This window comes from Pseudomonas sp. A6, from assembly GCF_052367875.1.
GTDB lineage: Bacteria > Pseudomonadota > Gammaproteobacteria > Pseudomonadales > Pseudomonadaceae > Pseudomonas > Pseudomonas citronellolis.
Map to the genome: position 1 here is coordinate 223986 of NZ_CP198970.1, position 56733 is coordinate 280718.

The following is a 56733-nucleotide window of genomic DNA, read 5'->3' on the forward strand; positions in this document are numbered from 1 at the left end:
GCGCGAGACCGACCAGGTGATGCGCGGCATGATCAGCCAGGAGCGGGTGACCCAGGCCCTGGCCACCAACATGGACGCCGGTTTCGTGCGCGTCGACCACGGCCGCCGGCTGCTGCATTTCTCCGGGGCGAAGATCTCGCTGTTCGCCAGCAATGGTGACGAGGTTCGCGAATACAAGGGCGGCCGACGCGCCATCGGCGACAAGCGCCAGGGAGAGTACGAGAATATCCAGCTGCCGCTGGAGCCGGGCTGGACCTTCTACCTGTGCACCGACGGCTTCCTCGACCAGGCCGGTGGCGAGCACGGCTTCGGTTTCGGCAACAGCCGCTTCGCCGAACTGCTGCGCCGTCATTCACGTCTGCCATTGGCCGAGCAGGCGCGGGTGTTTGCCGCTACCCTGGCGGACTATCAGGGCGAACGGCCGCAACGCGACGACATCACCATCCTGTCCTTCCGATTCGAGTAGGAGTACGCCATGGAGACACTAGACCTGTTGGCCATGCGTGAAAGCTACACCCGACAACGCATCCTGCTGTGCTTCAACGGCCCGATCTCGCGCAGCCTGATCGAGGAGATCGGCCACGCTCTGCGCAACTACATGCAGGCCGAGCAGGCGCACCCCAGCGAGGCCATGGACGTCTTCGCGGTCTACATCGAGATGACCCAGAACATCCGCCACTACGCCACCCAGCGTGGCTACGGCGACCAGGACGCCTCGGCCACCGTGGCCATCGCCCGCGACGACGACGGCCACTACGTGGTGTCCGCCGGCAACCTGGTGGAGCTGGCGGACGGCCGCGAGCTGGTGCGCAACATCGAGGCCATCGCCGGGCTCGACAAGGCCCAGCTCAAGGCGGCCTACAAGGAGCAGCTGCGCCGCCCGCGCGATTCCGGGGTCAGCAGCGGTGCCGGCCTGGGCCTGCTGGACATCGCCCGCAAGTCCGGCATGCCCTTGCAGACCTCCCTTACCGAACAACCCGATGGGCGCGCGTTCTTCAGTCTGCGCGCCGTGATCTGACCACGCGTTTCAGGAATACAAAGGTATGAGTGACCTTCACATCAGCGGCACCCAGTCCACCCCGTCGATCCACGGTGACTGGGAAGCCGGCGTCCTGGCCATGCAGGGCGACTCCTATCCCGAGAACTCCTACGAACTCTTCGGCCAGGTGATCGAATGGGTGCAGCGCTTCCTCGCCGAGGAACAGCGCCCGCTGGCCCTGGACCTGCGTCTGCTATACCTCAATACCAGTTCGATCAAGGCGATGATGGATATCTTCGACCTGCTCGAAGAGGCCCACACCGGCGGCCGCAAGACCCAGGTGAGCTGGCACTACGACCGCCGCAACGAGCGCGTCGCCGAACTGGCCGAGGAATTCCGCGAAGACTGTAGCTTCCCGTTCGTCATACAGCCCTACGACGAGTGATGCCATGAACAGCGAACGCGAGCTGGACCTGTTGATCGAGGAGCTGCTGGCCGACCCGCAGTATTTCGACCATCCGCTGCGCGAGGCGCTGTTCCTCAAGCACCAGCAGTCCCTCGACCAGCTCGCGCGCCTGGAGCGCATCGCGCGGATTTCCGACGGTTTCCAGTCGATGGCGCGGGCGCAGAACTCGACGCTGTCCGAGCGCTACCACAAGCAGTTGCGCCAGCTGGAGAAGGTGGCGCGCATCTCCGACCGCTACCAGAACATGATGCGCGACCTCAACGTGGCGCTGCGCGAGGCCTCCACCCACGACCCGCTGACCGGCATCGGCAACCGCCGCCTGCTGATGGAGCGCCTGCGCGAGGAAAGCGAGCGCGCCCAGCGCAGCGGCAAGCCCTACGTGCTGGTGATCCTCGACATCGACCACTTCAAGCAGGTCAACGACAACTGGGGCCACGAGGTGGGCGACCGCGTGCTGGTGGAGATCGGCTGCACCATGCAGGCCGCGCTGCGCCAGTACGACCTGTGCGGGCGCTGGGGCGGCGAGGAGTTCCTCCTGCTGCTGCCGGAAACCGCCATGGCCGACGCCGACCAGGTGATCGACCGGGTGCGCCAGGACATCCGCTCGCTGGCCGTGCGCGTGGGCACCGAGGCGCTGTCGGTGACCGCCAGCTTCGGCGTGGCCGAATACCGCCTGGGCGAGAGCTACTCGCAGACACTCAGTCGGGCCGATGCGGCGCTGCTGGAGGCGAAGCGCAGCGGGCGGGACAAGTGCGTGGCCAGTGCTGTGGCGAGTGGTTGAGCTACGTCCTGTGGCCTGACGGCTGTTCGTAGGAGCGAGCTTGCTCGCGAATGGTGCTGGCCGGCGGCATGGGTGTTTCAGGTCACCTCCGTACCCTCTCCCCAGCCCTCTCCCTGAAGGGAGAGGGGGCTAGTCCGCGCCGAGAGAAGGGATGGTTCCAGCTGGGAGCCTTCGGTGTTGCCGGCTGACTCCAAAACATCCGTGTCTGCCCAACGGTCCCCTCTCCCTTCAGGGAGAGGGTTAGGGAGAGGGGCGGAGCCAAACCGAGACACCAACGCCACAGGTGAAGGACGTAGGGCGCATAACCGTTCGCGGTTATCCACAGTTGGTCGGTGGCACTGACTTGTAGGAGCGAGCTTGCTCGCGAACGGTGTTTGCCGGTTGCATGGGTGTTTCAGGTCTCCTCCGCACCCTCTCCCCAGCCCTCTCCCTGAAGGGAGAGGGGGCTTGTCCGTGCCGAGAGAAGGTATGGTTTCGTCCTGATACCTGTGGAGTAGCCGGCTGACTCTGAAGTATCCAAGCGCACCGAACGGTCCCCTCTCCCTTCAGGGAGAGGGTTAGGGAGAGGGGCGGAGCCAAACCGAGACACCGCCGTCACAGGTAAAGAACGTAGGGCGTATAACCGTTCGCGGTTATACGCCGTCGGAGCAAAAAGCCCCCTCAAACCCTCACACTGGCAAAAGTCGATTCCCCCTGCGCCTGGCTCAGCGCCGAGATCGCCGAGGAGTGCGGCATCAGCGCCAGGTCCTGGGGTATCGGCATGACCATCACCGGCTGGCCGATCGGCTGGCCCTGGCGTTCGTCGCGCGGCGGGATGCCGAAGTATTCGCGGTAGCACTTGGAGAAGTGCGGGGTGGAGACGAAGCCGCACACCGAGGCCACCTCGATGATCGACATGGAGGTCTGCTTGAGCAGTTGGCGCGCGCGGATCAGGCGCAGCTTCAGGTAGTAGCGCGACGGCGAGCAGTGCAGGTACTTCTGGAACAGCCGCTCCAGCTGGCGCCGCGAGACGTTGACGTAGACCGCCAGCTCGTCGAGGTCGATCGGCTCCTCGAGGTTGGCTTCCATCAGCGCGACTATTTCCTGCAGCTTCGGCTGGTTGGTGCCGAGCATGTGCTTGAGCGGCACGCGCTGGTGGTCCTGCTCGTTGCGGATGCGCTCGTAGATGAACATCTCGGAGATCGCCGCCGACAGCTCGCGGCCGTGCTCGCGGCCGATCAGGTGCAGCATCATGTCCATCGGCGCGGTGCCGCCGGAGGAGGTGTAGCGGTTGCGGTCGATGGAGAACAGGCGGGTGCTCATGGCCACCCGCGGGAAGGCTTCCTGCATCGCCGCCAGGCATTCCCAGTGCACGCTGCAGTCGTAGCCGTCGAGCAGGCCGGCGCGGGCCAGCGCCCAGCTGCCGGTGCACACCGCGCCGAGGCGGCGGCCCAGGCGCGCCTGGGTCTGCAGGAAGCATACGTGCTCGCGGGTGACGCTGCGCTGGATGCCCACGCCGCCGACCACGATCAGCGAATCCATCGGCGGGGCGCCGTCGGTGCTGGCGTCGGGGGTGATCTGCAGGCCGTCGCTGGCCCACACCTGGCGGCCGTCGAGGGTGAGGGTGTGCCAGCGGTACAGCTCCCTGCCGGAGAGCTGGTTGGCCATGCGCAGCGGTTCCACCGCCGAGGCCAGGGAGATCAGGGTGAAGTTGTCCAGCAGCAGGAAGCCGATGGACTGCGGAGCTCGGTTTTGCGGGGGAACTCCGGGGTTGAAAGCATTCATGATGCTCGATCTCCTCACGCTAGTCACGGTTGCCCCTGAGGGGCTTTCTTATGCTTGTTTTCTGCCTGGGTGACCCGCAGGTCACCACCGCTTCCAAGAGCAAGGCAAATGCCGTGCCTATATTGATTGAGCGTTCAATAAAAAAAGAAAAGCGCCTGGGAACGGCGCTTTTGGGAGCTTGGATGCGACGCCTGGCATGTCGCAAATGCCTATGGGGCGTGGCCTCTGGGGCATTTGGTAGCACTCGGCCCGTGGCTGCCGGGTGCCAGCATTTTCCGAAAGTAACGCTTGTCAGACCTGTCCGATAACGACGCGACGCTGCGCCAAAAGGTGGCGCCGGGCGCGCGGAGTGAGCAAAAGAGGGTCAGCACTCGATGATGCTGACGGCCAGGCCGCCGCGGGAGGTTTCCTTGTACTTGTCGTGCATGTCGGCGCCGGTGTCGCGCATGGTGCGGATGGCCTGGTCGAGGCTGATGAAGTGCTGGCCGTCGCCACGCAGGGCCATCTGCGCGGCGTTGATGGCCTTCACCGCGGCGATGGCGTTGCGCTCGATGCAGGGCACCTGGACCAGGCCGCCGACCGGGTCGCAGGTCAGGCCGAGGTTGTGCTCCAGGCCGATCTCGGCGGCGTTCTCCACCTGTTCGGGCGTGGCGCCGAGGACTTCGGCCAGGCCGGCGGCGGCCATGGCGCAGGCCGAGCCGACTTCGCCCTGGCAACCGACTTCGGCGCCGGAGATGGAGGCGTTCTTCTTGCACAGGATGCCCACCGCGGCGGCGGCGAGGAAGAAATCCACCACGTCCTGCTCGCTGGCATCGGGGTTGAAGCGCATGTAGTAGTGCAGCACCGCCGGGACGATCCCGGCCGCGCCGTTGGTGGGCGCGGTGACCATGCGCCCGCCGGCGGCGTTCTCCTCGTTGACCGCCAGGGCGTAGAGGTTCACCCACTCCATGGCGCTCAAGGTGGAGCCGATGACGTTGGGCTTGCCGATCTCCAGCAGGTTGCGGTGCAGGCGGGCGGCGCGGCGCTGCACGTTGAGGCCGCCGGGGAGGATGCCCTCGGCCTTGAGGCCGTTGTTCACGCAGTCCTGCATGGCGCGCCAGATGCGCATCAGGCCGTCGCGGGTGTCGGTGTCGCTGCGCCACATGCGCTCGTTGGCCAGCATCAGCTGGGACACGCGCAGGTTGTGGCGGCGGCACAGCTGCAGCAGTTCGGCGGCGCTGTTGAAGTCGTAGGGCAGGCGGGTGGCATCCTGGTCGAGGGAGCCGGCGGCGGCCTGCTCGGCATCGACCACGAAGCCGCCGCCGATGGAGTAGTAGGTGTCGGCGTACAGCTCGGCGTCGCCCTCGTAGGCGACCAGGCTCATGGCGTTGGGGTGGTAGGGCAGGTTCTCCTCCAGCAGGCGCATGTCGCGGACCCAGTCGAAGGGAATGCGCCGCTCGCCGGCCAGCAGCAGTTCGCCGCTGCCGAGCAGCTCGGCCATGCGCGGGGCGATCTGGCCGGGGTCGATGCGGTCGGGCCATTCGCCCATCAGGCCCATGATCACGGCGCGGTCGGTGCCGTGGCCGACGCCGGTGGCGGAGAGCGAGCCGTAGAGCTTCACTTCGACGCGGCTGACGCGCGACAACAGCTGGCGCTCGCGCAGGGCGCCGACGAACAGGGCGGCGGCGCGCATGGGGCCGACGGTATGCGAGCTGGAGGGGCCGATACCGATCTTGAACAGGTCGAACACACTGATAGCCATGCCGGCCTCCGCAGGAACTGGGCGTGATGCGGAGCGCCCGCGGGCACCCCTGATGCGGGGCATCATCGGCCCTCGGCCGGCTGGGCCGGCGTCCGGCACCGACTTGGCCTTATCCAAAAGCGCCGCGACGTGCGACATGGGAAGAATCGTGCCAGCCGATGTCGCTCATGCGACAAATAAGTACGGATTTGAGACGCAGTCGATAGACAACATCAATCATTCGACAGCCCCATATTTCGGGGTGTTTCATGATGAACGGTCGACGAACGGCTATGGTTTCGCCTTCGGACCTGCGCTTGACCCCTCCCCGTAATTGCTAGAGGCTGACCTCATGAAGTGTCTTCTGTTGTCGCTGTTGGCGTTACCCGTTCTTTGCTCTGGCCTGGCCCAGGCCGCCGAACCACAGTCCTGCTCGCTGGTCCGTTTCGCCGATGTCGGCTGGACCGACATCACCGTCACCACCGCCGTCACCCGCCTGGTGCTCAGCGAACAGGGCTACCGCACCAAGGTCGAGCGTCTCTCCGTTCCCGATACCTACAAGGCCATGGCCGAGAAGCGCATCGACGTCTTCCTCGGCAACTGGATGCCGAGCATGGCCGCGGACATCAAGCCCTACGCCGACGACGGCCGGGTGCAGACCGTGCGCGCCAACCTGGAGGGCGCCAAGTACACCCTCGCCGTTCCCCAGGACGCCTACGACGCCGGCCTGAAGAGCTTCGCCGACATCGCCAGGTTCAAGGAGCAGCTGGGCGGCAAGATCTACGGCATCGAGCCGGGCAACGACGGCAATCAATTGATCCGCAAGATGATCGCCGAGAAGGCCTTCGGCCTGGGCGACTTCAAACTGGTGGAGTCCAGCGAGGCCGACATGCTCGCCTCGGTGCGCCGCGCCGGCGCCCTCAAGCAGCCGATCGTGTTCCTCGGCTGGGAACCGCACCCGATGAACACCCGCCTGCAGATGCGCTACCTGGAAGGCGGCGATGCCTATTTCGGCCCGAACTACGGCGGCGCCACCGTCTACACCAACGTCAGGGCCGGCTATCTTGATGAATGCCCGAACGTCGCGCAGCTGCTGCGCAACCTGAAATTCGACCTGGCCATGGAGAACCGCCTGATGGACGCGGTGCTCAATGAACGGAGCAATCCGCGCCAGGCCGCCAAGGACTGGTTGCAGGCCAACCCGCAGGTGCGCGATGCCTGGCTCAAGGGCGTGCAGCCGCGCGCCCAGGCCCAGCCCAAGGCCGTCGCCCAGCAGTGAGGGCGACGTCTCCGGGCTGCCGGAACAGGGCCGTGGAACTGGATGCGACACCCCTGGTGCTGATTGCGACTTCGCCTGCACTGGTTGCGACGCACCCGGTATGCGGCGGATTTTTCCTGTTCCATGATCGTTTCCGAATCGACGAAGAAAGGGCCCGCGTCCCGGCGCGGCCCACCTAGAAACCCACGCAGATCGCCCCATCCCGTAGAGGAGTACGCTCATGAAAGGTTGCAAGTCTTTGCTACTGGCTGTGTCCCTGAGTACGCCGCTGGTGGTTCAGGCCGCTGAACCTGAGTCGTGCGGCACGGTTCGCTTCTCCGACGTCGGCTGGACCGACATCACCGTCACCACCGCGACCACTCGCCAGGTGCTGGAGTCGCTCGGCTACACCACCAAGGTGAACATGCTTTCCGTGCCGGTGACCTACCGCTCGCTGGCGAACAAGGACCTCGACGTCTTCCTCGGCAACTGGATGCCGAGCATGGCCAACGACATCAAGCCCTACGCCGACAACGGCTCGGTGGAAACCGTGCGGGCCAACCTGGAGGGCGCCAAGTACACCCTGGCGGTCACCCAGGCGGCCTACGACGGCGGGCTGAAGACCTTCGCCGACATCGCCAAGTTCTCCGACAAGCTCGGCGGCAAGATCTACGGCATCGAGCCGGGCAACGACGGCAACCGCCTGGTCCAGGGCATGATCGACAAGAACCAGTTCGACCTGGGCAAGTTCAAGCTGGTGGAGTCCAGCGAGGCCGGCATGCTCTCGCAGGTGGGCCGCGCCGACCGCCGCAGCCAGTGGATCGTGTTCCTCGGCTGGGAACCGCACCCGATGAACACCCGCTTCAAGATGCAGTACCTGCAGGGTGGCGATGACGTGTTCGGCCCCAACTACGGCGGCGCGACCATTTACACCAACGTGCGCAAGGGCTACGCCCAGGAGTGCCCGAACGTCGGCAAGCTGCTGACCAACCTCACTTTCACCCTGGACATGGAAAACAAACTGATGGACGCCGTGCTCAACGAGGGCAAGAAGCCCGAGGACGCGGCCAAGGCCTGGTTGAAGGATCACCCGGAACTGCTCGATGCCTGGCTGGCTGGCGTCACCACGCGTGACGGCAAGCCAGCGCTCGCCGCGGCCAAGGTCGCTTTCGCCAAGTGACCCTGGCCGGTCGCTTCCACCTTGCTTGATGGGCCCGCACTATGTTTCTGACTGAACACAAGATCCCCCTCGGTGAGCACATCGCCGCCTTCGTCGACTGGCTCACCCGCCATGGTTCGGCGGTCTTCGACAAGATCTCGGATGTCCTCGAGTTCCTCATCCACGGTGTCACCGGCGGGTTGCTGTGGTTCCACCCGCTGCTGCTCACCGCCATCCTGGTGGGCCTGGTGCACTTCATCCAGCGCAGCATCGGCCTGACGCTGTTCGCCCTGGCCTCGCTGCTGCTGATCCTCAACCTGGGCTACTGGCAGGAAACCATGGAGACCCTGGCCCAGGTCATCTTCGCCACCCTGGTGTGCGTCGCCATCGGCGTGCCCCTGGGCATCGTCGCGGCGCACAAGCCCTGGTTCTACACCGCCCTGCGCCCGCTGCTGGACCTGATGCAGACGGTGCCCACCTTCGTCTACCTGATCCCCACCCTGACGCTGTTCGGCCTGGGTGTGGTGCCGGGGCTGATCTCCACGGTGATCTTCGCCATCGCCGCGCCCATCCGCCTGACCTGCCTGGGCATCCAGGACGTGCCGGCGGAGCTGATGGACGCCGGCAAGGCCTTCGGCTGCTCGCGTTGGCAGCTGCTGACCCGTATCGAACTGCCGCACGCCATGCCCAGCATCGGCGCCGGCATCACCCAGTGCATCATGCTGTCGCTGTCGATGGTGGTGATTTCCGCGCTGGTAGGCGCCGACGGCCTCGGCAAGCCGGTGGTGAACGCGCTGAACACCGCGGACATCTCCCTGGGCTTCGAGGCCGGCCTGGCCATCGTCCTGCTCGCCATCCTGCTCGACCGGGTGTGCAAGCAACGCTCGCTGCGGGGGAGGTAAGCAACCATGGCTGCGATTGAATTCAAGAACGTCGATGTCATCTTCGGCAAGAACACCAAGGAAGCCCTGCGCCTGCTCGACGAAGGCCTGGGCCGCCAGGAAATCCTCAAGCGCACCGGCCAGGTGCTGGGCGTGGAGGACGCCAACCTGGACGTCGAGCGCGGCGAGATCTGCGTGATGATGGGCCTGTCCGGCTCGGGCAAGTCGAGCCTGCTGCGCTGCATCAACGGCCTCAACACGGTCAGCCGCGGCAAGCTGCTGATCGAGCACGAAGGCCAGCAGGTGGACGTCGCCAACTGCTCGCCGGCGACGCTCAAGACCATGCGCACCAAGCGCATCGCCATGGTGTTCCAGAAGTTCGCCCTGATGCCCTGGCTGACCGTGGCCGAGAACATCGGCTTCGGCCTGGAGATGCAGGGCCGCCCGGCCGCCGAGCGCAAGAAGGTGATCGACGAGAAGCTCGAACTGGTGGGCCTGTCGCAGTGGCGCGACAAGCGCCCGGACGAACTCTCCGGCGGCATGCAGCAGCGTGTCGGCCTGGCCCGCGCGCTGGCCATGGACGGCGACATCCTGCTGATGGACGAACCCTTCTCGGCGCTGGACCCGCTGATCCGCCAGCAGCTGCAGGACGAACTGCTGGTGCTGCAACGGCAACTGCACAAGACCATCGTCTTCGTCAGCCACGACCTCGACGAGGCGCTGAAGATCGGCTCGCGCATCGCCATCATGAAGGACGGCCGCATCATCCAGCACAGCAAGCCCGAGGAGATCGTGCTGAACCCGGCGGACGACTACGTGCGCACCTTCGTCGCCCACACCAACCCGCTCAACGTGCTGTGCGGCTCCAGCCTGATGCGCGGCCTGGACCAGTGCCGCCGGCAGGACGGCGAGGTGTGCTTCGACCAGGGCCGCGACTGCTGGATCGGCCTCACCGAGACCAACCAGATCAAGACCGCGCGCCAGGGCAGCAACATCATCGACCTGCAGCAATGGCGCCCGGGCGACCCGGTGGAAAAGCTCAAGCACGAGCCGACCCTGGTGGACGTCAGCATCCGCATGCGCGACGCCCTGCAGATCCGCTACCAGACCGGCCACAAGCTGGTCCTGCAGGAGCAGAGCCGCGTGGTCGGCGTGCTCGGCGACAGCGAGCTGTACCACGCGCTGCTGGGCAAGAACCTGGGCTGACGGAGCCGAGGAAACCAAAACGCCGGGCAGATGCCCGGCGTTTTCGTTTTGCGTAACCGTTCGCGAGGCGGGCATGGCTTCTCGTAGGAGCGAGCTTGCTCGCGAACCGCACGGCACCGCAGCCGCCGGGAAGTCCGTTCGCGAGCAAGCTCGCTCCTACGAAGAGCGCGTCCTTAATGCTTGAGTTCGGCCAGGCCCTTTAGCAGCGCCGCGTGGAAGGCCTGCGGGTCCTGGATCTGCGGCGCGTGGCCGAGCTTGTCGAACTCCACCAGGGTGGCGTGGGGGATGGCCTGGGCGGTGCGCTTGCCCAGCTCGGCGTAGTTGCCCAGCTTGGCGCGCAGCGGCTCGGGGGCCACGTCCTTGCCGATCGCGGTGTTGTCCTGGGTGCCGATCATCAGCAGGGTGGGCGCCTGGATCTGGCCGAACTCGTAGACCACCGGCTGGGTGAAGATCATGTCGTACTGCAGCGCCGAGTTCCACGCCACGCGCTCGTGACCGGAGCCGTTGTACAGGCCGGCGAGCATGTTCACCCACTTGTCGTACTCCGGCTTCCACTGGCCGGCGTAGTAGGTGGCCTGCTCGTACTTGCGGATGCTTTCCGCGCTGGTCTTCAGCTCGCGCTCGTACCACTGGTCCGGGGTGCGGTAGGGCACGCCCAGGGCCTTCCAGTCCTCAAGGCCGATGGGGTTGACCAGCACCAGCTGCTCGACCTGCTGCGGGTACATCAGCGCGTAGCGCGCGGCGAGCATACCGCCGGTGGAGTGGCCGAGCATGGTCACTTTGTGCAGCCTGAGCTTGTCCAGCAGGGCGTGGGTGTTGCTCGCCAGTTGCTGGAAGCTGTACTGGTAGTGCTCCGGCTTGGTCGACTTGCAGAAGCCGATCTGGTCCGGCGCCACCACCCGGTAGCCGGCGGCGCTGAGGGCTGCGATGCTGGCCTCCCAGGTGCCGGCGCAGAAGTTTTTGCCGTGCAGCAGCACCACCGCGCGGCCGTTGGGCTTGGCCGGCTTCACGTCGATGTAGGCCATGTGCACGTGCTTGCCCTGGGAGACGAAGCTGAAGTGCCCCACCGGGTAGGCGTAGTTGAAGCGTTCCAGTTCGGGGCCGTAGGTCGGCCGGGTTTCGGCGGCCTGCAACGGCAGGGCGGCGGCCAGCAGCAGGGCGGGGAGCCAGCGTCGGAACATGGGGTTTCCTCGGGAGGGCGGGGGAATGCTCTAGCATGCCTGGGGAGGGCCCGGGCTGGGAAGGGCGTGGGCGCCATCGCGCCAGGCGAATCGCGGACGAGGCACGGCGTCGAAGTCGCTGGGTTCCCGCGTTCGCGGGAATGACGGGATTAAGATTCGTGTTTTCCGACGTCATTCCCGCGAACGCGGGAAACCAGAAAACAGCGTAAGCGGACTCCGTCCGCGGTATATCCGCATTGTAGGAGCGGGCCCTGCCCGCGAATCGCGCGCAGGGCGCGCTCCTACATGGGGCGATCGATGTTCAGGCGGGCCCGTCGCGCGTCAGCCAGTCGATGAACAGCGAGAACAGCTCCGCCTGGGAGTTGATCTCCAGCTTGGTGTAGAGGTGCTTGCGGTGCATGCGCACTGTCTCCGGCGAGATGTCCAGCACCCGCGCGCTGGACTTCACCGAGTGGCCGCGCAGCAGCAGGTGGGCGATTTCCCGTTCGCGCTCGGTCAGGCAGTCGCCGCCGAAGTTCATGAAGGCTTCGCGGATGTGCCGGTTCAGCGCCGCCGCCGGTTGCGCGCCGGCGTCGCCGCCGGCCAGCAGTAGGTCGAGGCCGCCGCGGCTCTCGAACTGCCGGCACAGCTCGCGCACCAGCGGCAGCGCGGCGCGCAGCAGTTCGGTCTGTTCCTCGCTGAAGCGCGCGCCGCTGCGGCCCTGGTACACGCACAAGGAAAGCTTGCGCTGGGCGTCGAGGTCGACGATGTAGTGGCTGTCTTCCACCGAGCCGCACTTGAGGTAGTAGGTCTTGTAGTACTCGCTGGCGAAGAAGTCGTCCGGGGCGATTTCCGCCAGCGGGTAGAAGCCCTCGGCCAGGCCGCCTTCCATGGCCAGGCAGAAGGGGTCGAGCAGGTAGCCGCGGGCGTAGTAGCGCTCGGTCAGCGGCTCGCGGTATTCCGCGGGGATGCCGTGCTGGAACAGGTGGCGCGGCGGCTGGCCCTTGCGCTCCAGGCCGAACAGCGAGGACTCGATGGGCACCAGCGCGCCGAGTGCCTCCACCAGCCGCGCCGGGAATTCCGCCGTGGCCACCGCCGCCATGGCGCGCGCCAGCCCCGCATGCCAGGCATGCAGGGCCGGGCTGTTGGGTGGGGTGTCGAGTGGGGTGGCCGGTGTGCTCATGGTCGGCAGCATACGGCCGCCGCCGACCAGGTGCAAAGCGCCGCGTCCGCGCATCAGTGCCCCGCGTAGTCGCCGCTGCGCTTGAGGTCCTCGGCGGTTTCGAGAATCGCCTCGCGCAGGGTGTCGACCACCTCGTCGACCTGCTCGCGGGTGATGGTCAGCGGCGGCGACATCACGTTCAGGTGCACGATGGGGCGCACCAGCAGGCCGCGCTTCTGCGCGCGCAGGTGGATCTTCTCGCCGATGTTCAGCTCCTCGGGGAACAGCGTCTTGCTGCGCTTGTCGGCGACGAACTCGACGCAGGCCATCAGCTTCTGGCAGCGGACGTCGCCCACCAGCGGCAGCTCGGCCAGCTCCTGCAGGCGCTGCTCCAGGTAGGCGCCGACGTCCTTGACGTGCTCCAGCAGGTTCTCGCGCTGAATGATCTCGATGTTCTTCAGCGCCGAGATGCAGCTCACCGGGTGCCCGCTGTAGGTGAAGCCGTGGCTGAAGCAGCGGCCCTGGTTCGGCTCGGCGATCACCTTCCAGATGCGGTCCGAGAAGATGCACGCGCCCAGCGGCAGGTAGCCGGAGGTCAGGCCCTTGGCGGTGGTGATGATGTCCGGCTGCATGCCGAACACGTCCTCGGAGGCGAAGAACGCGCCCAGGCGGCCGAAGGAGGTCACCACCTCGTCGGCGACGTAGAGCAGGTCGTACTTCCGGCACACCTCCCACATGCGCTTGTGGTAGCCCTTGGGCGGGATGATCACGCCGCCCGAGCCCATGATCGGCTCGGCGAAGAAGGCCGCCACGTTGTCGGCGCCCAGTTCCAGGATCTTGTCCTCGAATTCCTTGACCAGGAATTCCAGGAAATCGCCCTCGGTCATGCCCGCCGGCGCGCGGTAGGGATTGGGGCAGGAGATGTGGTGGATGAAGTCCTTGAGGAAGTCGAACTCGGCCGGGTGGTCGGCCACCTTGCCGCCGAGGGACATGGTCAGGAAAGTCGAGCCGTGGTAGGCGTTGACGCGGCTGATGATGTGCTTCTTGGCGTGCTTGCCGCGGCAGTTCTGGTAGTACTGGATCAGCCGGTAGGCGGTGTCCACGGCGGTGGAGCCGCCGGTGGTGAGGAACACGTGGTCGAGGTCGCCCGGGGCCAGTTCGGCGAGCCTCTCGCAGAGCTGGATGGCGGTGACGTTGGCCATGTCGCAGAAGGGGTTGGAGTAGGCCAGCTGGCGCACCTGCTCGGCGATGGCCTCGGCCATCTCCTCGCGGCCCAGGCCGATGTTGGTGCACCACATGCCGCCCACGGCGTCCAGGTAGCGGTTGCCCTTGGTGTCGTAGATGTAGGCGCCCTGGCCTGCGGCGATGTTCAGCGCGCCGTTTTCGCGATGGTCGTCGAACACGTGGTAGCCGTGCACGTAGTGGGCCTTGTCGGCGGCGACCAGCTTTTCGTCATCGAACTGGGCGAAGAAGGCGGCGGATGGGGTGGTCATGGCAGTACCTCGATATTGCGGTTTCAACTCGTTAATTCCGTTTCCCTCTCCCTGACCCGCTCCCTGAAGGGCGGGGGATCGTTCTGCGTGCCCGGTGATCTCGACGCTCGCCGGCAACTCAGACGTGGCCGGCATGCACCTTGAGTTTCAGCCGGCACGGATAGCCCCCTCTCCCTTCAGGGAGAGGGCTGGGGAGAGGGGGCTCTTGAAAGTCAGCTCATCAGGTCCCCGTCTTCACCGCATTCCACGTCCGGGTGATCAGCCGCGTGGCCTTGGGCCCCTGGACCTTCTGGGTGAACAGCCGCGAGCGCGTCTCGGCATCCGGGTAGATCGCCGGGTCGTCGCGCACCTCGGCGGCCAGCAGCGGCTTGGCCGCGCCGTTGCTGGTGGCGTAGCGGATGTAGTCGCTGACGTCGGCGGCCACCTTCGGCTGCAGCATGTACTCGATGAACTTGTGGGCGTTGGCCACGTGCGGCGCGTCGGCCGGGATGTAGAAGTCGTCGAACCAGATCAGCGAGCCTTCCTTGGGCACGAAGTAGCCCAGCTTGACCTTGGCCCCGGCCTCGTCGGCGCGGGCCTGGGCGGTGGCGTAGTCGCCGGACCAGGTCATGGCCATGCACTGGTCGCCGTTGGCCAGTCCGTTGAGGTAGCTGGTGGAGTCGAACTTGCGGATGTACGGGCGGATCGACTGCAGCAGGTCCTGGGCGGCCTTGAGGTCCTCGGGGTTGGCGCTGTTCGGGTCGCGCTTGAGGTAGGCCAGGGCCAGCGGGATGACGTCGGTGGGCGAGTCGATGATGGTCACCCCGCAGTCGGCGAATTTCGACACCACCTTGGGATCGAACAGCATCGCCAGCGAGCCGATGGGCGCGTCGGGCATGCGTTGCTTGATCTTCTCGATGTTGTAGGTGATGCCGTTGCTGCCCCAGGTGTAGGGCGCCGAGTACTGCACGCCCGGGTCGTAGTGCTCCAGGTGCTTGAGCACCTCGGCGTCGAGGTTGCTCCAGCTGGGCAGCTTGCTCTTGTCCAGCGGTTGGAACACCCCGGCCTTGAGCAGCGGCGGCACCAGCGCGGCGTTGAGCACCACCAGGTCGTAGCCGGAGCGGCCGGGCAGCAGCTTGCCCTGCACCGTCTCGTAGGAGTCGAAGGTGTCGTAGACCACCTTGATCCCGGTGGCCTTCTCGAAGTCGGCGATGGTGTGCTCGCCGATGTAGTCGGTCCAGTTGTACAGCCTCAGCGTTTTGGCGCCGTCGGCGTCCGCGGCCTGGCCGAGCAAGGGGCTCAGCAGCAGGGCCGTGCCCAGGATCGCTGCGAAGGATTTGTACATGTCACTCCCACCTGTGGTTGTTTTCGAGGGTCGTGTCGGCTGTGGCCACTGTCCGCCGCCAGCCGTCGCCGGGCCATTCCCCGAATGGGTGGGTGGGGCTGGTATGCTGTTGCACATTCGTTCAGATTGGCGGCCTTGGACACAGGAGCGGCAGGCGATGAACCAGGCAGTGCGCTTTTCCCGGCTGGAACCCGAACAGCGCAAGGCGCTGCTGATCGAGGCCACCCTGGCGTGCCTGAAGCAGCACGGCTTCCAGGGCGCGTCGATCCGCAAGATCTGCGCCGAGGCCGGGGTCTCGGTGGGGCTGATCAACCACCACTACGCGGGCAAGGACGAACTGGTCGCCGAGGCCTACCTGACGGTCACCGGGCGCGTCATGCAACTGCTGCGCGAAGCCATCGACCAGGCCGCGCCGGACCCTCGCGCGCGCCTGTCGGCGTTCTTCCGCGCCTCGTTCAGCGCCGAACTGCTCGACCCGCAACTGCTCGACGCCTGGCTGGCGTTCTGGGGCGCGGTGAAGACCGCCGAGGCGATCAACCGCGCCCACGACCATTCCTACGGCGAGTACCGCGCCCTGCTGGCCCAGGCGCTGAATCAGTTGGCGGCGGAGGAGGGCTGGGCCGACTTCGACGCCGACCTCGCCGCCATTGCCCTGTCCGCCATGCTCGACGGCCTGTGGCTGGAATCCGGGCTGAACCCCAACACCTTCAGCCCCGAGCAGGGCATCCAGGTCTGCGAAGCCTGGGTCGATGGCCTGCAGGCCGGCGGGCGGCAGCGCTTCAGCCGTCGGCCGGCGGACTGTTGATCGGCCGTTCAGCAATCGCTACTCTGCGCCGGCCCCTGGGAAATTTCCCACGGGCGTCCATCCTCTAATAAGAAATCCGCCGCGACCTCGCCGGCGGCCGCAGCAGGGTATTGGCGATGGCTCCCCGTGTACTGATCGTCGACGACGATCCGCTGATCCGCGAACTCCTCCAGTCCTACCTCGCCGGGGAGGGCTACGAGGTGGCCTGCGCCAGCACCGCCGAACAGGCCGAGGCCAGCCTGGCCGAAGCCGAGCAGGGCGGCCCGCCCTTCGACCTGGTGCTGCTGGACATCCGCCTGCCCGGCAAGGACGGCCTGACCCTCACCCGCGAACTGCGCGTGCGCTCGGAGGTGGGCATCATCCTGATCACCGGGCGCAACGACGACATCGACCGCATCGTCGGCCTGGAATGCGGCGCCGACGACTACGTGATCAAGCCGCCGAACCCGCGCGAGCTGGTGTCGCGGGCGAAGAACCTGATCCGCCGCGTGCGCCATGCCCGCGCTCCGGCCACGGCAACACCGGCGCGCCAGCCGCTCAAGCGCTTCGCCCAGTGGCGCCTGGACCCGGATCGGCGGCGCCTGGTCGACCGCGACGGCGGCGAAACCCTGCTCACCCACGGCGAGTTCCAGCTGCTCAGCGTGTTCCTGCGCAACAGCGGCCACACCCTCAGCCGCGACCAGCTGATGGACCAGATCCGCAACCGCGAGTGGCTGCCCAACGACCGCTCCATCGACGTGCTGGTCGGCCGCCTGCGCCGCAAGCTGCGCGACGACCCGGCCGAGCCCGAGCTGATCATCACCATCCACGGCGCCGGCTACCTGTTCACCGCCGCCCCCAGCGACGCCTGAACGTGCGTTGGCTGGCCCTGCTCGCCTTGGCGCTGTGTGGCCTGGCGCCGGCCGCCGAGCGCGTGCGCTACTGCGACTACCCGGTGTACCCGCCGGTGTCCTGGAGCGATGGCCATGAGGTGCGCGGGCTGGCGCCGCAGGTGGTGAAGAGCGTGCTCGGCGGGCTCGGCTACGAAGTACAGGTGGTGGTGCTGGGCAACTGGAAACGCTGCCTGCTGGACGCCGCCGCCGGCCGCGTCGACGTGGTGCTGGCCTACCGCACGGCGCAGCGCGACCAGGGCCTGGCCTTCGCCGAGGCGCCGGTGCTGCGCGAGGAGGTGGCGCTGTTCTACAACCGCCACAAGCCGGTGCGCTTCCAGACACTGGACGATCTTTCCCGCTACCGCGGCGGCCTGCTTTTTGGCGAGAGCTACGGCGCCGAATTCGACCGCTTCGTCGCCAGCCACGACAACATCGAGTACGTCTCCGACAGCACGCAGAACTTCGGCAAGCTGATCCGCCAGCGCATCGACTTCATCCCCTACGAGCGGCGCACCGGGCGGCTGCTGGTCGAGCGCCTGCCCGGTGGGGAGGACATCGTAGACGCGCTGCAACCGATCACCGTGGACTACCTGCGCCTGGCGGTGTCGCGGCACTCGCCGTTGCAGGCGCGCCTGGGCGAGATCGACAAGGCCCTGCAACGCCTGCAGGCCGACGGCAGCCTGGCGCGCTGGCTGGACGAAAGTGAGCGCGACTATCGCGCCATGCTCGCCGCCGGAGCCACGCCATGAGGGCCCTGCGCGCCCCCGGCCCGCTGGCGCGGCGCCTGCTGCTGCGGGTGCTGGGCTTCAGTCTGTGCTTCACCCTGCTGGCCGGCGCGCTGCAGCTGTACCTGGAATACCGCCGCGAGATGCGCGACATCGAAACCCGCCTGGAGCTGATCCGCAGCGGCTACCTGGCTAGCTTCGAGCGCAGCCTGTGGGACCTCAACCAGGCCCAGCTCAACGTGCAGCTGCACGGCCTGGTGGACTTCCCCGACATTGCCTGGGCCAGCCTGGCCAGCGCCGACTTCAACCTGATCCAGGGCGACATCCAGGCCCCCGGGCCGCTGCGCGTCGAGCACTTCCCGCTCAGCTACCAGCCGCCGGACGGCGAACGCCGGGCCCTCGGCGAGCTGGTCGTGGCCATCGACCAGGGTGCCGTGTACCGCCGCCTTTGGCACGGCGGGCTGAGCAACCTGCTGTGGATGGGCCTGTTCCTCTGCGGCCTGGCGGTGGCCCTGAGCTGGCTGTTCCACAAGCTGGTGACGCGCCACCTGGAGCGCATGGCCGAGTTCGCCGGGCGCATGGCCGGCGGCGACCTGCAACAGCCGCTGCGCCTGGACAAGCGCATCCGCGCCGAAGACGACGAACTCGACACCGTGGCCCATTCCCTGGACGACATGCGCCAGGCCCTGCGCGAAGAGCGCGACGAACTGCAGCGCCAGGTCGAGCGGCGCACCGCCAGCCTGCGCCGGGCCAAGGACGAGGCCGAGGCGGCCAACGAGGCGAAGAGCCGCTTCCTGGCCACCATGAGCCACGAAATCCGCACCCCGCTCAACGGCATCCTCGGCATGGCCGAACTGCTGCGCGACGCGCCCCTCGGCGAGCTGGAACGCAAGCGCCTGCACGCCCTGCACAAGGCCGGCGAGGGCCTGCTGGCGGTGCTCAACGAAGTGCTGCACTTCGCCAAGCTGGAGGACGGCGCCAGCCTGCCGGAGCCGGTGGACTTCGACCTCGGCGAACTGCTCGACGAAGTGCTGACGCTGCTGGAACCCCGCGCGGCGGCCAACGCCACGCGCCTGTCGCTGCACCTGGACGACGATGTGCGCCGCCGTTGCCGCGGCGCCGAGCAGTTCCTCCGCCAGGTGCTGAGCAACCTGGTGGCCAACGCTGTGAAGTTCACCGAGGGCGGCGAAGTGCGCGTGGAGGTGGAACTGCTGGCGCAGCAAGGTGAAAGCCAGCGCCTGCGCTTTGCGGTGGTCGACGACGGCATCGGCATTCCCGAGGCGGTGCAGGCGCGCATCTTCGAGCGCTTCACCCAGGCCAGCGAGGAAGTCACCCGCCGCTACGGCGGCAGCGGCCTGGGCCTGGCCATCAGCAAGCGCCTGGTGGAAGCCATGGGCGGGCGCATCGGCGTGCGCAGCCGGGAAGGGCAGGGCAGCACCTTCTGGTTCGAGGTCGAGCTGCAAGCCGCGCTGGCTCCCGTGGTGGAACCGCAGGTGGCCCCGCGCGGCGAACGTGCCCTGAGCGTGCTGCTGGTAGAGGACGTACCGCTCAATCGCGAAGTGGCCCAGGGCCTGCTGGAGCGCGACGGCCATGCCGTGCGCCTGGCCGAGGACGCCGAACCGGCGCTGGTCGCCTGTCGCGAGCAGGCCTTCGACCTGATCCTGCTGGACATGCACCTGCCGGGCCTGGGCGGCATCGAACTGTGCCGGGCGATTCGTGGCCAGGAGGGCGGGCGCAACCGGGAAACGCCGATCCTTGCCTTCACCGCCAGCGTGCAGCCGGCTTTGGTGCGCACCTACTTCGAAGCCGGCATGCAAGGCGTGCTGGCCAAGCCGTTGCGTGTCGACGATCTGCGTCGTGCGCTGGCCAACCTGCATGCGCCTGTGCCCGGGCGTGAGGTGGATGGGGTGATCGACGAGCAGGTGCTGGCGACCCACCGCGAACTGCTGGGTGAGCACCGGGTGAAGGAACTGCTCGGTGTGCTGAGCGACTTGCTGGCGCAACAGCTGCCGCTGCTGCACGAAGCCATCCGTGCCGGCGATGCCAGCGAGGCCGCTGGCCTGGCCCATCGCCTGGCGGGCAGTTGTCACTCCATGGGCCTGCGCGGCCTGGGCGAATGCCTGCACGGCCTGGAAGAAGCGGCCCTGGCCGGCGAACCGCTGCAAGTCTGGAGCGAAAGACTCGACGCGCAACTCAGCGCCGCCAGGACGCACCTCCTGTAGGAGCGAGCTTGCTCGCGAACAGACTCCCCGGCGGCTGCGGTGCCATGCGGTTCGCGAGCAAGCTCGCTCCTACGAAAAGCATGCATAGCCGCATGGCTTACCGGGAGGCACGCATTTCCCGCTGGCACGGACAGTCCCCTCTCCCTTCAGGGAGAGGGTTAGGGAGAGGGTTGCGGGCTCCCAGATGAACTCCGTGCGTTCGGCTGACTCCGTCCCCTCTCCCCAGCCCTCGGCTGCGCGCCCCGCCCTGAAGGGAGAGGGGGCCGTTCGGCAGGCTTGGATGTTTCGGAGTTAGCCGGACGTTATCCCGAGGGCGTGGGGACTAGCCCGCTACAAATTCCTTACAGCTTTTTACATCTTCGATCCCGCCGTTCAACGCGACCTTACATCCCCTTCGAATAATCCGGCGGTATCCGTGCCACGAGCCACGGCCTCTGACTGATTGGAGATAACAACAATGATCCAACGTAGAGTTCCGCTTCGCCGCGCCCGCCGTTCAGCGGGGGTGCGCCATGTCTGATTCGAAGATCCAGCTCACCCGCGCGCTCAAGAGCCGCCACATCTTCATGCTGTCCCTCGGCGGGGTGATCGGCACCGGCCTGTTCATGGGCGCCGGCGTCACCATCAACCAGGGCGGCCCGGCCGGCGCCGTGCTGGCCTACCTGGTGGCTGGCCTGCTGATGTATCTGGTGATGGTCTGCCTGGGCGAGCTGTCGGTGCAGATGCCCGTCTCCGGCTCCTTCCAGGCCCACGCCACGCGCTTCATCGGCCCGGCCACCGGGTTCATGATCGGCTGGGTGTACTGGATGAGCTGGGCCTCCACCGTCGGCCTGGAGTTCACCGCCGCCGGCATGCTGATGACGCGCTGGTTCCCCGAGGTGCCGATCTGGCTCTGGTCGGGCTTCTTCGTGGTCGTGCTGTTCTCCCTCAACGCCCTGGCCACCCGCGCCTTCGGCGAGGCCGAGTACTGGTTCGCCGGGATCAAGGTGGCGGCCATCCTCGCCTTCATCATCGTCGGCGTGCTGGTGATCTTCGGCGGCATCCACCTCAACGACGGCGCACCGGCCCCCATGCTGAACAACCTGGTCGGCGACAGCCTGTTCCCCAACGGCCTGTCGGCGGTGTTCGCGGTGATGATGACGGTGGTCTACGCCTTCCAGGGCTGCGAGATCATGGGCGTCGCCGCCGGCGAGACCGACCAGCCGGAGAAGAGCATCCCCCGCGCCGTGCGCAACGTGGTGTTCCGCGTGCTGATCTTCTACGTGCTGGCGATCATCGTGCTGGCCGCCATCGTCCCCTGGCAGCAGGCCGGGCTGGTGGAAAGCCCGTTCGTGCAGGTGTTCGACATGGTCGGCATCCCCTACGCGGCGGACCTGATGAACTTCGTCATCCTCACCGCCATCCTCTCGGTGGGCAACTCCGGCCTGTACGCTTCCACCCGCATCCTCTGGGCCATGTCCAAGACCGGCATGGCGCCCAAGGGCCTGTCCAAGCTCAGTTCCCGCGGCGTGCCGCTGTACGCGCTGCTGATCAGCCTGGCCTTCGCCCTGCTCTCGCTGCTGACCAGCGTGGTCGCCGCCGACACCCTGTTCATGGTGCTGATGGCGGTGAGCGGCATGGCCGGCACCGTGACCTGGATCGTCATCGCCTACGCCCAGTACCGCTTCCGCCGCGAACACATGGCCAAGGGCGGCACGGTGGCCGACCTGAAATACGCCGCGCCGCTGTTCCCGCTGATCCCCCTGGCCTGCATCGCCATCTGCTGCTCGCTGTTCGTGTTCCTCGCCCTGGACCCGACCCAGCGCCCGTCGCTGTACTGGGGCTTCGGCTTCATCGCCGCCTGCTACCTGGCCTACTACGTGCTCAAGCGCAAGCGCCCGCAGGTGGTCGATGAGGCGGTGCCCAGTATCGGCTGACCCCACGAAGCCCCGCCCCGCGGGGCTTTTCGCTTTTCGGCTTCTCGTAGGAGCGAGCTTGCTCGCGAACGGATTTCCCAGCGGCTCCGCTGCCATGTGGTTCGCGAGCAAGCTCGCTCCTACGAAGAGCCCGCAGGGCCGTTTGTGCGAAGTTGTAACAAGGTCCCGGGGAAAACCCTTCCGAATCCCCACAGCCCCCGCACCGCGCGGCCTTCCCGCCGTCCGGCGAGGCGTTACAAGCCCCCCGAACGGGTGCATTGCCGTCTTGTTGAACACTTGTTTAGTATGGTGGCCAACACCGCCCTCATGCGACAACAACAACGAGGCCAGCATGACTCACGCATCCCCGCTCAGCCGGGTCCAGGACGGCATCGCCTGGATCACCCTGAACCGCCCCGAACAGCGCAATGCGCTGGACGTTCCCACGCTGAAGAACCTGCACGCGCTGCTCGATGCCTACGCCGTCGACCCGGCCGTGCGCGTCATCGTGCTGACCGGCGAGGGCCGCAGCTTCTGCGCCGGCGCCGACCTCGCCGAATGGGCCGAGGCCGAAGCCCGCGGCGAGCTGGAAACCTACGGCTGGACCGAAACCGCCCACGCCCTGATGAGTCGCCTGCACGGCCTGGACAAGCCGACCATCGCCGCGGTCAACGGCACCGCCGTCGGCGCCGGCATGGACCTCACCCTGTGCTGCGACTTCCGCATCGCCGGCGCCTCGGCGCGCTTCAAGGCCGGCTACACCGGCATGGCCTACTGCCCGGATGCCGGCGCCAGCTGGCACCTGCCGCGGCTGATCGGCGCCGAAGCGGCCAAGCGCCTGCTGTTCCTCGACGAACTGTGGAACGCCGAGCGCGCGCTGAACGCCGGGCTGGTCGGCGAAGTGGTCGCCGATGACCAACTGCAGGCCCAGGTCGGCGAATTCGCCGCGCGCCTGGCCGCCGGCCCGACCTTCGCCTTCGCCCAGACCAAGCGCCTGATCCGCGACGGCGCGAACCGCACGCTGGCCCAGCAACTGGAGGCCGAGCAGGCCGCCGGGCTGCTCTGCGGCCGCAGCGAGGACGCCGCCGAAGCCCTGCGCGCCGTGGCCGAGAAACGTTCCCCCCACTTCCAAGGCCGTTGAGCGGCGAGGTATTCCCCATGGATTTCAAACTGACCCAGGAACAGGAAATGCTCGTCGAGGCGGTCAAGGCTTTCGTCGAGAAAGAGCTGCTGCCCCACGAGGAAGAAGTCGACCGCGCCGACGCGGTGTCGCCGGAGCTCGCCGCGCAGATTCGCGGCAAGGCGCTGGCCGCCGGTTTCTATGCCTTCAACATGCCCGAGGAAGTCGGCGGCGGCGGCCTCGACTACCTGTCCCAGGCGCTGGTCGAGCGCGAGCTGTCCAAGGTCTCCTGGGCGCTGCACGTGTTCGTCGCGCGGCCGTCGAAAATCCTCATGGCCTGCAAGGGCCAGCAGGTGCAGGACTACCTGCTGCCCTGCGTGAACGGCGAGAAGATCGACTGCTTCGCCCTCACCGAGCCGGGCGCCGGCTCCGACGCCAACTCGATCAAGACCCGCGCCGTGCGCGACGGCGACGACTTCGTCATCAACGGCGCCAAGCACTTCATCAGCCACGCCGGGCACGCCGACTTCGCCATCGTCTTCGCCGTCACCGACACCTACGAGCGCAACGGCAAGAAGCGCAACGCCGTGACCGCCTTCCTGGTCGACAAGGGCACCGCCGGCATGACCGTGCGCCGCGGCCCGAAATGCGTCAGCAACAAGGGCTACCACACCTACGAAATCTTCTTCGACGACTGCCGCGTGCCGGCCTCCAAGGTCCTCGGCGAAGTCGACAAGGGCTGGGAAGTGGCCAACGCCTGGCTCACCGCCGGCCGCGTGATGGTCGCCGCCAACTGCGTCGGCCAGGCCCAGCGCGCCATGGACCTGGCCCTGCAATGGTCGGCCGACCGCAAGCAGTTCGGCCAGGCCATCGGCAGCTACCAGGGCATTTCCTTCAAGCTGGCCGACATGGCCACGCAGATCCGCGCCGCCGAGCTGATGACCCTGCACACCGCGTGGAAGATGGACCAGGGCAGCATGACCGACGGCGAGGCCGGCATGGCCAAGCTGTTCGCCAGCGAAGTGCTCGGCAAGGTCGCCGACGAGACCGTGCAGATCTTCGGCGGCATGGGCCTGATGGACGAAGGCCCGGTGGAACGCATCTGGCGCAACGCGCGCATCGAGCGCATCTGGGAAGGCACCTCGGAAATCCAGCGCCACATCATCTCCCGCGAACTGCTGCGGCCGCTGCTGCGCTGAGGTCCGGACCATGCAACGCGAAAACCTCAAGCGCCTGCTGGCGCCCCGTCACCTGGCCTTCATCGGCGGCCGCAGCATGGCCCGCGCGCTCAAGCGCTGCGCCGAGGGCGGTTTCGCCGGGCCGCTGTGGCTGGTCAACCCGCAATACGACGAACTCGAAGGCGTGCCCTGCGTGCGCGGCATCGCCGAGCTGCCCGAAGGCCCGGACGCGGTGTTCGTCGCCACCAACCGCGACCTGACCCTGAACGCGGTCGCGGAGTTGGCCGCCAAGGGCGCCGGCGGCGCCATCTGCTACGCCTCCGGCTTCGCCGAAACCGGCGCCGAGGGCCAGGCCCTGCAACAGCGCCTGCTCGATGTGGCCGGCGACATGGCCCTGCTCGGTCCCAACTGCTACGGCCTGCTCGACTACCTGCACGGCGCCGCGCTGTGGCCGGTGGCCCACGGCGGGCACATCGTCGAGAAGGGCGTGGCGGTGCTGACGCAGAGCGGCAACTTCGCCTACAACCTGTCGATGAGCGACCGCTCGCTGCCGATCGCTTACATGGCCTCGGTGGGCAACCAGGCCCAGCTGGGCGTGGCCGAGCTGATGGACGTGCTGCTCGACGAGCCGCGCGTCACCGCCATCGGCCTGCACCTGGAAGGCCTGAAGAACGTCCCCGGCTTCGCCCGCGCCGCCTACAAGGCGCTGCAGAAAGGCATCCCGGTGATCGCGCTGAAGACCGGCGTCTCGCAGATAGGCGCGGAACTGGCGCTCAGCCACACCAGCTCGCTGGCCGGCTCCGACGCGTTGTACGACGCGCTCTTCGACCGCCTCGGGGTGATCCGCGTCAGCGGCCCGGTGAGCTTCATCGAAACCCTCAAGGCCGCCGCCTGCGGCAACCTGCCGGCCGGCCCGAGCCTGGCCGCGCTGGCCTGCTCCGGCGGCGACGCCGGGCTGATCGCCGACTACGCCGAACGCAACGGCCTGCCGTTGCCCAAGCTGGTCGACGCGCAGCGCGCCGAACTGGCCCAGGTGCTGCCGGACTACGCCAACATCGCCAACCCGCTGGACTTCACCACCGCCATCTGGGGCGACGGCCCGGCGCTGGAGCGGATGCTCGACAGCGCCCTGCGCACGCCGGCCGACGCGGCTCTGCTGGTGCTCGACTACCCCGGCGAGGAAACCGGCGAGCGCCCGCAGTGCGACCTGCTGCTGGAACTGTATTGCGCGGCGCTGAAGCGCCACGACAAGGTCGGCTTCATCGCCTCGGCGCTGCCCGAACTGCTGCCGGCCCACGCCCGCGAGCTGCTGCACGGCCACGGCGTAGCCGCGTTGCAAGGTGTGGAAGACGGCCTCGCCGCCTGGGGCCGCATCGCCCACTACCGCCAGCGCCGCGACGCGCTGCTGGCCCGTGGCGAGGCGGCGCTGGTGCCGCTGTGCCCGCAGGCCATCGACGGCCAGGGCCGGCTGCTCGACGAGTGGCAGTCCAAGCAGGCGCTGAAACCCTTCGGCCTGCCGCTGCCGGCCGCCGTGCTCAGCACCCCCGGCCAGGCCCGCGAGGCCGCCGCCGACCTGGGCTATCCGCTGGTGCTCAAGGCGGTCAGCGCCGAGCTGCCGCACAAGACCGAGGCCGGCGGCGTGGCGCTGAACCTGCGCAACGAAGCGGCCCTGGAAGCGGCGCTGTTCGACATGCGCGAGAACCTGGCGAAGCACGCCCCCGGCGTGGCTTTCGACAAGGTGCTGCTGGAACGCATGGCCAGCCCGCCGCTGGCCGAGCTGATCGTCGGCATCAAGCGCGAGGTCGGCTTCGGCCTGGCCCTGGTGCTGGGCGCCGGCGGCATCCTCGTCGAGCTGCTCAAGGACAGCCGCAGCCTGCTGCTGCCGACCACCGACGCGGCCATCCGCGACGCCCTGCTGGGCCTGCGCAGTGCGCCGCTGCTCAGCGGCTTCCGCGGCCGCCCGGCGGTGGACATGGACAAGCTGGTGGACGCCATCCGCGCGGTCGCCGACTACGCCTGCGAGCACGCCGACGGCCTGCTGGAACTGGACGTCAACCCGCTGCTGGTGAACGCCGAAGGCGCCGTGGCGGTGGATGCGCTCATACGGCTGGCCGACGCCTGAGGACCTGAAGGGGAACACGAACGCTCCCCTCTCCCTTCAGGGAGAGGGGCTGGGGGAGAGGGTGGCGGGCCGACGCACCGATGCGGCCGGCGAAGAGCCCCTCTCCCCAGCCCTCTCCCGCAAGCGGGAGAGGGGGCAAGAGCGCTACGGCGCGAACGGCGATCACACACGTCGCCGGACAGACGAGGATTTGCCCATGCAACAACAGAAGACCCTCACCGGCGGCCAGGCCCTGGTCCGCCTGCTGGCCAACTACGGCGTCGACACCGTGTTCGGCATCCCCGGCGTGCACACCCTGGAGCTGTACCGCGGCCTGCCCGGCAGCGGCATCCGCCATGTGCTCACCCGCCACGAGCAGGGCGCCGGCTTCATGGCCGACGGCTACGCCCGCGTCAGCGGCAAGCCCGGCGTGGCCTTCATCATCACCGGCCCGGGCGTCACCAACGCCGCCACCGCCATCGGCCAGGCCTACGCCGACTCCATCCCGCTGCTGGTGATCTCCAGCGTCAACCACACCGCCAGCCTGGGCAAGGGCTGGGGCTGCCTGCACGAGACCCAGGACCAGCGCGCCATGACCGCGCCGATCACCGCGTTCTCGGCGGTCGCCCTGACCCCGGAAGATTTGCCCGAGCTGATCGCCCGCGCCTACGCGGTGTTCGACAGCGAGCGCCCGCGCCCGGTGCACATCTCGGTGCCGCTGGACGTGCTCGCCGCGCCCATCGCCCGCGACTGGACCCACGAAGTGGTGCGCCGCGCCGGCCGTGGCCAGCCCGCCGCCGACGCGCTGCGCCAGGCTGTGGATAAGCTCGCCGCGGCCAAGCGGCCGATGATTATCGCCGGCGGCGGCGCGTTGCATGCCGCCGACGCCCTGGCCGCGCTCAGCGAACGCCTGGCAGCGCCGCTGTTCACCAGCGTCGCCGGCAAGGGCCTGCTGGCCCCGGAAGCGCCGCTGGCTGCCGGCGCCACCCTGTGCACCCAGGCCGGCTGGGACATGATCGCCGAGGCCGACGTGGTGCTGGCCATCGGCACCGAGATGGCCGACACCGACTACTGGCGCGAGCGCCTGCCGCTGGGCGGCGAGCTGATCCGCGTCGACGTCGACTCGCGCAAGTTCAACGACTTCTACCCCAGCGCCGTGGCTTTGCTGGGCGACTCGAAAGCCACCGCCGAAGCGCTGCTCGCCGCGCTGCCGGCCGCCAAGCGCGACGCCGGCAGCGCCATCGACCGCGTCGCCCAGCTGCGCCAGCAACTCGATGCCAGCCACGCGCCGCTGCAGCTTATCCACAAGGCGATCCTCGAACGCATCGCCAAGGCGCTGCCGGCCAACGCCTTCATCGCCAGCGACATGACCCAGCTGGCCTACACCGCCAACTACCTGTACCCCAGCCAGGCGCCGCGCGGCTGGCTGCACCCCACCGGCTACGGCACCCTCGGCTACGGCGTGCCGGCCGGCATCGGCGCCAAGTTCGGCGCGCCGGAGCGCCCCGGCCTGGTGCTGGTGGGCGACGGCGGCTTCCTCTACACCGCGCAGGAACTGGCCACTGCCACCGAGGAGCTGGACAGCCCGCTGGTGGTGGTGCTGTGGAACAACGACGCCCTCGGGCAGATCCGCGACGACATGCTCGGCCTGGATATCGAGCCGGTCGGCGTGCTGCCGCGCAACCCGGACTTCGCCCTGCTCGGCCGCGCCTACGGCTGCGAGATGCGCCAGCCGCAGAGCCTGGACGAGCTGGAGCGCGACCTGCGCGAAGGCTTCGCCCACCCCGGCGTGACCCTGATCGAGCTGAAACACGCCTGCGCGAAGTAGGCCCCGTTGCACCCGCCGGGGCGCAGGCCCCGGCGCATTGAAGGACTCCCCGTCATGCGCTTCTCGAACCTCACCCAACGCATCGCCGGCGACGGCGCCGCCGCCTGGGACATCCACTACCGCGCCCTGGCGCGCCTGGAGCAGGGCGACGACGTCCTGCTGCTGTCGGTGGGCGACCCCGACTTCGACACCCCGGCGCCCATCGTGCAGTCGGCCATCGACAGCCTGCTGGCCGGCAACACCCACTACTCCGACGTGCGCGGCAAGCGCAACCTGCGCGAGGCCATCGCCCGCCGCCACACGCAGCGCAGCGGCCAGGCGGTCGGCGAGCACAACGTGGTGGTCCTGGCCGGCGCGCAATGCGCGCTCTATGCGGTCGCCCAATGCCTGCTGAACCCGGGCGACGAGGTGATAGTCGCCGAGCCCATGTACGTCACCTACGAAGCGGTGTTCGGCGCCTGCGGGGCCAAGGTGGTGCCGGTGTCGGTGCGTTCCGAGCACGGCTTCCGCGTGCAGGCCGAGGACGTCGCCAGGCTGGTCACCCCGCGCACCCGTGCCATCGCCATCAACAGCCCGCACAACCCCTCCGGCGCCAGCCTGCCGCGCGCCACCTGGGAAGCCCTGTCGCGGCTGTGCATCGAACACGACCTGTGGATGATTTCCGACGAGGTCTACAGCGAACTGATCTTCGACGGCGAACACATCAGCCCGGCCAGCCTGCCGGGCATGGCCGAGCGCACCGCGACCCTCAACAGCCTGTCCAAGTCCCACGCCATGACCGGCTGGCGGGTGGGCTGGGTGGTCGGCCCGCAGGACCTCTGCGGCCACCTGGAAAACCTCGCCCTGTGCATGCTCTACGGCTCGCCGGACTTCGTCCAGGACGCCGCCTGCACCGCGCTGGAAGCCCAGCTGCCGGAGCTGGAGGCGATGCGCGAGGCCTACCGCCAGCGCCGTGATCTGGTCCTCGACTGCCTCGCCGATTGCGTTGGCCTGCGCGCCCTGCGCCCGGACGGCGGCATGTTCGTGATGGTCGACATCCGTCCCACCGGCCTTTCCGCCCAGGACTTCGCCGACCTGCTGCTGGACCGCCACGGCGTCTCGGTGCTGGCCGGCGAAGCCTTCGGCCCCAGCGCCGCCGGGCACATCCGCCTGGGCCTGGTGCTCGGCGCCGAGCCGCTGCGCGAAGCCTGCCGACGCATCGCCCTGTGCGCCGCCGAACTGCTCAAGGAGAAGCGCTATGCATGACCGCCTGCAGCTGTACATCGACGGCGCCTGGGTAGCGCCGCAAGGGCAGGGCCTGGCCGAGGTGCAGAACCCGGCCACGGAACAGACCATCGGCCGCGTGCCGCTGGGCGCCGAGGCCGACGTGAACCGCGCGGTGGAAGCCGCGCGGCGCGCCTTCCCGGCCTGGTCGCGGACGCCTTCCAGCGTGCGCGCCGGCTACATCCGCGCCCTGGCCGAGCAGCTGCGGGCGCGGGCCGACGAGATGGCCGCGCTGATCACCGCCGAGCTGGGCATGCCGGTGCAGTGGTGCCGCATGGTGCAGGTCGACGGGCCTATCGAGGGCCTGGAAAGCTACGCCCCGCTGGCGGCGCACATGGACGAAGTGCGCGAGGTCGGCAACTCGCTGATCGTCAAGGAAGCGGTGGGCGTGTGCGCCTTCATCAATCCCTGGAACTACCCGCTGCATCAGCTGATCGGCAAGCTCGCTCCGGCACTGGCCGCCGGCTGCACGGTGGTGGTGAAGCCGAGCCAGGACACCCCGCTGCACGCCTTCCTGCTGGCCGAGATGATCGACGCCATCGGCCTGCCGGCCGGCGTCTTCAACCTGGTCAGCGGCCCCGGCTCGAAGGTCGGCGAGGCGCTGGCGCGGCATCCGGACGTGGACATGGTGTCCTTCACCGGCTCGACCACGGCGGGCATCCGCGTTTCCGAAGCGGCGGCGCCGACGGTCAAGCGCGTGTGCCTGGAGCTGGGCGGCAAGTCGCCGTTCCTGATCACCGCCGACGCCGACCTGGCGGCCGCCGTGCGCCACGGCGTGCAGGACGTGATGATCAACTCCGGGCAGACCTGCACCGCGCTGACGCGCATGCTGCTGCCGGCCAGCCGCTACGCCGAGGCTCTGGAAATCGCCCGCGCCGAGACCGAGGCGCTGAAGCTGGGCGACCCGCTCGACGCCGACAGCTTCCTCGGCCCGATGTGCTCGGCCGGCCAGCGCCGCACCGTGCTGGATTACATCCGCATCGGCCAGGAGGAGGGCGCGCGCCTGCTCTGCGGCGGCGCCGAACGGCCGTCCGGCCTGGAGCGCGGCCACTACGTGCAGCCGACGCTGTTCGCCGACGTGAACAATTCGATGCGCATCGCCCGCGAGGAAATCTTCGGCCCGGTGCTGTGCCTGATCCCCTACGCCGACGAGGCCGAAGCGCTGCAGATCGCCAACGATTCGCCGTTCGGCCTGTCCAGCGCGGTCTGGGCCGGCGAGCGCGAGGATGGCCTGCGCCTCGCCCGGCAGATGCGCGCCGGCCAATGCTTCGTCAACGGCGGCGCGTTCAACTACCGCGCGCCCTTCGGCGGCTACAAGCAGTCCGGCAACGGCCGCGAGTGGGGCGAGGAAGGTTTGGCGGAGTTCGTCGAACACAAGGCCATTCAACTCTGAGAGCTGCCTGAAGAGCGCCCTCTCCCCAGCCCTCTCCCGCAAGCGGGAGAGGGGGCAAAAGCGCTTCGGTGCTACCGGCGGGAGAGGGCGCTGCAGGATGAACACGAACGCCCCCTCTCCCTTCAGGGAGAGGGCTGGGGAGAGGGTGCTGAGCCAGTACGCCAATCCGCCAAGTAGCGCTTTTCTAGCCAGGAATCCACATGAACGTACTGATCATCCACGCCCACAACGAACCCCAGTCCTTCAGCACCGCGCTCTACCAACTGGCCGAGGAAACCCTCAAGGGCCAGGGCCACGAAGTACAAGTCTCCGACCTCTACGCGATGAACTGGAACCCGGTGGCCAGCGCCGCCGACTTCGGCGCCCGCGCCAACCCGGACTACCTGGTCTACGCCCTGGAACAGCGCGAAGGCGCCAAGGCCATGACCATCGCCACCGACATCCAGGCCGAGCTGGACAAGCTGCTCTGGGCGGACCTGGTGATCTTCAACTTCCCGATCTACTGGTTCTCCGCCCCGGCCATCCTCAAGGGCTGGTTCGACCGCGTGCTGGTCTCGGGCATCTGCTACGGTGGCAAGCGCTTCTACGACCAGGGCGGCCTGGCCGGCAAGAAGGCGCTGGTGACGGTGACCCTCGGCGGGCGCGACCACATGTTCGGCGAAGGCGCCATCCACGGCCCGCTGGAAGACATGCTGCGGCCGATCCTGCGCGGCACCCTGGCCTATACCGGCATGAGCGTGCTGCCGCCCTTCGTCGCCTGGCACGTGCCCTACATCAGCAACGACGCGCGCCAGGACTTCCTGCGCCAGTACCAGGACCGCCTGCAGCATCTGGATCAGGACCAGCCCCTGGAATTCCCGCGCCTGGAGCAGTTCGACGAACGCCTCTACCCGCTGCCGCGCTGAGCGGCGCGTCGGCACCGTACTGAAACCTCGTCATTCCCTCGAACGCGGGAACCCAGTGGCTGATGTTCGCGCTGGAAGTCGCTGGTTCCCCGCGTTCGCGGGGATGACGGGAGGGGCTCGGTGCTCCAGGGTTCTCTACCCGCTGCTGCGCTGAGCGGCGTTCCGGCACCGTACTTAAACCTCGTCATTCCCGCGAACGCGGGAACCCAGTGGCTGATGTTCGCGGTGGAAGTCGCTGGTTCCCCGCGTTCGCGGGGATGACGGGAGGGGGGCTCGGTGCTCTAGGGTTCTCTACCTGCTGCCGCGCTGAACGGCGCGTCGGCACCGTACTGAAACCTCGTCATTCCCGCGAACGCGGGAACCCAGTGGCTGACGTTCGCGGTGGAAGTCGCTGGTTCCCCGCGTTCGCGGGGATGACGGGATAGGGAAGCGGCGCTCCAGGGTTCGCGAGCAAGCTCGCTCCTACGGTTCGATGCACTCACCCCGAACGAAAAAAGGCGCACATCAATCAAGACGTGCGCCTTTGGAGGAAAAGGGCAGCCGCTGCAGCGGGGTATGCGCGGGGGAGTGTTGGCAAGCGGCTGGTGTGCCGGGTGCCAGACGATGGGCCTGATGGACCCATCGCTGCTGCAGCGACCTGGTTGCCACTATACCCGGCAACTGTCGCGGGAAAATGACCCTATACTGCGATTCAGTTTTGCAGACGGGGCAACAGTGGACACTTTACATGCGATGCGGGTCTTCGCCCGCGTGGTCGATGCCGGCAGCTTCACCGCCGCCGCCAATGCCCTGGGCCTGTCGACCGCCCAGGTCTCCCGCGTGGTCTCGGACCTGGAGGCCTTCCTGCAGGCGCGCCTGTTGCACCGCACCACCCGGCGCCTGGCGCTGACCGAGACCGGCGAGCGCTACCTGCAGCGCTGCCGGGAAATCCTCCTCGACGTCGAAGAAGCCGAAGCCGAGGCCAACGGCGCGCACCTGCGCCCGCGCGGCCGGCTGCGGGTGCACTCGCTGACCGGGCTCGGCCAGCAGCATCTCATCCCGCTGATCTCGCGCTACTGCCAGCAGCACCCCGAGGTCTACATCGAGCTGACCCTGGCCCAGCGCCAGCCGGACATCCTCGAAGAAGGCCAGGACGTGGTCATCACCCGCGACCGCGAGTTGCCCGACTCCGAATACGTCGCCCAGACCCTCGGCAGCATCTACAGCGTGCTCTGCGCCAGCCCCGGCTACCTGGCCGAGCGCGGCACCCCGCGCGCCATCGAGGACCTGCGCGAGCACCGCTGCCTGCGCCTGCAGGACCCGACCTTCCCGGAAGGCTGGGCCTTCGAGGAAGACAACGAGGCGAGCGTGATCCGCCCGCGCGACACCTTCATGGTCAACGTCGCCGAGGCTCTGGCCGGGGCCGCCCGCGCCGGCATGGGCATCTGCCTGCTGCCCAGCTACGTGGCCGCGCCGGCGCTGCGCCAGGGCGAACTGGTGCGCGTGCTGCCCGAGCGCAGCCTGCACGGGCGGCAGATCTTCGCGCTCTACCCGTCGCGGCGCTTCCTCGACGCCAAGATCCGCACCTGGGTGGAGTTCCTCAAGGAAGAGCTGCCCAAGGTGTTCGACGCCGACGAACAGGTGATGAACGATCCCGCGCACTGGGCCTGAAAGCGGATTGTTGCTTTTTAGGCAATGGTTTATTGGTGCGCCGGCTATTTTTCCACCTGTCACCGAGTCGTAACCTTTGCATCGCCCCCACTGAGCGGGGCCAATCAAAGGTTCGAAAATCATGTCCCGTAAACTTGTTGTTGCTGCCCTGCTGTCCGTTTGCTCGCTGTCCTTCGTGCAACTGAGCTTCGCCGAAGAGTCCCGACTGATGACCGACAAGATGGTGAAAGCCAACGAGGCCGCCATCGCCGCTGCCCAGCAGGCCTCCGACGCCGAGCGTACCGCCGGCAAGGCCGCTGCCCAGTCCAACGCCGATTCCTGATCGGCGTTACTTTCCCCCGGGAAGCCCGGAGCGTGAGCCGGTATTCCCAATGCCTTGCGCCGCATACGAAATGCGGCGTTTTTTTATCCCGGCGGGGGCGGCCATTCTTTCATTTTCTGAAAAAGTCTTTCGCCGTCTTCGCGCTTTATCGGAAATAAATAGGTCAATAGACTTGTCTTTATCTGCCGGGCTCTCCCGGCAGGCCCGACACGATCAGCCTGATGTGTCACCGAGGGGCGGTGACTGCGAACTTCCGCCCCTCACGCCAGCCGGTTCCTCCAACGCCGACTGGCTTTGCTTCCCGACGCCGATATCCGATTGCTCCAATCGACGTCTTCTTTCCGGCCGCTGCACTCAGCGGCCGTTTTTTTGCCCGGAAAAAACCTTCCTGCCCAACGGCCCGCCCTAGAGCGGCCGGGTTGTCGGCGCGGCGGAAATGTAGTGAATCGAACACAAACAAAGTATTTGCAATAATTTGAAATATTCACTACAAGACCAGGCACAACCTCCAAGGGAGCTGCCATGTCCAGCCTCAAAGACCGCCTGGCCGCGCCGGACGTCGCCCTGACGCCGGCCGAGCGCAAGGTGCTGCGTGCCCTGCTCGACGACTACCCGCGCCTGGGCCTGGGCCCCATGGCGCGCCTGGCGCGGCAGGCGGGGGTCAGCGACCCGACCATCCTGCGCCTGGTGAAGAAGCTCGGCTTCGCCGGCTACGGCGAGTTCCAGGACGCCCTGCTGATCGAGGTGGACGACCGCCTGCGCTCGCCGCGCACCCTGCTCGCCGAACGCCGCGAGCGCATGGAGCACGACGACCCCTGGTCGAGCTACCTGGCCGACGCCTCGGACAAGCTGCAGCACACCCTGAACCTGACCCGCGCCGACGACATCCGCCTGCTCGGCGACTGGCTGCTCGACCCGCGCCTGCGCCTGTTCTGCCACGGTGGGCGCTTCAGCCGCTTCCTCGCCGGCTACCTGGTCACCCACCTGCGCCTGCTGCGCGGCGGCTGCCTGTGGCTGGACGACGGCATGGCGCTGCCCGACCTGCTGCACGACATGGACCGCCAGTCGCTGCTGGTGCTGTTCGACTACCGCCGCTACCAGGCCCAGGCCCAGCTCGTCGCGCAGACCGCCAAGGCCCGCGGCGCGCGGGTGGTGCTGTTCACCGACATCTACGCCTCGCCGCTGCGCGAGCTGGCCGACCTGATCGTCAGCGCGCCGGTGGAATCTCCCTCGCCGTTCGACTCGCTGGTGCCGGCCATGGCCCAGGTCGAGGCGCTCATCGCCAGCCTGGTAGCGCGCAGCGACAGCCAGCTCGACGAACGCCTGGACGGCATCGACCAACTGCGCGCCGCGTTCAACGCCCATCTGCTCGAGGAATGACCATGTTCAGCCTGCCCCACCCGTCGCCCCGCGACCTGCCGTACCGCCGCGGCGAAACCGCCATCCTCTTCGTCGACATGCAGAACGCCTGGGTCATCCCCGGCCGCGACGCCCACATCGACGCGGACAAGGCCCGCTACTTCTATGAGCGCGTGCAGAACCAGGTCATCCCCAACCAGCAGCGCCTGCTGGCGGCCATGCGCGGCGCCGGGCAGAACGTGCTGCACACCATCATCGAAAGCCTCACCGCCGACGGCCGCGACCGCTCCCTGGACCACAAGCTGTCGGACATGCACCTGCCCAAGGGCCACCCCGACGCCCAGGTGATCGATGCGCTGGCGCCGGCCGAGAACGAAATCGTCCTGCCCAAGACCTCGTCCGGGGTCTTCAACTCCACCGCCATCGACTACGTGCTGCGCAACCTCGACGTGCGCCACCTGATCGTCTGCGGCGTGGTCACCGACCAGTGCGTGGACATGGCCGTGCGCGACGCCGCCGACCGCGGCTACCTGGTGACCCTGGTCGAGGACGCCTGCGCCACCCACACCGCCGAGCGCCACCAGGCCTGCCTGGAAGCCATCAAGGGCTATTGCTGGATCGCCGACACCGACGCGGTGCTGGCGCGTATCGCCGACCTCGCCTGACCGCGGAGCACGCCATGAGCCAAGCCACCGGGCCGCTGCACCTGAGCAGCTTCGTCACCACCGACCTCGCCGGCGTCACCCGCGGCCGCTCGCTGCCGGCCGCCGCGGTCGCCGAGCAACTGGCCAGCGGCTGCGGCTGGGTGCCGGCGAACAGCGCGCTGACGCCGCAGGACATCATCGCCGACGACAACCCCTGGGGCAGCCACGGCGACCTGCGCCTGCTGCCCGACCCGCAGGCGCGCCTGTACCTGGAGCAGGGCCCGGACCCGCTGGCGCCGCCGCTGGACTACTACCACGGCGACCTGGTGGAGACCGACGGCACGCCCTGGCCGGTGTGCCCGCGCACCCTGCTGCGCGAGGAGATCGCCCGCTACCGCGAGCTGGGCCTGCAGGTCACCGCCGCCTTCGAACACGAATTCACCCTGCTCGGCCTGCCCGAGGGCCCGGGCGGCGCCTTCTCGCTGCAGGCCCAGCGCGCCGCCGGCAACTTCCCCGGCTGGCTGATGGCGGCACTGGAGCGTACCGGCGCCGAACCGGAGATGTTCCTCCCCGAATACGGCCGCCGCCAGTACGAGGTGACCTGCCGCCCGACCCAGGGCGTGGCCGCCGCCGACCGCGCGGTGAACGTGCGCGAGCTGACCCGCGAGATCGCCCGGCAGATGGGCCTGGGCACCTGCTTCTCGCCGCTGCGCGCGCCGGGCGAAGTCACCAACGGCGTGCACCTGCACCTGAGCCTGCAGAGCCTCGACGGCGCCCCGCTGTTCTACGATGCCGAGCAGCCGGACAACCTCTCGCAGACTGCGCGGCACTGGGCCGCCGGTGTGCTGCGCCACCTGCCGGCGCTGTGCGCGCTGAGCGCGCCGACGGCGGTTTCCTACCTGCGCCTGAAGCCGCACCACTGGAGCGCCGCCTACGCCTGCCTGGGCCTGCGCAACCGCGAGGCGGCGCTGCGCATCTGCCCGGTGGTGAGCCTTGGCGGCAAGCCGCTGGCGCGCCAGTTCAACCTGGAATTCCGCCCGATGGACGCCACCGCCTCGCCGCACCTGGCCATGGCCGCGGTGCTCATCGCCGGCCGCCTGGGCCTGCAGGAGCGCCTGGCATTGAGCGCGGTCACCGACGTCGACCCGGACTCGCTGGGCGCCGCCGAGCGCGAAGCTCTCGGCATCCGCGCGCTGCCCGGCTCGCTGGAAGAAGCCCTGCAACTGCTGATGGACGATCACACGCTCTGCGCGCAGCTGCCGCCGGCGCTGCTGCAGACCTACTTCGCCATGAAGCGCCAGGAACTGGCGCTGACCCGCGACCTCACCGACGACCAGGTGTGCCAACGCTATGCCAGCCTCTACTGAAAGCGGAATCTACCGCGAGCCGCCGTTCCGCCTGCTAAACCCGCAGGGCAAGAGCCCGGTGCTGCTGGTCTGCGAGCACGCCAGCCGCTACATCCCGGCGGAACTGGCGCAGCTCGGCCTCGACGACGCCGCGGCGCAGGAGCACATCGCCTGGGACATCGGCGCCCTGGCCCTGGCCGAAGCACTGGCCGAGCGCCTCGACGCGCCGCTGCTGGCGGCCGGCTACTCGCGCCTGCTGATCGACCTGAACCGCCCGCTGGCGGCGCCGGACAGCATTCCCGAGCACAGCGAGGTCTACCCCATCCCCGGCAACCTGGGGCTGGGCGAGGCGAACCGCCGGGAACGCCAGGCGCGCCTGTTCGAACCCTTCCACCGAGCCCTGGCCGAGCTGATCGACCAGCGCCAGGCGGCCGGGCAGCCGACGCGCATCGTCGGCGTGCACAGCTTCACCCCGAGCTACCGCGGCGTGCCGCGGCCGTGGATCGCCGGCGTGCTCTATGGCCGCGCCGAAGGCTATGCACAGCGGATAGTCAACGGCCTGCGCCAGGGCGGCGGCGAGATCGGCGCCAACCAGCCCTACGACATCGACCCGGCCGAGGACATGACCGTGCCGGTGCACGGCGACGAGCGCGGCCTCGACGCCGTGCTCCTGGAAATCCGCAACGACGGTTTGCGCGAAGCCGCCGCCGTCCAGGCCTGGGCCGAGCGCCTGGCGCCCTGGCTGTAAGCCCAAGAACAAGAAACGCCGTCGCGCTCGCGGCGCAGACAACAACGACAAAGCTGCCGAATCGAGAGGACTCCCCCATGGCCATCGAACAGTTTGGCTACCAGCAACAGCTCCGCCGCAGTCTTTCCCTGACCGACCTGGTCGTCTACGGGATGATCTTCATGATCCCCATCGCGCCCTTCGGCGTGTATGGCTGGGTCCACGCCGACTCCCAGGGCATGGTGCCCATGGCCTACCTGGTGGGCATGCTGGCGATGCTGTTCACCGCCCTGAGCTACGGCGCCATGGCCCGTGCCTTCCCCATCGCCGGCTCGGTGTACTCCTACGCCCAGCGCGGCATCCACCCGCACGTCGGCTTCCTCGCCGGCTGGGTGCTGCTGCTGGACTACCTGCTGATCCCGCCGCTGCTCTACGTGTTCAGCGCGCTGGCGCTCAACCACCTGTTCCCGGAAGTGCCGAAGCTGGTGTGGATGCTCGCCTTCCTGGTCTCGGCGACCCTGGTGAACCTGCGCGGCATCACCTTCGCCGCGCGCTTCAACCTGCTGTTCCTGATCGCCGAGATGATCGTCCTGGCGATCTTCCTGGTGGTCGGCTACCACGCCCTGGAAGGCGGCATGGGCAGCGGCCGGCTGACCCTGGCGCCGCTGTACCAGCCGGAGCACTTCGACCTCGGCCTGGTGATGAAGGCGGTGTCCATCGCCGTGCTGTCGTTCCTCGGCTTCGACGCCATCTCCACCCTCGCCGAGGAGGTCAAGGGCGACCCGGCCAAGCAGATCGGCCGCGCCTCGCTGATCGCGCTGTTCGTCATGGGCGGCATCTTCGTCCTGCAGACCTGGCTGGCCACCGACCTGGCCGCGGGCATGACCTTCCAGTCCGCCGACACCGCCTTCTACGAGATAGCCGAGGCCGCCGGCGGCAAGTGGCTGTCGACCCTGACCGCGGTGGCCACGGCGCTGGCCTGGGGCGTGACGGTGTCGATCACCTCCCAGGCGGCGGTGTCGCGGCTGCTCTACTCGATGGCCCGCGACGGCAAGCTGCCGCGGGTACTGGCCAAGGTCCACCCGCGCTACCAGACGCCCCACGTCAGCCTGTACCTGGTGGCGGTGCTGTCGCTGGGCATCGGCATCGCCTTCCTCGACGCGCCGGACGTGCTCACCTCGCTGGTCAACTTCGGCGCGCTCACCGGCTTCTGCCTGCTGCACCTGGCGGTGATCAACCACTACTTCATCCGCCAGAAGAGCGGCAAGGTGGTGCGCCACCTGCTGTGCCCGCTGGTGGGCCTGGCGATCATCGGCTACGTGCTGGTCAGCATGAGCGCCGACGCCCAGTACCTGGGCCTGGCCTGGATCGCCGTGGGCCTGGTGTACCTGGCGGTGCTGCACAAGCGCGGCAAGGCCGGCGAACTCGCCACGGGGTTGTGATCGCTACGTTGCAGGCGAGCATGGCTTTCGTAGGAGCGAGCTTGCTCGCGAACAAACGCGGTGCCATGCGGTTCGCGAGCAAGCTCGCTCCTACGAAGAGCACCCCGGTGCGGGGCTCTTCGTAGGATGGGTTGAGCCTTGGCGAAACCCATGCGGCCATGGCGATGGGTATCGCTTCGCTCAACCCATCCTACGGTGAGGTGCCTCCCGTCCCTACGGTTCCGGGGAATTACGATCGTCAACCCTCCCCGCGAAACTCCCCCCGGCTCAACCCATGCCGCTGCATCTTCTCGTTGAGGGTGCGGCGTGGCAGGCCGAGCAGTTCCATCACCGCCTTGATGTCGCCCTTGCACTGGCCCAGGGCCTGGCGGATGCATTCGGCCTCGTAGGCTTCCATGCGTTCGAACAGGCCGCTGCCGGCCGGCGCTTCCAGTTGCGCGGCGCGGTCCAGGCCGAGCACGTGGCGCTCGGCGGCGTTGGCCAGTTCGCGCACGTTGCCCGGCCAGTCGTGGGCCAGTAGCCGCGCCAGTTCCGCGGTGCTCAGCGGCGGCGCTTCACGGCCGAGCTTCTCGCTGGCCAACTGGGCGAAATGCTCGAACAGCAGCGGGATGTCCTCGCGCCTTTCGCGCAGCGGCGGCAGGCGCAGTTCGGCGACGTTCAGGCGGTACACCAGGTCTTCGCGGAAACGCCCGGCGCGGGCCTCTTCCAGCAGGTCCGGCTTGGTCGCGGCGATCACCCGCAGGTCGACGCGGATGCTCTGGTTCGAGCCCAGGCGCTCCAGTTGCTGCTCCTGCAGCACGCGCAGCAGCTTGACCTGCTGGGCCAGCGGCATGCTCTCGATCTCGTCGAGGAACAGGCTGCCGCCGTTGGCGTGCTCCAGCTTGCCGATGCGCTTGCCCTGGGCGCCGGTGAAGGCGCCGCTCTCGTGGCCGAACAGCTCGCTCTCGAACAGCTGCTCGGGGATGGCCGCGCAGTTCAGCGCGACGAAGGGCTTGTCGGCGCGCGGGCCGAAGTCGTGCAGGCAGCGGGCGACCAGTTCCTTGCCGGCGCCGGTCTCGCCGCGGATCAGCACGTTCACCGGCGTGCCGGCCAGGGCCAGCACCTGGCGGCGCAGGGCTTCCATCGGCTTCGACACGCCGAGCAGGCGCGATTCCACCTGGTCCTTGAGCGTGGCCTGCTCGCGCAGCTGGCGGTTCTCCAGCACCAGGCGGCGCTTTTCCAGGGCGCGACGAAGGCTGTCCAGCAGGCGCTCGGGGGTGAAGGGCTTCTCGATGAAGTCGTAGGCGCCGTCGCGTATGGCCTGCACCGCCATGGGCACGTCGCCGTGGCCGGTGACCATGATCACCGGCAGGTCGCGGTCCAGCTGCTGCAGGCGTTCGAGCAGGGCCAGGCCGTCCGTGCCGGGCATGCGCACGTCGCTGATCACCACGCCGGCGAAGCCGCGCTCCAGGTTCTTCAGGCACTCCTCGGCGCTCTTGCACAGGCGCACCGTGAAGCCGGACAGCTGCAGCCACTGCTGCACGGCTTCGCGGATGGCGGCTTCGTCATCGACGAAAATCACGTGTTCGGTCATGTCTCTTCGCTCGCGGCGGGCAGCACCAGGCGGAACAGCGCGCCGCCTTCGGGACGGTTGGCGGCCTCCAGGCGGCCGCCGAGTTCGTGGACGATGCCGTAGGATACCGCCAGTCCCAGGCCGAGTCCCTCGCCCACCGGCTTGGTGGTGAAGAAGGGATCGAAGACGTTGCCCAGGTGCTCGGCGGCGATGCCCGCGCCGTTATCGGCGACTTCCAGAATCCAGTACGGGTCCTCGCGACGCAGCGTCATCTCGATGTGTGGGCGCTCGGCGCCGGCCACTGCGTCCAGGGCGTTGCGCAGCAGGTTGACCAGCACCTGCTCCAGGCGGATGGCGTCGCCCAGCACCCAGGCCGGCACGCTGAGCACCTGGCTGACCTCCACCTGCTCGGCGCGGATGCGCGGCGTCAGCAATTGCAGGGCCTGGTCCAGCACGTGGCCCAGTTCGATGCGTTCGCGCAGGCCGCCGGGGGTCTTGCGGGCGAAGGTCTTCAGGTGGCCGGTCAACGCGGCCATGCGCTCCAGCAGGTCGTCCAGGCGCGCCAGCGCGGCGCGGGCCTCGTCGCTGCGCCCGGCGTCCAGCAGCAGGCGCACGCTGGCCAGGTGCATGCGCTGGGCGGTCAGCGGCTGGTTGATCTCGTGGGCCAGGGCCGCCGACATCTGCCCCAGGGCCGCCAGCTTGGCGGCCTGCACCAGGCCGTCCTGGGCGGTTTTCAGGGCGGCGGTGCGCTGTTCCACCAGTTGCTCCAGTTCCTCGCGGCTACGCTGGCGCAGGCGGGCGATGCGCCAGCGCTGTTGCAGCAGCAGGGCGAGGAATACCAGCGCCAGCCAGGCTCCGGCGGCGGCCAGGCGCGCGGTGGCGACGTCGCTCTGCACGCCGCGGGCGTCGCGCAGCAGATGCAGGGTCCAGTCGTCGTCGGGCAGGCTCAGGGATTGCCAGAGGTAGTCGGTTTCGTCGTCCTTGGCGCCGACGCGCACCAGACGGCTGTCCTCGCCCAGCGGCTGCAGGGTGTGGTGCCGCAGCGGGCTCAGCGGCTGGCGGTCGTACTGGCGGGTCTGCGCCAGTTCCAGGCGGGCGAAGGTGTCCAGCGGCTGCAATTCGCGGTAGCGCCAGCCGGGGTGGTTGGCGAGGAAGACGATGCCCTTGGTGTCGCTGACCAGCACCAGGTCGGGGGTCTGGCTCCACTGCTGTTCCAGGTCGGGGAACTCCAGCTTGACCACGATGGCGCCGAGGAAGCGCCCGGCCTCGTCGCGCACCGCGTTGGCCAGGAAGTAGCCGGGGATGCCGGTGGTCACGCCCACCGCGTAGAAGCGCCCGGTGCCCTGGGCGATGGTCTGGCGGAAGTAGGGACGGAAGGCGTAGTTGTGGCCGACGTAGCTGGTCGGCAGGCGCCAGTTGCTGGCGGCCACGGCCAGGCCGTCGCGGTCGAGCAGTTCCAGGGTGGAGGAGCGCGCCGCGGCGTTGATCCGCTCCAGCTTGAGGTTCAGCGCCTGCTGCAGCCCGCCGGCGACCGGGCCGGCCAGGGCCTGGCGCAGTTCCGGGTCCAGGGCCAGCACCGCCGGCAGGCTGCGGTAGCGTTCCAGCAGGGTGCGCAGCGAGCTGACGTACAGCCCCAACTGTTCATGGGCCGCCTCGGCCTCGGCGAGCAGCGAGCGGTGCCGCGCCTTCTCCCCGGCCCAGTACACCGACAGCAGCAGGCCGGCCAGCACCAGCAGGCTGGCGAGGATCAGGCGCAGGGGACGGGTCGGGCTCATGGCGCTCGGTGCGGGTGGGCGGAGCGCGACCATAGCATGTCCGGGCACTGGTCCGGCGCGGCCGCGGGTCGCTACACTGCGCGACCCTCGAGGAGAACGTCCGATGCAGCTGATCGCCTGGTCCCATTCCTGTTCCGCCGGCTTCACCCTGCGTGGCTGGCGCAGCGAACCCAGCGGCAAGCCGTTGCTGCACTTCCTGCATGGCAATGGTTTCTGCGGGCGGGCCTACGAGCCGATGCTCAGGTACCTGGCGCGGGACTTCGACCTCTGGCTGTGCGACGTCCAGGGCCACGGCGACAGCGACCACGGCGGGCGCTTCCATGGCTGGAACCGCAACGCCGAGATGGCCGTGGAGGCCTTCGAGGCTGGCCGCGCGGTCTACGGCGAGGTGCCGCGCTACGCCTGCGGGCACAGCTTCGGCGGCGTGCTCAGCAGCCTGATCCTGGCGCGCCATCCGCGGCTGTTCGAACGCGCGGCGCTGCTCGACCCGGTGCTGTTCACCCCGGCGATGATCGGCGTGATGGCGCTGTCCGAAGTGCTCGGCCTGCACGAGCGCCGGGCCATGGTGCAGAAGGCCAGGGCGCGGCGCAGCCAGTGGCCGGACCGCGCCGCCGCCTACGCCGGCCTGCACGGCCGCGGCATCTTCAAGGGCTGGACCGACGAGGCGCTATGGGCCTATGTGGAGAACGCCATCAAGGCGGTGGACGACGGCGTCGAACTGAAGTGCCGGCCGAGCCGCGAGGCGGAAATCTTCAGTTCCTTCCCCAAGCGCCTGTGGCCGTCGCTGGCGAAAGTGAGCACGCCGACCCTGGTGCTGTTCGGCGAGCAGACCTACCCCTTCGTGCCCAGGTCGGTGGCCCGCTGGTGCGCGCAGAACACCCACGTCGGCGGGCAGAACGTCGCCGGCGGGCATTGCTTCATGCAGGAATATCCCCAGGACAGCGCCGAGCGGGTGGCGCGCTTCCTGCTCGGGCACGAGTAGCTAGTCGCCGACCTTCTTGTCGGCGTGGTTGCGCCGCCACTCGTCCAGTCGCACCACTTCGGCCTTGTGCCGCGGCGCCTGCGGCTCGACCGCGGGCGCCGGCAGGGCCTGGGCGATCTCCACCACCGCGCGCACCTCGTGGGGCTCGGGGTGGAAGCGGAAGGGCTCCAGCTCGATCGGGCCGGGGCGCTGGCCGAGCATGGTGATGCTGCCGTCGTAGCGGTCCTGGCCGCTGGCGGTGAACTCGAAGCCGTATTCCCGGGCCAGGCAGAGCATGCCGTTGGCCCCTCGGCGCAGGCGCAGGCGACGCAGGGCGACGTTCTCGTCGAGCAGCTCCACCCCCTGCCGCGCGCAGTGCTGGCGCGCCAGCTGCAGGGCGCGCTCGCGGATGCCGTGGGCGCGCCACCACCAGGCAGCGGCCGTGGCCAGCAGGAGGAATACGAAAAGGTTGCCCAAGGTCACTTCAAGGCTCCGCTCGGGAAGAGGCGCTCCAGCTTACCGAGTCTGTAGGAAAGCGGCGAGAGCCGCCGGTTCCCAGGTGGTGATTTGCGCCCCATACTGACACATCCAGTTGCAGGAATTCGTCATGTCGTCGCGCACTCCCCACGTCCTCGCCATCCAGTCCCACGTCGTCTTCGGCCATGCCGGCAACAGCGCCGCCGTGTTCCCGATGCGCCGCGTCGGGGTGAACGTCTGGCCGCTGAACACCGTGCAGTTCTCCAACCATACCCAGTATGGCCACTGGAGCGGCCAGGTGCTGCCGCCGGAGCAGATTCCGGCGCTGGTGGAGGGCATCGCCGCCATCGGCGAGCTGGGCAACTGCGACGCCGTGCTCTCCGGCTACCTGGGCAGCGCCGCCCAGGGCCGCGCGATCCTCGAGGCGCTGGCGCGCATCCGCGAGGCCAACCCGCGGGCGATCTACCTGTGCGACCCGGTGATGGGCCATCCGGAGAAGGGCTGCATCGTGGCGCCGGAAGTCGGCGAGTTCCTGCTCCAGGAAGCCGCCGCGGTGGCCGACTACCTGTGCCCCAACCAGCTGGAGCTGGACAGCTTCTGCCAGCGCAGCCCGCAATCCCTGGAGGATTGCGTGGAGATGGCGCGCAGCCTGCTGGCGCGCGGCCCGAAGGCGGTGCTGGTGAAGCACCTGAACTACCCGGGCAAGCCGTCGGACGCCTTCGAGATGCTGCTGGTCAGCGCCGAGGGCAGCTGGCACCTGCGCCGCCCGCTGCTGGCCTTCCCGCGCCAGCCGGTGGGCGTCGGCGACCTGACTTCCGGCCTGTTCCTGGCCCGCCTGCTGCTGGGCGAGGCGCCCTGCACGGCCTTCGAGTTCACCGCCGCGGCGGTGCACGAAGTGCTGCTGGAGACCCAGCACTGCGGCAGCTACGAACTGGAACTGGTGCGCGCCCAGGACCGCATCGCCCACCCGCGGGTGCGCTTCGAGGCGAAGGCGATCTGAGGGAGGCGTCAGCCCCTGTCGTCGAGGCGGGGCCGAAAGCGCTCGGCGCCCGCCGCGAACTCAAGCCGACTGCGGCAACCCATCCGGCTGCGGCGCAGGGGTGTCGTGCTGCTGCTCGACGCGCTGGTACATGCCCTGGGCGATCTCGCGTTCGCCCATGATCACCAGGTTGGCGCCGTTCTGTTCCAGGTATTCCACCTCGGCGTCGAAGTGCGCGCGGGCGATGATGTCCAGCTCGGGGTTGGCCGCGCGGGCGCGGCTGGCGATCTGCCCGGCCTCGAAGCCGTTGGGGATGGCGATCAGCAGCCAGCGCGCCGTGGTGATGTTGGCCAGGGCCAGCACTTCCGGGTTGGCGGCGTTGCCGACCACCACGCTCAGGCCGCGCTCGCGCAGTTCGGCGGCCTTCTCGCGCTTGTCCTCGATCACCACCAGCGGCGTGCCGTCCTTCTGCAGGCGCGCGCTGACCAGTTCGCCGACGCGGCCGTGGCCGATGAGGATGGCGTGCTCGTGTTCGCGCACCGGCGGCGGCAGGTCCTCGTCCTGCGCTTGCGCCTCGCTGGGCTGGGCGCCTTCCTTGCGCGCCTGCAGGCGCTCGATGGCGATGAACAGCAGCGGGTTGACCAGGATCGACAGGATGGCGCCGGCCAGCACCAGGTCGCGGCCCTGCTCGGGCAGCAGTTCGAGGGTCACGCCCAGGCCGACCAGGATGAAGGAGAACTCGCCGATCTGCGCCAGGCTGGCGGCGATGGTCAGCGCGGTGCTGTTGGGGTGGCCGAACAGGCGCACGATGACGTAGGCGGCCACCGACTTGCCGAAGACGATGACCAGGAAGGTGGCCAGCACCGGCAGCGGCTCGTGGATCAGGATCGCCGGGTTGAACAGCATGCCCACCGAGACGAAGAACAGCACGGCGAAGGCGTCGCGCAGGGGCAGCGAGTTTTCCGCCGCCTCGTGGCTGAGTTCGGATTCGTTGAGGATCATCCCGGCGAAGAAGGCGCCGAGGGCGAAGGACACGCCGAACACCACCGCCGAGCCGGTGGCGATACCCAGGGCGATGGCCAGCACGGCGAGGGTGAACAGCTCGCGCGAGCCGGTCGCGGCGATCTTCTCCAGGGCCCAGGGCACCACGCGGCGGCCGCCGAGGATCATCACCGCGACGAAGGCCACCACCTTGCCCAGGGTCAGCAGGATCGGCAGCAGGATGCCGCCGCTGGCGCCGTCCTCGGCCTTGCCGCCGAGGGTGCCGGCCAGCGCCGGCAGCAGCACCAGGGTGAGGACCATGGCCAGGTCTTCGACGATCAGCCAGCCGATGGCGATGCGCCCGCGCTTGGTGTCGATCAGCTGGCGCTGTTCCAGGGCGCGCAGCAGCACCACGGTGCTGGCCACCGACAGCGCCAGGCCGAACACCAGGCCGCCGCCCAGCGGCCAGCCCATCATCCAGGCCAGGCCCATGCCGAGCAGGGTGGCCACGCCGATCTGCACCACCGCGCCGGGGATGGCGATGGCCTTCACCGAGAGCAGGTCTTTCAACGAGAAGTGCAGGCCGACGCCGAACATCAGCAGGATCACCCCCAGTTCGGCGATTTCCGTCGACAGCGCCTGGTCGGCGACGTAGCCGGGGGTGAAGGGCCCGGCCAGCACGCCGGCCAGCAGGTAGCCGACCAGCGGCGAGATGCGCAGGCGGTTGGCCAGGGCGCCGAGGATGAAGGCCAGCACGAAGCCGACGGCGAGGGTGGTCAGTAGCGGTGTGTGGTGCATGGTCTGGGCTCCGGGCACGCAGGGAACCGCCGCCCCGGGAGGGTGGTGGTTCGAAGGTGGATCACGGGGGCAAACCCGCGGATTGGGCAAGTCTAGGCGCTGGCGAGGCTTTCGGCCTTGCCAACGCACAAGGTTAACTCGTTGACGCGTCGGACTTTTTCAGCGGCACTTGAGAAATCTTGTCAAGAAATGTCGGCATCCTTGTCCCATTCTTCACGAATTGCCTGGTAACGCTGCTCAAGTTCCTGGCGCAGCTGGCGACGCTGCTGGGCCTGGGCGAAACGCCGGCGCTCCTCCCGGGTGACCGGCTGCAGCGGCGGCACGGCGGTGGGTTTGCGCTCGTCGTCCAGCGCCACCATGGTGAAGAAGCAGCTGTTGGTGTGGCGCACGGATTTCTCGCGGATGTTCTCGGTGACCACCTTCACGCCGATCTCCATGGAGGTGCGGCCGGTGTAGTTGACCGAGGCGAGGAAGGTCACCAGTTCGCCGACGTGGATCGGCTCGCGGAAGATCACCTGGTCGACCGAGAGGGTCACCACGTAGTGGCCGGCGTAGCGGCTGGCGCAGGCGTAGGCGACCTCGTCGAGGTACTTGAGCAGGGTGCCGCCGTGGACGTTGCCGGAGAAGTTGGCCATGTCCGGGGTCATCAGGACGGTCATGCTGAGTTGGTGGTTGCCGGGTTCCATATCGCTCTCGCAAGGCGGGTGGGGGGTGCCAAGACTGGACGCACTGCGCCCAGCCCCGCGACACAGTCTTTTCTATACCCCCCATTGGCCCCGGCGAACAGGGGCGCGCGCCAATCGCCGGGAGATTGGCGCGCGGCGCGGCTCAGCGGCCGGCGGAGAGGCCGAAGTCGATGGCCAGGTCGGCGCCGGTGATGGCTTCGGATTGCGGGCCGCAGAGGTACCAGACCAGGTCGGCGACCTCTTCCGGGCGGATGAAGCGCGCTTCCTTGCCCTGTGGATAATCCCGCAGCAGGCCGAGCTTGTAGGCGGCGGGGTTGCCCTGGCCGTAGCGCTCGGCCTGGTAGTCGAGCATCGGCGTGGCGATGTCGGCGGGGGATATGGCGTTGACGCGCACGCCGTCCGCGGCCAGCTCCAGGGCCAGGGTGCGGGTGAGCATGGTCAGCGCCGCCTTGCTCGCGCAGTAGGCCGCCGAGCCGCGGTAGGCCTGGCGCCCGGAGTCGCTGGAGATGTTCACGATGCAGCCGCGGTTGTCCTTGAGGTAGGGCGTGGCGGCCTGGCACATGTAGAACGCGGCCTTGAGGTTGACCCCCAGGACCAGGTCGAAGTCGTCCTCGTTGAAGCTCTCCACCGGCCCCTCGCGCCAGACCCCGGCGGCGTTGACCAGCGCGTCCAGGCGGCCGGTGCGGGCGAGGATGTCCGCCACCAGGCTCTGGCAGTTGTCCGCCCGGCGCAGGTCGGCCACGGCGCTGGCATCCAGCGGCACCTGGGCGTTGAGCGCGTGCAGCCCGCTCTTGTCGACGTCGGTGGCGGCGATGCGCCAGTGGCTCTGGGCGAAGCGCTTGGCGATGGCCTTGCCGAGGCCGCCGGCGGCCCCGGTGATCAGAACAACGGGTGTGCTCATTGACTGAGTGATCTCCCTGCCTGATAGGGAAACGGCGCGCCGTCAGGCAGTGGCGGCACGCCGCAAGGAAGAGGGCCGCACGGGCGGCCCTCTGTCTCTACTGACCAAGAAAAGACCAGAATCTTCGCTTTGCCAGGGTAATTTTTTCGTAAATCCCGCTGGAGCTTTCGTAGGCGACTGATGGTCGCCGTGGCTCAGGCGTGGTGCAGGTACCAGCGCCAGTCCTGTTCGCCGACCTCGCCCATGAATTGCCGGTATTCCTCCCACTTGATGGCCAGGAATACCTTGAGGAACTCCTCGCCCAGCGCCTCGCGGGCCCAGCTGGAGGCCTCCAGGGCGCGCAGCGCGGTGAGCCAGTCGGTGGGTAGGAACTCGCGGGCCTGCTCGTAGCCGTTGCCCTCGATGGCCGCGCCCGGGTCGAGCTGTTCGCGGATGCCCTTGTGGATGCCGGCGAGAATCGCCGCGGCGGCCAGGTAGGGGTTGGCGTCGGCGCCGCAGATGCGGTGCTCGATGTGCCGGCTCTTGGCCGGGCCGCCAGGCACGCGGAAGGACACGGTGCGGTTATTCACCCCCCAGCTCTTGGCCAGCGGCGCGTAGCTGTTGGCCTGGAAGCGGCGGAAGGAGTTGGCGTTGGGGCAGAAGATGGCCAGGGAGTCGAGCAGGGTGGCCATCATGCCGCCGATGGAGTGCCGCAGCAGCGGCGTGCCTTGTGGGCCTTCAAGGTCGGAAAGCTCGCTGGCGTAGAGGTTGTTGCCCTGTTCGTCGGCCAGGCTGACGTGCAGGTGCATGCCGCTGCCGGCACGGTCGCCGAACGGCTTGGCCATGAAGCAGGCCTGCAGCCCGTGCTTGTTGGCCACGCCCTTGACCAGGCGCTTGTAGCGCACGCCTTCGTCGATGGCCTGGAGCACGTCGAAGCGGTGCTCCAGGGTCAGTTCCAGCTGGCCGGGGGCGTATTCGGAGATGGCCGTGCGCACCGGCAGGCCCTGGGCCTCGCAGGCGGTATAGAGGTCGTCGAGGAAGGGCTGTACCTGTTCCAGCTCGTACACGCCGTAGACCTGCGGCGCCTGCGGGCGCACGCCGTTCATCTGCAGCGCCGGCTGCGGGCGGCCCTGGGCGTCGCGCTGCTTGTCCAGCAGGTAGAACTCCAGTTCCACCGCCATCACCGGGTGCAGGCCCTCGGCCTTGAGCCGCTCGACCACGCGCACCAGCGCCTGGCGTGGGTCCGCCGGGGTGGCCGGCAGGCCCTGGGTCGGGTGCATGCTCACCTGCAGCTGGCCGGTGGGCGAGCTACGCCAGGGCTGCAGGGTCAGGCTGCCGGGCAGCGGGTAGGTCCAGCAGTCGGCGTCGGCGACTTCCCAGACCAGCCCGGTGCCTTCGACGTCCTCGCCCTGCACGGTGAGCGCGAGGATCGAACTGGGCAGCGGCCGGCCGTTGTCGTAGATGGCCAGCAGCTCGTCGCGGTGCAGCAGCTTGCCGCGCGGGATGCCGTTGGCGTCGATGATGAACAGCTCGATGCTGCGTACCTCGGGGTGCGCGGCGAGGAAGGCTTCGGCTTCCTTTCGATCGGCGAATTGCATGGTGGTCCTCGGTTGGCGCGGCGCGCCGGGGATTTTTGCTTTTCGTAGGAGCGAGGGGGACGCCTAGTTCTTGCTCGCGAACCCGCCCCGCTGCGGATTTGCAAAGAGCGTTCGCGAGCAAGCTCGCTCCTACAGGTTCGGGTGCAGCTGTGGTGATGGGTATCGCAAGCTCAACCCATCCTACGAAGAGCAGTGCTTCCTGGAACCGTAGGAGCGGATTCATCCGCGATCCGCCGGCAGGCGGCGGAAGGCATCGCGGACGGAGTCCGCTCCTGCGACGGTATTTCGGGTGGGCCCAGGGGCGCGTTGCATCAAGCTTCCCGCGCGCCAGGAATCGCCAGCAGCTCGGTGATGCCCGCGTCGAGGGTGTCGATCAGGCGGTCGACGTCGGCTTCGCTGGTGTCCGGGCAGCACAGGGTCATGTTGTGGAACGGCGTGATCAGGATGCCGCGGTTGATCAGGTACAGGTGCAGGGCCATCTGCAGTTCGTCGTGGAAGGCCGCTTCGGCCTCGGCGCCGGTGCGCGGCGAGACCGGGCAGAACTGGAACTCGCTGCGCGCGCCCAGTTCGGTCACCGACCACTTCAGGCCGTGCTTGGCGATCAGCCGGCGGAAGCCGTCGGCCAGGCGCCTGGCCAGCGGCAGCATGTGCTCGTAGGCGGCCTGGGTCATCACCTGTTCCAGGTTGGCGCGCATGCAGTGCATGGCCAGGGCGTTGGCCGAGAGGGTGGTGCCCATGCCGCTGTGGCCGTGGCCATGGCTGTCTTCCTGGGCCTTCTGCCGCGAGGCGAGCATCTTCTCGGCCATGTCCGCGCTGCAGCCGAAGATGCCGCAGGGCACGCCGCCGGCGATCGGCTTGCCGACCACGAAGAAGTCCGGGTCGAGGTTCCACAGCTGGGTGCAGCCGCCGATGCCGGTGGAGATGGTGTGGGTTTCGTCGATGATCAGCAGCGCGCCGTACTTGCGCGTCAGCTCACGGCACTTCTGCAGGAAGCCCGGATCGGGCAGGACCATGCCGATGTTGGTCATCGCCGGCTCGCACAGCAGGGCGCAGACGTCGCCCTTGGCCAGCGCGGCTTCCAGCGCTTCGACGTCGTTGAAGGGGATGGAGCGGCTGTACTGGGTCAGGTCGTAGGCCTGGCCGACCAGCCCGGAGCGCGGCACGGTCTCGCCGTCGCGGTAGCGCACCATGACGTCGTCGACGGTGCCGTGGTAGCAGCCGTCGAACACCAGCAGGGTGTTGCGTCCGGTGATGGCGCGGGCCCAGCGCAGCACGTAGCGGTTGGAGTCGGTGGCGGTGGCGGTGACCTGCCAGAACGGCAGGCCGAAGCGCGCGGCCAGCAGTTCGCCGCAGACCACGGCGTCTTCGCCCGGGAGCATGGTGGTCAGGCCGTTGTTGGCCTGTTCGGCGATGGCCCTGGCCACCGGGTCCGGCGAGTGGCCGAACATGGTGCCGGTGTCGCCCAGGCAGAAGTCGACGTACTCGTGGCCGTCCACGTCGTAGAAGCGGGCGCCCTTGGCGCGCTCGACGAACAGCGGGCAGGGGGTGGACCAGTCGGCCATCCAGTGCATGGGCACGCCGGCGTACAGCGAATTGCGCGCGCGCTCGGCCAGGGCCACGGATTTCGGGTTCTGTTCCAGGAAGCGTTGGCGTTCGCGGGCGGTGAATACATCCACGGCCTGTTGGGCGATTCCGCTGGCGGTCATCTTGCACACCTCGTTTGTTTTTTTGCACATCTTCCGTTTGTGATCACAAAAAAGTCAATACATGCTGCAGGACGCCTGTTAATCTTTCTTCTCAACAGAATTTGTGATCACAAATAAGAATGGCTCATGGGAGCGCACTGGCAAGGCCGGGCGGTGCTCGCCGCGAATGCCTGATCGGAACAAGGGAAAAGAAGATGACGCACAACTGCAGCCTGACCTTCGCCCAACTGCCGGCGCCGCCGGCTCGCGCGGAGTGACGCCATGGCCGAGAACCTCCAGCAACAGCTGTACCAGAACCTGCGCCAGGCCCTGCTCAGCGGGCGCTTCCAGCCCGGCGAGCGGTTGAAGATTCGCGATCTGGCCGACGAATGGGGCACCAGCCCGATGCCGGTGCGCGCCGCGTTGCAGCGGCTGGTCGCCGAGGGTGCCCTGGAGGGCGAGCCGCAGCGCTCGCTGCGGGTGCCGCTGATGACCCGCGAGCGCTTCCTGCAGATCCTGCAGATTCGCCAGTCACTGGAGGGGCTTGCCGTGGAGGACGGGGTGCCGCGCCTGCAAGGGGCGGACATCGAGGTCCTGCAGGCCTGTACCGAAGCCATGGAGGAGGCCGTGCGGCGGCGCGACGTGCAGGCCTACCTGGAGCACAACAGCCGCTTCCACCTGACGCTCTACCGCGCCTGCGGCAACCCTACGCTATTGCGCATGATCGAGGCGCTGTGGCTGCAGGTCGGACCCTTTTTCAACCGGCTGTTCACCGGCGCCGACCTGTCGCTGCGCCTGAACGACTTCCACGGCCAGGCCCTGGACGCGATCCGGCGGGGCGATGCCCGCGGCGCGCGGGCGGCCGTCGAGCAGGACCTGGCCTACTTCGGCCAATACCTGCTGAATCTGCTGGCGCTGGAGTCGGGGGCGAGCGTGACGCGCTGAGGGCGCGTCACTCGGTCTTGATGTAGCGGACGTTTTCCTTGCGGATGAGGATCGTCTGCCCGTCGAGTTGCTCGAACTCGTAGTAGTCGTGGTACTTGTCGAAATCGGCATGGTCCTTTACCAGGACCTCGCTGCCGTCGTTCAGCATCACTACGGCCTTGTCGGCACAGCCGGCCAGGCCGAACAGCAGCGCGCTGAGGAGTAGGAATTTCAGCTTCATAGAGTCTCCAAGGGACATCGTGGACCGGCCTTGGCAGAAGGTTTGGGTACACGCTCGGTAGCCACTGTGACAACCGCTCCGCTTGGAAATTCAGTGCTCCGGGCTCAGGTGTCCAACCATACGTCGCGTGCCCAGGTCCACACCGAGTCCCAGGTTTCCTCGGTCAGTTCGCCGTCCGCCCAGAGCACCACCTCGCCGTCCTGGGCCACCGCATAGTAGTCGTCACCATCGGCGCAGAGCGGTATCAGCTCGCGCGGCAGGCCCATCGCCCAGGCCACCGCGGCCACCTCCGGCAGGTAGGTATGGGAGTGTGGGTCGGTCACCGTGACCGGCTCCAGGCGGCCGTAGATGACGTCGCTGACCTTGAGGAGGAACTCGCGGAATTCCGACGGAAGGCCGATCAGCAGCTCTTCCTCGATCTCCACCAGCAGTTCCTCGTCCGGCAGTTCCAGGGGGACAGGGACGGGCTCGTTGAGTTCACGCAATTGGTCGATGACGTCTTCCACGGCAGGGGCCTCTCGATTGACTGGGGCGCTTTATACAGTAGTAGCCGGGCCTGGGCGCAAGTTCACGTCGGGGGTGTTTGGCGGACGAGTGGAAGGGATTGGGGTGGGGGCTGTCCTGAGCGGCTTGTCAGTCAGGCGCCATCCTTACCCTCCCCGTCATTCCCGCGAACGCGGGACGCGGCTCCATCGCGAACAGCGCTTGCGCTGGCCCGAAGGGGAATAACCCAGTTGCCTTGGCTTGGGTGTTTCTGCGCTGCACCGAGTTTGCCTGGCCTTCTCGTTTCGCCCCCTCGGGCGAGTCCCTTTTGTCAAACGCCACAAAAGGAACCAAAAAGGCTTGCCCCAACATACGGGCCCGACAGAGTCGGGCTACCCTCGCGAACTCCCCCGCCACGGAGGCCCGCCCCGAGGGTACGTCCCTGTAGCCCACGGGGCTCTCGCGACATCCATGTCGCATGACCTCCTGAGCGGGGGGTTCGCTCGGCCTTCTGAAGGGGCGTTCCGGTGCGCTCGGATATTTCTCTGGAAGTCCAAGAGCAAAAGCCAGAGCGAACGCGCTTTTGCTTTTCGTAGGAGCGAGCTTGCTCGCGAACCCCTGGGTTCCCGCGTTCGCGGGAATGACGGGGTGGGGTTAGGCGTCCCAGGATGACTCCAAACTCCCCACCCACTCCGAACAGCCCCCTCTCCCGCTTGCGGGAGAGGGTTGGGGAGAGGGCGCTCTTAACACCCAACACCGCAGCCCGCCGGTAACCACTGTTCGCGAGCAAGCTCGCTCCTACAGGGCCCATGCATACCACCCAGATACGAAAACGCCGTTTCCCCATGAAGGGAAACGGCGTTCTGTCTTGCTCAAGCGAACAGCCCTACGTCAGCAGCTATCACCCGTTCTGGCGGATACCAGCCAGCAGCCAGGGCTGGTCCTGGCCCTGGGCGCGTTCCATGCGCCAGCTTTCGCTGAAGGTCTCGCCCTGGTCGAAGCGCGAGGTCTTGGAGAGGCCGCTGAAGGTCAGGGTGGCGATGGTCTTGTCGGCCTGGTCGTCGACGCCTTCCAGTTGCACCTGCAGGTTGTCGATGTAGGTGGACTGGTAGCCGTCGCCCAGTTCGGCGCGTTCCTGCTTCAGCCACTGCAGCATCTGCGGGGTGACGAACTCGGCGATCTTGTCCATCTCGTTGGCGTCCCAGTGCTGTTGCAGGGACAGGAAGTGCTCGCGGGCGGCGCCGACGAAGCGTTGCTCGTCGAACCAGCTCGGCGCGTTGATCGCCGGAGCGGCCGCGGCCGGGCGGGCGCTGGCGCCGAACGGCGACGGCTGGGCGGCCGGCATCTCGCGCTGCTGCGGCGCATGGCCGGCCATCGCCGGCTGGCCCTGGGCCTGCTGGCGGCGACGGGAAGCGATGAAGCGGAAGGCGATGAAGGCGATCAGCGCGATGATCAGGATGTCGAGGAACTGCATGCCCTGGAAGCCGTCGCCCATGAACATGGAGGCCAGCAGGCCGCCGGCGGCGATGCCGGCCAGCGGGCCGAGCCAGCGGGATGCACCGCCAGCGGCGGCGGCACCTGCCGCCGCACCGGCTGCGGGAGCGGCGGCGTTGGGGGTGTTCGGGGCGGTGTTCGGTTGCACCTGGCGGGTCTGGTGGCTCGGCGCCGAGCCCATGCTCTTGCCGCCGCCGAAACGTTTGGCGGCATTGACGTCGAGGCTGAGCGTCACGGCGACACAGAAGGCCATGGCAAGGCTGAGAAAGCGCTTCATTGGGGTCATTCTCTTGGTTGGAATACGACGCGCGTCATGTTGCCGAGCATGGCCGCCAGGAACCAGCCGGATTTTGTTTCCGGCTATTGCCCCTGCGCCGCGCCAGGTCTTGGGCCAGAAGGGCTGCGAAGGTCTGTAACCGGGTTTTTCAGCGGCCTCGAAGACGCTGGCCGTTTGATAGGCTGGCGCCCTAGCGGGGCCGCTGGCCGCGCGATCCCCCCACTGCCACATCGCGCGAGGACCGCCGCCATGCACGCTATCGACTTCATCCAGGACCTGGCGGTGATCATGCTGATCGCCGGCTTCGTGACCATCCTCTGCCACCGCTTCAAGCAGCCGGTGGTGCTCGGCTACATCATCGCCGGGGTGATCATCGGCCCGCACACGCCGCCCTTCGGCCTGGTGCACGACGAGCAGACCATCAAGACCCTCGCCGAGCTGGGGGTGATCTTCCTGATGTTCTGCCTGGGCCTGGAGTTCTCCCTGCGCAAGCTGTTCCAGGTCGGCGCCACGGCGTTCATCGCCGCCTTCCTGGAGATCACCCTGATGATCTGGGCCGGCTTCGAGATCGGCCGGCTGTTCGACTGGAACACCATGGATTCGCTGTTCCTCGGCGCCATCCTGGCGATGTCCTCGACCACCATCATCATCAAGGTGCTGGGCGACCTGAAGCTGAAGAACGAGCGCTTCGCCCAGCTGATCTTCGGCGTGCTGATCATCGAGGACATCCTCGGCATCGGCATCATCGCGCTGTTCTCCGGCATCGCCGTGAGCGGCACGGTGGAGGCCGACCAGGTGGTCTCCACGGTGGGCAAGCTGAGCCTGTTCATGGTCGTCGCGCTGGTCGTCGGCATCCTGCTGGTGCCGCGCCTGCTGGCCTACGTGGCGAAGTTCGAGAGCAACGAGATGCTGCTGGTGACGGTGCTCGGCCTGTGCTTCGGCTTCTGCCTGCTGGTGGTGAAGCTGGAATACAGCATGATCCTCGGCGCCTTCCTGATCGGCGCGATCATGGCCGAATCGCGCCAACTGGTGCAGATCGAGCGGCTGATGGAGCCGGTGCGCGACATGTTCAGCGCCATCTTCTTCGTCGCCATCGGCCTGACCATCGACCCGCGGGTGCTGGTGGACTACGCCGCGCCGATCCTGGTCATCACCCTGGTGGTGGTGCTGGGCAAGCTGGTGTCCTGCGGCACCGGCGCCTACATCGCCGGCAACGACGGGCGCACCTCGATGCGCGTGGGCATGGGCCTGTCGCAGATCGGCGAGTTCTCCTTCATCATCGCCGCCCTGGGCATGAGCCTGGGGGTGACCAGCGACTTCCTCTACCCGGTGGTGGTCGGCGTGTCGGCCATCACCACCCTGCTGACGCCCTACCTGATCCGCTCCGCCGACCCCCTGGCGCTGTACCTGGGGCGCACCCTGCCTTCGCCCATGGTGCGGGTGTTCGGCCTGTACGGCGAGTGGCTGCGCAGCATCCGCCCGCGCGGCGACAAGGCGGTGCTGGCCGGGATGATCCGGCGCATCCTGCTGCAGGTGGGGGTGAACCTGGTGCTGGTGATCGCCATCTTCTTCGGCCTGGCGTTCTTCGCCGGGCGGATCGCCGAGTGGCTGGCCAACTGGGTCGAGCACGAGGCGCTGCACAAGGCGCTGATCTGGGGCGCCGCGCTGCTGCTGTCGCTGCCTTTCCTGATCGCCGCCTACCGCAAGCTCAAGGCGCTGGCCATGCTGCTGGCGGAAATGGGCGTCAAGGCCGAGAGCGCCGGGCGCCACACCGCGCGGGTACGCCGGGTGA

Annotated in this window: 47 protein-coding genes and 1 pseudogene (2 of these 48 running past the window's edge); 31 read left to right on the forward strand and 17 right to left on the reverse strand. The window is 68.1% G+C overall.

From position 1 onward, the window contains the following. The 4 genes in view from siaA to siaD are tightly spaced (at most 25 nt apart) and all read left to right on the forward strand, a layout consistent with a single transcriptional unit that may run on beyond the window. On the forward strand, window positions 1-466 hold the 3' end of the coding sequence (gene siaA / locus ACTWJ5_RS00995; protein WP_261747217.1) for a biofilm regulation protein phosphatase SiaA. It extends 1529 nt beyond the left edge of the window; the window shows 466 of its 1995 coding nt (coding positions 1530-1995); the start codon falls outside the window, past its left edge; it ends in the stop codon at window positions 464-466. Window positions 467-475: 9 nt separating this feature from the next. Then, window positions 476-1018 (forward strand): biofilm regulation protein kinase SiaB, encoded by a 543-nt coding sequence (siaB, locus tag ACTWJ5_RS01000; protein ID WP_074980562.1) that lies wholly within the window; start codon window positions 476-478, stop codon window positions 1016-1018. 25 nt (window positions 1019-1043) lie between these two features. Continuing rightward, window positions 1044-1424 carry a biofilm regulation phosphoprotein SiaC gene (gene siaC, locus ACTWJ5_RS01005; protein WP_074980563.1) on the forward strand — a complete coding sequence of 127 codons (381 nt, stop codon included), beginning with the start codon at window positions 1044-1046 and terminating at the stop codon, window positions 1422-1424. Window positions 1425-1428: 4 nt separating this feature from the next. Next, on the forward strand, window positions 1429-2226 hold the full coding sequence (gene siaD, locus ACTWJ5_RS01010) for a biofilm regulation diguanylate cyclase SiaD (RefSeq protein WP_074980564.1): 798 nt from the start codon (window positions 1429-1431) through the stop codon (window positions 2224-2226). Window positions 2227-2886: 660 nt separating this feature from the next. Here siaD and ACTWJ5_RS01015 read toward each other — a convergent pair. Together ACTWJ5_RS01015 and ACTWJ5_RS01020 are read right to left on the reverse strand one after the other, a co-directional pair. Then, window positions 2887-3990: a GlxA family transcriptional regulator gene (locus tag ACTWJ5_RS01015; protein WP_253407800.1), complete on the reverse strand. Its 1104-nt coding sequence runs from the start codon at window positions 3988-3990 to the stop codon at window positions 2887-2889. A 364-nt stretch (window positions 3991-4354) separates the two neighbouring features. Next, window positions 4355-5731, reverse strand: a complete 1377-nt coding sequence (locus ACTWJ5_RS01020) for an L-serine ammonia-lyase (protein WP_444437299.1) — start codon at window positions 5729-5731, stop codon at window positions 4355-4357. A 382-nt stretch (window positions 5732-6113) separates the two neighbouring features. Between ACTWJ5_RS01020 and choX the strand changes: the two genes are divergently transcribed. The 4 genes from choX to choV all read left to right on the forward strand — a co-directional run bounded on the left by choX (window position 6114) and on the right by choV (window position 10214). Then, window positions 6114-6989, forward strand: coding sequence for a choline ABC transporter substrate-binding protein (gene choX / locus ACTWJ5_RS01025; RefSeq protein WP_444439707.1), 876 nt, complete (start codon window positions 6114-6116; stop codon window positions 6987-6989). A 220-nt stretch (window positions 6990-7209) separates the two neighbouring features. Continuing rightward, window positions 7210-8148, forward strand: a complete 939-nt coding sequence (locus ACTWJ5_RS01030) for a choline ABC transporter substrate-binding protein (RefSeq protein WP_074980567.1) — start codon at window positions 7210-7212, stop codon at window positions 8146-8148. A gap of 41 nt (window positions 8149-8189) precedes the next feature. Then, window positions 8190-9029 (forward strand): choline ABC transporter permease subunit, encoded by an 840-nt coding sequence (choW, locus tag ACTWJ5_RS01035; protein WP_074980568.1) that lies wholly within the window; start codon window positions 8190-8192, stop codon window positions 9027-9029. 6 nt (window positions 9030-9035) lie between these two features. Continuing rightward, window positions 9036-10214 carry a choline ABC transporter ATP-binding protein gene (choV, locus tag ACTWJ5_RS01040; protein ID WP_009614797.1) on the forward strand — a complete coding sequence of 393 codons (1179 nt, stop codon included), beginning with the start codon at window positions 9036-9038 and terminating at the stop codon, window positions 10212-10214. Between the two features lie 173 nt (window positions 10215-10387). Here the strand turns inward: choV and ACTWJ5_RS01045 are convergent, their stop codons facing one another. The 4 genes from ACTWJ5_RS01045 to ACTWJ5_RS01060 all read right to left on the reverse strand — a co-directional run bounded on the left by ACTWJ5_RS01045 (window position 10388) and on the right by ACTWJ5_RS01060 (window position 15353). Further along, window positions 10388-11395, reverse strand: a complete 1008-nt coding sequence (locus ACTWJ5_RS01045) for an alpha/beta fold hydrolase (RefSeq protein ID WP_444437300.1) — start codon at window positions 11393-11395, stop codon at window positions 10388-10390. Between the two features lie 301 nt (window positions 11396-11696). Then, a complete protein-coding gene (locus ACTWJ5_RS01050) occupies window positions 11697-12557 on the reverse strand; it encodes a helix-turn-helix transcriptional regulator (protein ID WP_116424755.1) in 861 nt (286 codons plus the stop codon). A 53-nt stretch (window positions 12558-12610) separates the two neighbouring features. After that, entirely contained in the window at window positions 12611-14029 is a 1419-nt protein-coding gene (locus ACTWJ5_RS01055; RefSeq protein WP_444437301.1) for an aminotransferase, read from the reverse strand. A gap of 220 nt (window positions 14030-14249) precedes the next feature. Beyond that, window positions 14250-15353 carry a polyamine ABC transporter substrate-binding protein gene (locus ACTWJ5_RS01060; protein WP_074980571.1) on the reverse strand — a complete coding sequence of 368 codons (1104 nt, stop codon included), beginning with the start codon at window positions 15351-15353 and terminating at the stop codon, window positions 14250-14252. 157 nt (window positions 15354-15510) lie between these two features. Between ACTWJ5_RS01060 and ACTWJ5_RS01065 the strand changes: the two genes are divergently transcribed. The 19 genes and pseudogenes from ACTWJ5_RS01065 (at window position 15511) to ACTWJ5_RS01155 (ending at window position 39150) form a co-directional block, all read left to right on the forward strand. Next, window positions 15511-16158, forward strand: a complete 648-nt coding sequence (locus ACTWJ5_RS01065; RefSeq protein ID WP_069862713.1) for a TetR family transcriptional regulator C-terminal domain-containing protein — start codon at window positions 15511-15513, stop codon at window positions 16156-16158. Window positions 16159-16268: 110 nt separating this feature from the next. Next, window positions 16269-17009 (forward strand): response regulator transcription factor, encoded by a 741-nt coding sequence (locus tag ACTWJ5_RS01070; RefSeq protein WP_135499876.1) that lies wholly within the window; start codon window positions 16269-16271, stop codon window positions 17007-17009. Continuing rightward, on the forward strand, window positions 17006-17779 hold the full coding sequence (locus tag ACTWJ5_RS01075; RefSeq protein WP_444439709.1) for a substrate-binding periplasmic protein: 774 nt from the start codon (window positions 17006-17008) through the stop codon (window positions 17777-17779). Before ACTWJ5_RS01070 ends, ACTWJ5_RS01075 begins: the two co-directional genes overlap by 4 nt. Next, the gene (locus ACTWJ5_RS01080) at window positions 17776-19977 is read left to right on the forward strand and encodes an ATP-binding protein (protein WP_444437302.1); all 2202 of its coding nucleotides are present in this window, start codon (window positions 17776-17778) and stop codon (window positions 19975-19977) included. The genes ACTWJ5_RS01075 and ACTWJ5_RS01080 overlap by 4 nt, the downstream gene beginning before the upstream one ends. 512 nt (window positions 19978-20489) lie before the next feature. Next, the gene (locus ACTWJ5_RS01085) at window positions 20490-21893 is read left to right on the forward strand and encodes an amino acid permease (protein ID WP_444437303.1); all 1404 of its coding nucleotides are present in this window, start codon (window positions 20490-20492) and stop codon (window positions 21891-21893) included. Between the two features lie 331 nt (window positions 21894-22224). Further along, window positions 22225-23013 carry an enoyl-CoA hydratase/isomerase family protein gene (locus ACTWJ5_RS01090; protein WP_444437304.1) on the forward strand — a complete coding sequence of 263 codons (789 nt, stop codon included), beginning with the start codon at window positions 22225-22227 and terminating at the stop codon, window positions 23011-23013. Window positions 23014-23030: 17 nt separating this feature from the next. Beyond that, window positions 23031-24191, forward strand: coding sequence for an acyl-CoA dehydrogenase family protein (locus tag ACTWJ5_RS01095; RefSeq protein ID WP_074980578.1), 1161 nt, complete (start codon window positions 23031-23033; stop codon window positions 24189-24191). 10 nt (window positions 24192-24201) lie between these two features. Beyond that, window positions 24202-26292: an acetate--CoA ligase family protein gene (locus tag ACTWJ5_RS01100; protein WP_444437305.1), complete on the forward strand. Its 2091-nt coding sequence runs from the start codon at window positions 24202-24204 to the stop codon at window positions 26290-26292. A gap of 132 nt (window positions 26293-26424) precedes the next feature. Further along, a pseudogene (locus ACTWJ5_RS01105) lies at window positions 26425-28099 on the forward strand (5-guanidino-2-oxopentanoate decarboxylase); the annotation flags it as partial. 54 nt (window positions 28100-28153) lie between these two features. After that, window positions 28154-29344, forward strand: coding sequence for a pyridoxal phosphate-dependent aminotransferase (locus ACTWJ5_RS01110; RefSeq protein ID WP_444437306.1), 1191 nt, complete (start codon window positions 28154-28156; stop codon window positions 29342-29344). After that, a complete protein-coding gene (locus ACTWJ5_RS01115; protein WP_444437307.1) occupies window positions 29337-30755 on the forward strand; it encodes an aldehyde dehydrogenase family protein in 1419 nt (472 codons plus the stop codon). Before ACTWJ5_RS01110 ends, ACTWJ5_RS01115 begins: the two co-directional genes overlap by 8 nt. Before the next feature lie 200 nt (window positions 30756-30955). Next, window positions 30956-31660 (forward strand): NAD(P)H-dependent oxidoreductase, encoded by a 705-nt coding sequence (locus ACTWJ5_RS01120; RefSeq protein ID WP_444437308.1) that lies wholly within the window; start codon window positions 30956-30958, stop codon window positions 31658-31660. A gap of 714 nt (window positions 31661-32374) precedes the next feature. Beyond that, window positions 32375-33310 carry a LysR family transcriptional regulator gene (locus ACTWJ5_RS01125; protein WP_249918174.1) on the forward strand — a complete coding sequence of 312 codons (936 nt, stop codon included), beginning with the start codon at window positions 32375-32377 and terminating at the stop codon, window positions 33308-33310. 121 nt (window positions 33311-33431) lie between these two features. After that, window positions 33432-33632: a hypothetical protein gene (locus ACTWJ5_RS01130; RefSeq protein ID WP_009614826.1), complete on the forward strand. Its 201-nt coding sequence runs from the start codon at window positions 33432-33434 to the stop codon at window positions 33630-33632. A 522-nt stretch (window positions 33633-34154) separates the two neighbouring features. Further along, entirely contained in the window at window positions 34155-35012 is an 858-nt protein-coding gene (locus ACTWJ5_RS01135; RefSeq protein WP_043269847.1) for a MurR/RpiR family transcriptional regulator, read from the forward strand. Window positions 35013-35014: 2 nt separating this feature from the next. Then, entirely contained in the window at window positions 35015-35656 is a 642-nt protein-coding gene (locus ACTWJ5_RS01140; protein WP_444437309.1) for an isochorismatase family cysteine hydrolase, read from the forward strand. A gap of 14 nt (window positions 35657-35670) precedes the next feature. Beyond that, window positions 35671-37002 carry a glutamine synthetase gene (locus ACTWJ5_RS01145; RefSeq protein ID WP_444437310.1) on the forward strand — a complete coding sequence of 444 codons (1332 nt, stop codon included), beginning with the start codon at window positions 35671-35673 and terminating at the stop codon, window positions 37000-37002. Next, window positions 36986-37729 carry an N-formylglutamate amidohydrolase gene (locus ACTWJ5_RS01150; RefSeq protein WP_444437311.1) on the forward strand — a complete coding sequence of 248 codons (744 nt, stop codon included), beginning with the start codon at window positions 36986-36988 and terminating at the stop codon, window positions 37727-37729. The genes ACTWJ5_RS01145 and ACTWJ5_RS01150 overlap by 17 nt, the downstream gene beginning before the upstream one ends. A gap of 77 nt (window positions 37730-37806) precedes the next feature. Next, the gene (locus tag ACTWJ5_RS01155; protein ID WP_074980588.1) at window positions 37807-39150 is read left to right on the forward strand and encodes an APC family permease; all 1344 of its coding nucleotides are present in this window, start codon (window positions 37807-37809) and stop codon (window positions 39148-39150) included. Window positions 39151-39388: 238 nt separating this feature from the next. On the opposite strand, the gene ACTWJ5_RS01160 is transcribed toward ACTWJ5_RS01155, so the two are convergent. Together ACTWJ5_RS01160 and ACTWJ5_RS01165 are read right to left on the reverse strand one after the other, a co-directional pair. Next, window positions 39389-40723, reverse strand: a complete 1335-nt coding sequence (locus ACTWJ5_RS01160) for a sigma-54-dependent transcriptional regulator (RefSeq protein ID WP_444437312.1) — start codon at window positions 40721-40723, stop codon at window positions 39389-39391. Beyond that, window positions 40720-42477: a sensor histidine kinase gene (locus ACTWJ5_RS01165; protein ID WP_444437313.1), complete on the reverse strand. Its 1758-nt coding sequence runs from the start codon at window positions 42475-42477 to the stop codon at window positions 40720-40722. The genes ACTWJ5_RS01160 and ACTWJ5_RS01165 overlap by 4 nt, the downstream gene beginning before the upstream one ends. 103 nt (window positions 42478-42580) lie before the next feature. Between ACTWJ5_RS01165 and ACTWJ5_RS01170 the strand changes: the two genes are divergently transcribed. Further along, complete coding sequence (locus tag ACTWJ5_RS01170; RefSeq protein WP_253392062.1) at window positions 42581-43459, forward strand: alpha/beta fold hydrolase; 879 nt, start codon at window positions 42581-42583, stop codon at window positions 43457-43459. On the opposite strand, the gene ACTWJ5_RS01175 is transcribed toward ACTWJ5_RS01170, so the two are convergent. Continuing rightward, window positions 43460-43921 (reverse strand): DUF3301 domain-containing protein, encoded by a 462-nt coding sequence (locus ACTWJ5_RS01175; protein WP_116424600.1) that lies wholly within the window; start codon window positions 43919-43921, stop codon window positions 43460-43462. Window positions 43922-44045: 124 nt separating this feature from the next. Between ACTWJ5_RS01175 and pdxY the strand changes: the two genes are divergently transcribed. Next, on the forward strand, window positions 44046-44915 hold the full coding sequence (gene pdxY, locus ACTWJ5_RS01180) for a pyridoxal kinase PdxY (RefSeq protein WP_253392063.1): 870 nt from the start codon (window positions 44046-44048) through the stop codon (window positions 44913-44915). Window positions 44916-44975: 60 nt separating this feature from the next. Here pdxY and ybaL read toward each other — a convergent pair whose 3' ends face one another. The 5 genes from ybaL to ACTWJ5_RS01205 all read right to left on the reverse strand — a co-directional run bounded on the left by ybaL (window position 44976) and on the right by ACTWJ5_RS01205 (window position 51543). Next, window positions 44976-46673 (reverse strand): YbaL family putative K(+) efflux transporter, encoded by a 1698-nt coding sequence (gene ybaL / locus ACTWJ5_RS01185; protein WP_074980593.1) that lies wholly within the window; start codon window positions 46671-46673, stop codon window positions 44976-44978. A gap of 182 nt (window positions 46674-46855) precedes the next feature. Next, entirely contained in the window at window positions 46856-47359 is a 504-nt protein-coding gene (locus ACTWJ5_RS01190; RefSeq protein WP_009614849.1) for an acyl-CoA thioesterase, read from the reverse strand. A gap of 142 nt (window positions 47360-47501) precedes the next feature. Beyond that, a complete protein-coding gene (locus ACTWJ5_RS01195) occupies window positions 47502-48260 on the reverse strand; it encodes an SDR family NAD(P)-dependent oxidoreductase (RefSeq protein ID WP_074980594.1) in 759 nt (252 codons plus the stop codon). 194 nt (window positions 48261-48454) lie between these two features. After that, entirely contained in the window at window positions 48455-49837 is a 1383-nt protein-coding gene (locus ACTWJ5_RS01200; RefSeq protein WP_253407842.1) for a glutamine synthetase family protein, read from the reverse strand. Between the two features lie 311 nt (window positions 49838-50148). After that, window positions 50149-51543, reverse strand: a complete 1395-nt coding sequence (locus ACTWJ5_RS01205; RefSeq protein WP_444437314.1) for an aspartate aminotransferase family protein — start codon at window positions 51541-51543, stop codon at window positions 50149-50151. 261 nt (window positions 51544-51804) lie between these two features. On the opposite strand from ACTWJ5_RS01205, the gene ACTWJ5_RS01210 reads away from it, so the two are divergent. After that, window positions 51805-52467, forward strand: coding sequence for a GntR family transcriptional regulator (locus ACTWJ5_RS01210; protein ID WP_074980596.1), 663 nt, complete (start codon window positions 51805-51807; stop codon window positions 52465-52467). Between the two features lie 7 nt (window positions 52468-52474). Here the strand turns inward: ACTWJ5_RS01210 and ACTWJ5_RS01215 are convergent, their stop codons facing one another. From ACTWJ5_RS01215 to ACTWJ5_RS01225, 3 genes are all read right to left on the reverse strand, one after another. After that, complete coding sequence (locus tag ACTWJ5_RS01215) at window positions 52475-52687, reverse strand: YgdI/YgdR family lipoprotein (protein WP_009614860.1); 213 nt, start codon at window positions 52685-52687, stop codon at window positions 52475-52477. 104 nt (window positions 52688-52791) lie between these two features. Further along, window positions 52792-53193 carry an SMI1/KNR4 family protein gene (locus ACTWJ5_RS01220; RefSeq protein ID WP_074980597.1) on the reverse strand — a complete coding sequence of 134 codons (402 nt, stop codon included), beginning with the start codon at window positions 53191-53193 and terminating at the stop codon, window positions 52792-52794. A gap of 878 nt (window positions 53194-54071) precedes the next feature. Continuing rightward, on the reverse strand, window positions 54072-54941 hold the full coding sequence (locus tag ACTWJ5_RS01225) for a Tim44 domain-containing protein (RefSeq protein ID WP_043269819.1): 870 nt from the start codon (window positions 54939-54941) through the stop codon (window positions 54072-54074). A gap of 249 nt (window positions 54942-55190) precedes the next feature. Here ACTWJ5_RS01225 and ACTWJ5_RS01230 point away from each other — a divergent pair, with 249 nt between their 5' ends. Continuing rightward, window positions 55191-56733 carry the 5' portion of a cation:proton antiporter gene (locus tag ACTWJ5_RS01230; protein ID WP_074978280.1) on the forward strand. 215 nt of this gene lie beyond the right edge of the window, so only the first 1543 of its 1758 coding nucleotides appear in the window; the start codon lies at window positions 55191-55193; its stop codon lies off the right edge, out of view.

What these genes read in the sequence shown, in the direction of transcription:
- siaB (WP_074980562.1), top strand. Translation starts at nt 476, where the DNA reads ATGGAGACACTAGACCTGTTGGCCATGCGTGAAAGCTACACCCGACAA.
- siaC (WP_074980563.1), top strand. Translation starts at nt 1,044, where the DNA reads ATGAGTGACCTTCACATCAGCGGCACCCAGTCCACCCCGTCGATCCAC.
- siaD (WP_074980564.1), top strand. Translation starts at nt 1,429, where the DNA reads ATGAACAGCGAACGCGAGCTGGACCTGTTGATCGAGGAGCTGCTGGCC.
- ACTWJ5_RS01015 (WP_253407800.1), bottom strand. Translation starts at nt 3,990, where the DNA reads ATGAATGCTTTCAACCCCGGAGTTCCCCCGCAAAACCGAGCTCCGCAG.
- ACTWJ5_RS01020 (WP_444437299.1), bottom strand. Translation starts at nt 5,731, where the DNA reads ATGGCTATCAGTGTGTTCGACCTGTTCAAGATCGGTATCGGCCCCTCC.
- ACTWJ5_RS01030 (WP_074980567.1), top strand. Translation starts at nt 7,210, where the DNA reads ATGAAAGGTTGCAAGTCTTTGCTACTGGCTGTGTCCCTGAGTACGCCG.
- choW (WP_074980568.1), top strand. Translation starts at nt 8,190, where the DNA reads ATGTTTCTGACTGAACACAAGATCCCCCTCGGTGAGCACATCGCCGCC.
- choV (WP_009614797.1), top strand. Translation starts at nt 9,036, where the DNA reads ATGGCTGCGATTGAATTCAAGAACGTCGATGTCATCTTCGGCAAGAAC.
- ACTWJ5_RS01045 (WP_444437300.1), bottom strand. Translation starts at nt 11,395, where the DNA reads ATGTTCCGACGCTGGCTCCCCGCCCTGCTGCTGGCCGCCGCCCTGCCG.
- ACTWJ5_RS01050 (WP_116424755.1), bottom strand. Translation starts at nt 12,557, where the DNA reads ATGAGCACACCGGCCACCCCACTCGACACCCCACCCAACAGCCCGGCC.
- ACTWJ5_RS01055 (WP_444437301.1), bottom strand. Translation starts at nt 14,029, where the DNA reads ATGACCACCCCATCCGCCGCCTTCTTCGCCCAGTTCGATGACGAAAAG.
- ACTWJ5_RS01060 (WP_074980571.1), bottom strand. Translation starts at nt 15,353, where the DNA reads ATGTACAAATCCTTCGCAGCGATCCTGGGCACGGCCCTGCTGCTGAGC.
- ACTWJ5_RS01065 (WP_069862713.1), top strand. Translation starts at nt 15,511, where the DNA reads ATGAACCAGGCAGTGCGCTTTTCCCGGCTGGAACCCGAACAGCGCAAG.
- ACTWJ5_RS01080 (WP_444437302.1), top strand. Translation starts at nt 17,776, where the DNA reads ATGAGGGCCCTGCGCGCCCCCGGCCCGCTGGCGCGGCGCCTGCTGCTG.
- ACTWJ5_RS01085 (WP_444437303.1), top strand. Translation starts at nt 20,490, where the DNA reads ATGTCTGATTCGAAGATCCAGCTCACCCGCGCGCTCAAGAGCCGCCAC.
- ACTWJ5_RS01090 (WP_444437304.1), top strand. Translation starts at nt 22,225, where the DNA reads ATGACTCACGCATCCCCGCTCAGCCGGGTCCAGGACGGCATCGCCTGG.
- ACTWJ5_RS01095 (WP_074980578.1), top strand. Translation starts at nt 23,031, where the DNA reads ATGGATTTCAAACTGACCCAGGAACAGGAAATGCTCGTCGAGGCGGTC.
- ACTWJ5_RS01100 (WP_444437305.1), top strand. Translation starts at nt 24,202, where the DNA reads ATGCAACGCGAAAACCTCAAGCGCCTGCTGGCGCCCCGTCACCTGGCC.
- ACTWJ5_RS01110 (WP_444437306.1), top strand. Translation starts at nt 28,154, where the DNA reads ATGCGCTTCTCGAACCTCACCCAACGCATCGCCGGCGACGGCGCCGCC.
- ACTWJ5_RS01115 (WP_444437307.1), top strand. Translation starts at nt 29,337, where the DNA reads ATGCATGACCGCCTGCAGCTGTACATCGACGGCGCCTGGGTAGCGCCG.
- ACTWJ5_RS01120 (WP_444437308.1), top strand. Translation starts at nt 30,956, where the DNA reads ATGAACGTACTGATCATCCACGCCCACAACGAACCCCAGTCCTTCAGC.
- ACTWJ5_RS01130 (WP_009614826.1), top strand. Translation starts at nt 33,432, where the DNA reads ATGTCCCGTAAACTTGTTGTTGCTGCCCTGCTGTCCGTTTGCTCGCTG.
- ACTWJ5_RS01135 (WP_043269847.1), top strand. Translation starts at nt 34,155, where the DNA reads ATGTCCAGCCTCAAAGACCGCCTGGCCGCGCCGGACGTCGCCCTGACG.
- ACTWJ5_RS01140 (WP_444437309.1), top strand. Translation starts at nt 35,015, where the DNA reads ATGTTCAGCCTGCCCCACCCGTCGCCCCGCGACCTGCCGTACCGCCGC.
- ACTWJ5_RS01145 (WP_444437310.1), top strand. Translation starts at nt 35,671, where the DNA reads ATGAGCCAAGCCACCGGGCCGCTGCACCTGAGCAGCTTCGTCACCACC.
- ACTWJ5_RS01150 (WP_444437311.1), top strand. Translation starts at nt 36,986, where the DNA reads ATGCCAGCCTCTACTGAAAGCGGAATCTACCGCGAGCCGCCGTTCCGC.
- ACTWJ5_RS01155 (WP_074980588.1), top strand. Translation starts at nt 37,807, where the DNA reads ATGGCCATCGAACAGTTTGGCTACCAGCAACAGCTCCGCCGCAGTCTT.
- ACTWJ5_RS01160 (WP_444437312.1), bottom strand. Translation starts at nt 40,723, where the DNA reads ATGACCGAACACGTGATTTTCGTCGATGACGAAGCCGCCATCCGCGAA.
- ACTWJ5_RS01165 (WP_444437313.1), bottom strand. Translation starts at nt 42,477, where the DNA reads ATGAGCCCGACCCGTCCCCTGCGCCTGATCCTCGCCAGCCTGCTGGTG.
- ACTWJ5_RS01170 (WP_253392062.1), top strand. Translation starts at nt 42,581, where the DNA reads ATGCAGCTGATCGCCTGGTCCCATTCCTGTTCCGCCGGCTTCACCCTG.
- pdxY (WP_253392063.1), top strand. Translation starts at nt 44,046, where the DNA reads ATGTCGTCGCGCACTCCCCACGTCCTCGCCATCCAGTCCCACGTCGTC.
- ybaL (WP_074980593.1), bottom strand. Translation starts at nt 46,673, where the DNA reads ATGCACCACACACCGCTACTGACCACCCTCGCCGTCGGCTTCGTGCTG.
- ACTWJ5_RS01190 (WP_009614849.1), bottom strand. Translation starts at nt 47,359, where the DNA reads ATGGAACCCGGCAACCACCAACTCAGCATGACCGTCCTGATGACCCCG.
- ACTWJ5_RS01195 (WP_074980594.1), bottom strand. Translation starts at nt 48,260, where the DNA reads ATGAGCACACCCGTTGTTCTGATCACCGGGGCCGCCGGCGGCCTCGGC.
- ACTWJ5_RS01200 (WP_253407842.1), bottom strand. Translation starts at nt 49,837, where the DNA reads ATGCAATTCGCCGATCGAAAGGAAGCCGAAGCCTTCCTCGCCGCGCAC.
- ACTWJ5_RS01205 (WP_444437314.1), bottom strand. Translation starts at nt 51,543, where the DNA reads ATGACCGCCAGCGGAATCGCCCAACAGGCCGTGGATGTATTCACCGCC.
- ACTWJ5_RS01210 (WP_074980596.1), top strand. Translation starts at nt 51,805, where the DNA reads ATGGCCGAGAACCTCCAGCAACAGCTGTACCAGAACCTGCGCCAGGCC.
- ACTWJ5_RS01215 (WP_009614860.1), bottom strand. Translation starts at nt 52,687, where the DNA reads ATGAAGCTGAAATTCCTACTCCTCAGCGCGCTGCTGTTCGGCCTGGCC.
- ACTWJ5_RS01225 (WP_043269819.1), bottom strand. Translation starts at nt 54,941, where the DNA reads ATGAAGCGCTTTCTCAGCCTTGCCATGGCCTTCTGTGTCGCCGTGACG.